The following is a 57671-nucleotide window of genomic DNA, read 5'->3' as shown; positions in this document are numbered from 1 at the left end:
ATATTTTTATGGAAAAATGGGTGCTGGTAAATCGACTATACTACAACTTATTGATTATTGTTTAGGGAATGAACTTATTGTCACGCCTGCTCTCCAACAAGAATTCATTAGTGCTGAATTAAAATTAGTGTTAGGCAATAATCAAGTTACTCTTTTTAGAGAGAAGGGTTCTAATCAAGTGCAAGTTGAGTGGGCCGACCTTCAAAAGCAAGTGGTACTAAACGTAATTGCGCCTACATATAAGCAGGAAAACGCTCAACCTTTAGTACCTAACACTAACATAATACTATTAACTGACCTTTTATTTTATTTAGGTGGATTTCATGCCCCACTTGTTAGGAAGAGCAAAAGGACTGAGAATACAGAATTAATCCGTTTAAGTTTTAGAGATTTAATGTGGTTTTGCTACCTTAATCAGGACGAGATTGATAGTTCTTTGTTTCATTTGGAAAGGGAAGCAAACAATTTTAAAAGATTAAAAAGTCGTGACGTAATGAGGTTAATCCTTGGTTATCATCAAGAAAGTGTTGCTTTACTAGAAAATGAGCTTCTTGAGGTGCGCAATGAAAAGACTACTCTTTATTCTACTGCAAAACAACTACAAGTGTTTTTAGAGGAAAACCAGATAGGAGAGACTTCAACCATCATAGGAAGAATTGAAGAAATTGATAAGAATATTAATCAGGTGAAAAATAATATTAATAATATCAATCAAGAATTAAAACAAGAAAAGACTACTCATCCCGTAGACAAATTAAGAGAAGAAGCAAGATCCTATGCGATTCTTCTAGATGAACTTAATACGTCAATTTATGATATTGAGGTACAAATAGCACAAAGGAAAAGGCTGTTAGGGGAATTTGCATCAGCTAAAATGAAAGTTAATCGATCATTAATTGCAAGGAACACCCTAAAGGATCTATCATTTTTTTCTTGCCCGCAATGTGAACGTGAATTAATAAATAAGGTCCCTAATAATAATCATTGCTCTTTATGTAAGGTTCCATTTGATGATCAAAACAATTTTGAAAGTAATAATATAGAAGTTATAAAAACTGACTTAACATCAAGATATAATGAATTACAAGATTCTATTACTCGCCTTAACCGACAGAGAGATGCCATTGTAAAAGAATTACATAGAGTAAAAGAAGAAAAACAAGTAATTGATAAAGATCTAGTTGAATTTCAATCCACTTATGATTCAATTTATTTAGCAAAAGCAAAAGATTATGAACGTACATTAGGTCAACTTAGAGCTGAAAAGGTAGCCCTAAATAAATTACTCCCCTTAACTAATCAAGTGAAGGAATTGCATGATAAGGCAGATAATTTATCAGGTGAAGAAGAACGCTTAAAACGAGAACTAAAGGAGGCACGAGAAAATGCAGAGAAGGACAATAGTAATCTTGAAGAGCTTAAATCATTATTCCTTGAGAATTTAGTCGAAGTAGGACTCCCAGGCGTTAACCATAATAATATCGTAACTATCAGCACAAAAGACTTCATTCCAAAAATTTATCGTGAAAAAGATGATGATGTATATGAAATGCAGTTTTCCAATCTCGGTAGCGGAGGTAAAAAGACGATTTTTAAATGTTGCTTTGCACTAGCAATACACCGTTTAGCAAAACAAAGAAAAGTGCCACTTCCGACTTTCCTTATGATTGATACTCCAATGAAAAATATTAGTGAACGAGAAAATGCAGACATTTTTAAAGGTTTTTATTCCTTTATTTATCAGTTAGCGGAAAATGAATTGAAAGATTTACAATTTATTATAGTTGATAAAGAATATTATACTTTTCCAGAAGATTTTTCAAAAAAGGTCAATACAATAACAAAACATATGACCCCTGACGATCCACTTCATCCGCCATTAATACCATATTATAAAGGGCACTAATCTTTGGATTGGATTTATATAAAATAAAAGGTAGAGGAAAAAAATTATTCTTCTACCTTTTACCCTTCAAGGAACGTCGTTTAAGCAAACTCTCAATCTGCTTGCAAGTAGTCCTCAATTTTACTTTTTATTTTATTTTCGTGACCTTTTTCAAGAACCAGGGATCTGATCCATCACGTGGACAACTGTCCATTTAGCGGGTCAGACACTGATATCTATTCCTTTTCAACTTCTTGGATTATCTTAGATGGGTCTTTTTCATTATCATTTAATAATCTAGTCATTAATCCTAGGTGAAAAGAATAAGCTTCATCTGTTGAAAAATAATATGCTTGGTCTTGGGGATATAAATTCATTGGCAAACCTTCTCCTTCAACCACCCATCAAGAATCATCTATATCTGTTTTGACATTCCATACAGTCACCTCGAAACCAAGATCATTGTAATTTTGTTCAGGTTTAGAATGTATTACATTGCATGTACATTGTCCTTCTACATATGCCTCTACTTCTTCTTTTGTTCTAGTGCTCATTATATTCCACCTTCTTGCCGCAATAACCAATATGCTTTACTATCATTTATATCAATCTCTAATATAAGGTTTAATATTTCAATTGCTTTTTCATTTTCATAGTTATCTTTAGCTTCATAAAACCGTTTATAGAAGTAACCTGTCCCTACATTGGCTAGTTTATAATGTTTCTTTCCTTCTTCATATCTTTGCATATCAAAATAAACTGCCCCTAAACCTAAATGGGTATGTTTATGGTTATCATTGTGCTCCAAATTCAATGCTCTAAGGTAAGAGTATTCTGCTTTTGATAGTTGCTTTATTTCTCTATATAATCCACCTAATCCTATAAATGGGTAAGACTCTTCTTTAACAGATAAAGCAGTATTATAGTACTGAATCCCTTCTTCATACTTTCCAGTAAGTCTTGATAAACTTCCTAATCTTGTATTTGTTACAGGGTTATTTTTATCAATTTCTAGCGACCTTTTCAGAACACTTTTTGCTGTTCGATACATCTCCATATCCCTATATAACTGACTTATTTGATTTAGAACAAAGACATTTTTAACATCATTTATTAGAATATTACCTTGTAGCTCTTTTACTTTTTTTAATCGATTAATTGTTCCTTCTACATCCAATTTATCCTTCAGCTTCTCTAAAAGCACAATACATCCATCTATATCGTATTTAGTTAGTTTTACATCTATTATTATATTAAACAATTCATTGGTGTTTTCTGGTACACTAATAGCATTTGCAATAATACTTGGAAGATTATCACCTATAAGTAATAATTTTTCGTCAGGGAAACGCCTAACCACATCCAAATCCTTTGCCAGTTCATCCAATTCATAATGTTCTTCTTTATCAACTAACAGGAATCTATCTCCCTCTTTTAGAGTACCTATTTGCCCAATCTCTATGTTTTTGCATACTTGTGCTAATTCTGCATTGTTAGCAATAATTCCATTCTTGATATCGCCTTTTTCCTCTTTGGAAACTTTATAATGAATCTCTTCTTCATAATTGCTATTCTCATCGATGAATCTTATTTTTATAGCTCTTATTGCCATACTAGCACCTCTCACATTCTCTTACGAGTCCAAGTTGATACCTATGATGAATCTAAATAAAATTTAAACATTTATAGTTTTCTGTTCATTGCGGTGTTTTTTTAATAAAATCCTTAAGCTCCTGAATAGATAAAATTTTGTCTTTCTTTCTATGAATCATTCTATGACAGTTCGAACATACAGGTACTAAATCATACTCTGGATTAATTTCTAACTCTTCACTTAAGACATACAAGGGCTGAATGTGATGAACTTCTATAAAGTCTTTTCCTCTCTCACCATATACTTCTTCAAAATTAAACCCACATGCTTTACAAGTTACCCCATGAATTGCAATAGCTTTTCCTCTATTAAATGGATTTCTTTCGTAACGTGTTCCGTAATATTGAATTGCCTTACCATCTTTATAGTATGATTCTTCTTGAGCCTTTTCTGAATCAATATCTTCTTCGGAAAGTTGTTGCAACATTAACGATCGCTCTTCAAGAATAAGTTCATTTAAACTATTGGAAGGCTCTTTTTCCCATAATTCTGTCCCCTTCCTATCAGGCTTGTAATGCATCATCTTTATTTCTTCAAAAACAATACCAGAATCATAGTTTAGTAAAAGCTGAATACCTTTTCTCTTTGCAGGGGTTAGCAGCTGCTTCTTCTCATTATCTTCAATTGTACTTTGAATTAATATTCTATCACCTTCTAGTACAACTACATGATACTTGTATGGACCCTTTTGTTGGTTTTCATAAAATGCTTTAACAGTAAGTATGTAATACTGTGTTTGTTCTCCCTGTAGATACCCTTTAGAAGCAAGTATCTTATTCAAATCAACATTGTTAGCGACCTTTCCAGTCCCTTTTTTGCTTGAAAAGGCTTGGTCAATAAATGAATCCCAATCACCACAGTTAAATACTCTATTTTTTTGTTCACTATAAAAATCATCCCATTTTGAGGGTGCTAAGTCAGGATGTCCCATTTTAGCAGCTACCCAGGTAAAAAAGCCTTCTCCAGGAAAACCTGTATCATGGCTAACAACGATTGACGATAGAGGCGGAAAGCCATGTTTAATACACCTAAACGATATTTCTCCTAATGGTTCATTCAATCTTATAGGTAAAATAGCGCCCCCTAATTGTTTACTAATTTGATTGTACTCGATGGTTTCATTTTTCCTCGCAGAATCTATAATTATTTGACTTATTTTTTTAAGAATATGATCATTCAATCGTATTCCCCCTTATAAAAATAAAAAGTAGGAGCTAAAAAGACTCCTACCTGTTAATATCATGATGTAATGTTATTCTCTTGTAATATACCATGAACCATTTTATCTATATAAGTTTCCTTATCATCATTCTGGAACAATATATGCTGATCTTCCATTTCCTCTTTGCTTAGTTTTAGTCCTGTATTTAGGATATCACTATAATAGGTGTTAGCAATAGTAAACGCATTAAGGATAATCTCATTATCATTTAAGCGATATTCAAGCTCTTTTATATGTCGATAAAATTGAAGCTTGGAGTCTGTAATGGAATGATTCCTGATTCCCTTCGGATCAGCAAAGGTAATGTACTGTTTGTTGCCATGTAATATCCAAAGAATAAAATCTGGGTAAAACCCACCTGCTTCAAAGAAACCTATTCCTTTTCCTTTACTTTGATTTCGCAAAAGATACAATTCTTTATCCTCGAAGAAATCTTGATTGCGTTCGTAATATGACTTTAAGTCCTGTACAAAGGTGTATTCACCATCATTAAGAGGGACTGGAGTAACTTTGATTGCTGTTCCATCCACAGTTATTAATGGCTGGTATAGATGTTGGCTAAAAGCAAATGACTCTAAGCCTCCAAACTTAACGTCAGATAGTTTGTTCTTTTTAAGCGCATCCTTCAATTGCTTTAACTTAGCTAACATACTATCGTCATTTGAATCAACAGATACCTTATATTCCTTAAAGAAATTGCTATCCGCTTCTGTTACATCATAGTACTCCATATGCGGGGCTTCCCATTCTTTTTTAGCATATAGATATTGTTTCTCACAGTACTTCTTAAGAAGCACTAATGCTATTTCTTCCCAACGTTTTACTTTGTTAAAAGAATCAAATGCCAATTCTTCTTTTGGAATCTCTATCTCATACCAATAATCATTTGATAATAGGTTTACAATCTCTTCTTTAGATAAGATTAAATTGTACCAAGAGCGCTCATTTTTAAACTTTTGCATCTCAAAATATATATGATTCATGTCCATAAAGGCTATGTGCTTTTCTGTAAATGTTGCTTTGTTAAGCTCAGATGCCTGCTTTTCACGAATACTTAATCCTTTTAACCGACTATCTTGAACCTGAAGTTTAGGATACCAGTTTACAACTATTTTGGCGTTACTCGGTAAATGCTCCGTTGGTGACTGAAACATTGGGTTAGGCCCCTGTTTTTTGTAATTTATACCTTCTTTTAAACGCAATGCCTTTAACTTAAGCTTTCTTTTATGATAGTCTTTTAAAACTGGGAGATAAATCTCTTCATAATCGAACTCAGTCTGAATCCCTTCATCTTCAAGATACTCCTTAAATTGTTGCATGTAGTCTGCACGTATTCCAAAGATATTTAGTGTCTCTACATAATTGAGATACTTTGGCACCTGAGGAATCTCGCCTTTAAGAGCTTCACTACGTTTCAGACTAAAATTATAACCTTTCAAACGGACTCCACGTCCAAACAATTGTATGATTTGTGAGCCTTCACTTCTCCCTAGGTTCATCAGACCCATCGTACTAACACGCCAACTACTCCATCCTTCAGTAAATTTTTTTGAACCAATAAGTAGGTTAATCGATGATTCCTGTTTATCTATTTCATGAAAAAAAGATTTTGAAAAATCACGTTCCAATACTAGTAATTCCTGATAATTAGCACAAATTTTTGTTAATTCCTTTGATTCTCCAACATTAATTACTCCAAATGGCTCATGCTCACCAATCCTAAGTGATACCTCACCTTCTACGCCCTTTAAATTTTCTATACGTAATGAGGCATTTGCTAAAGTGGAGTTAAATACACAAAATAAAATATCATGATAAATTTCTTCTGCAGACATACCTTTATCCAGAAGATACGGAAATGAATTACCGAAAATTTCCTTTCCACCGCTATCTAAAAGACCTGGATTTCCACCTAGGAGACGTTCAATCATTTTTATACTTTCATTACTGTCTTTAACAAAATGAGCAATAAACAGAAGGATCTTTATTACATCCGTTTGAGTCAGCTTATCACGTTTATTCTTATTCTTTCCAATTACACTTCCACCGACAAATACAAATAGAGGTTTTTCTATAAGAAATGGCCTTAGTTCTCTATCTTTATCCATATATAATTTGAGTTGTTGATAGTAGCTAACGAAGCTAGCTGTTAAATATAGTTTTTGTATATAGTCATCATCATCTTCTTGTAGATTTAATATACGATAATCTTTCCCATATCCATCACTATAAAAATAACGGTATGAGTAATCAAAAATGATACACTTTGCATATTCCTGCATCAACTTTGTATTACCTGATACAGCTTGGCCAAATGTTGCTGAGTACTCGAAAGCAAAGCCTTGTTCACTTAACCTCTCACGTTTATTTCTCCATTCATCACCAGATGAACCACGATGACCTTCATCAACAAGAACTAGATTATTTCCTTCAAATGAGTCAATTGCTACAGTTTTATCACCCATATCATCTTTAAGTTTGTGAATATCAATAATCGAGATTTCTTCCCCCCTGAAAAGCCCTTGCATGTTCTTATCGAATAGTGCAGCTTGTAACCCTGAAGCTTCAAATTCTCTTAAGTGCTGCCTTGATAAGCTTTCACTTGGAGTCAGAAGAATAACTTGTTCCAAGTCCTCACGGCGATTATTTTTATAAAAGTAGTGCATGTATTGAAGGATATTAATGTGCATGAGTAAAGTCTTTCCAGAGCCAGTAGCATTCCAAAATGCCAATTTTTTCAGACTCTCCTCATCGAAATAGTTAAGATGCTCAGTTTTGGACTTATTTTCATTAAACTTATCAACAAAAGCGTTTAAATCACTAAGTAATTTTCTCTTTTGATGAAAATATCGATCAAGATAAATCTCCGTAAATAACAATGAAAGGTACTGAAAATATTTCCACTTTATCTTTTTATCTCTTTTATCATTTATTTTCATAGTATGACTAACTATGTTTTCATCATATTGTCTTAATATATCAGCACTTAATTCTACCCTTTCAATAAGTCTTGTGGAAAGATGCTTATAAAATCGTGATACATTGTCTGTATCTAATTCCTCAAGTGTACTATCCTTCATGTCTTTAGTTAACTCTTCAAAATTCTCCACTTCCAAGAGATGAAGCATATATTTATTTAATACTAGTTGGTTGCTCAACTGTATTTTCTTTTTCTTGGCCATTTACTTCTCACCTCCTATACATCATACTCGGCAAACATTAAACGATTAAACTCTTCCTCAATAAGTACTACTTTCCATTTATCTTCAGCTAACTTCAAGTTTTCTAAGTGGTTATCTCCATTTACATATATGCGATTAAATTCGTTATCACGAGAATTATACCCTTGCTTTTTAAAGAAGTCTTCTAATCGTTCATTGGTAACCTCATCCGTTTTTCTCCAAAGAATCAATACTTCTTCCCCATTCTGTAGGGAACCAGTAATAACTTTAACTCCCTTAATTGTGTCGATTGTTTTAACGTTTAGTCCAATCAAATAATTAAATGTTTCTACAAGGTCGACTTTGGTAGGTTTAGTTTCCGTACCTTCTGTAACCATCATTTTATACTCAAATGGATTATTAAATGCTTCAATATTTAATAATGATGGACTTCCTTCAGCTTCAACATCTAACATGTAAGAAAGAAGATATTCCTCCTGTGCTTCTATAGACATAGACTCTTCAAGAGCCGCTTGTTGTTGTGGAGAGCGACTTAAACGGATATTATTTAGTGCATCTTCATAAGACTCTAATCTTATATACTTGAACATATGACTAGAACCCTCACGTGAGACAGGTTTACCATCTCTCCAATCCTTTGAATATATAACCTTTTGAACTCGTGGTTTTGTTACTGTATCGAAATACTCTCCCATTTCAACAAGGATGTATTTTAAATTACTATCATTTTCTCTGTTCAAATCTATAACCGCATGCCCTGTAGTACCTGAGCCAGCAAAATAATCAAGTACAATATCGTTATGATCTTTTGAGGTAGACAAACTTATACTTTGTTTTACAGCATTTATGGACTTTGGAAAATCGAATAACTTTTTTCCAAGAATATTAATTAACAATGTATTTCCATAATTCCCAGCATCGTATTCTCCCCCAGTCCAAACAGTCTTAGGAACCGTTAATTCATGAGACAAAAATAAATCATAAACACCATTATCCTCTATAATAGTAATTCTATCTAAATTATCTCTAATACTGTCTAAACCAAAATTCCACCGTCTTTCAATACCATTTTGGTCAATTGGCCAAATTTCAATTTCGCCATTATCTAACCTAACATTCTTTCCTGCTGGACTAAAATCATCATCAGGTACTTCGCCAATCCTAACTATTTTTCCATCCTTAATATAAATAGGATAGAACGATAACCTTCTTTCTGTCCTTAGAGAATTCTCCCCCCATCTTCTCATCTTTCTTGGGGTTTCATTCTTTTCTAATGTACGATTTATAACGTGTTTTTCTTCCTCATCCGTAATAAAAATTGCATATTCATGTACTCTGTTAAAGTCTTTAGTTATTGAACCTTTTGGATTATGAACTATTGTAACTGGTGAAATTCTATGATTAGTGAAATTCTCTCTTAAAACAGACATCAAATTAACCAACTCTGTATCATCAATAGCAATTACCAAAACACTTTCATTATTCATTAAAGGCTTGGATAACTGCAACCTATCTTTCATTAAAGAAATCCATGACGAATGCCTATAGCCATTTTTGTAAATTATGGGTGTAGAATTGGTATTATAGGGCGGATCAATATAAGTACACTTTATTTGTCCTTTATATTTATCTTGTAATAAGCTTAAAGCTTGGTAATTTTCACTATGTATTAGTACGCCGTTAATATCCTTGTCAATGTTGTTCAACTGAGATAATAACTTTTCTTTAAAATTATCATCAAAAAATTTCGTATCAAGTAGTAGGTTGCTATTTTCTTTTAGAAATTCTATTGATAATGATTTAGTAAAAGAATCTAACTCATCAATGGCAAAAAGCCTAATCCACTCTTTTATTTGTTCTTTATTTTGACTTATTTCTATATAAAGTTCTTCTGGAATCTTATCTAACGTTATACAGTAATTACTCTCAACAACAAATTTTTTCTTTAACCATAATCTTTTTTGGAAGTTTTCTATTTGTGCAAGAAATTTAATAATTTTTTGTCCAATTGTCTTAATTACCTTCACCTTAGAAAGGTATTGTTCAAATCGTTTCTCATTTTCAGTATCAAGATCATCCAAATGCATTATTTCATTTTTAATAAAGAAATCTAACTCCCTACGAAGAAACCCTTCCAAATCCTTATGAATAAAATAATCAAATGTATTACGGGCAGTGTAATCATTTAAATATCTTTCAAGAAGTGTGCGTTTCTTATTCTTTTCGGTTGGTGAAAGTATCTGCAATTCTTGTATCCATTCGTTGTGATAATTCAGAGAATGTAAAATTTCTATCGTTTTCTCATTTAATTGCTTTTGTGTTTGCTTATTCTCTGGAGGTCTATATTCAAAATTAATATAGAATTCACCATTTTCTTCTTTTACAGGCTGCTCTTCAAACAATATAAATCGGCGTTCTTTTCCTTCCAGGGCCTTATTATTATTTTGCTCAGTATTAGCCTCTATTAGTTTAAAGTGTACTGTTTTTCCAGAAGGTAAATTAAATGTATAGTTATGAAAATACTCTGATGTTTTAACATAATATTGATCAGAATTAGCCCAGTGTAGTTTTACTTCTTCGCCTTCATATGGAATGGCATATACATCTTTTTTATATCTACGTAAAGAAAGAAAGTCACCTTCATGATAATATCGGCGGAAAAAGTTCGTTAAATCAGAGAATACTTCATTTTCTAGCGCCGTAATATCGACACCTTTATTAAGCCTTTCATTTAATGTTAAGTATTTTTCCGAGCTATCCTTTGCTACTCCCATTTCATTTAGTTTTTGTTCTAGCTCTTCCATTTGCTGCTTAATAGCTTCTACATCTGCATTCCTATACTTGTCAAATGCCTTTTTCACCTGTGGTACTAATTCATTGTTTAAAAAGTTGGTAACTTCTTCTCTTTTTTGGTTCATTATTCGATATATACCGAAGTCTAAATCTGCTTGGTCAAATTGAAATATTTCTTCCAGCAAATCAATAAACTTCTTTTGTTGGGTTGTTACCATCAATCTTCCTCCTCTAAATTATTTTCCATCGTATTGTAAATAGCTCTTCCTGTACTGTTTTCTGTACCATCTTCTCCTCAAGTTCATCAATTAAGTCGTCACGTTTATCCATTATTTCATCTTCAACTTCAAAAATACGCTGTCTTTGTTTGCGCTGGTCCCGTTCCAAACTTTTGATTTGCTTTTGTATTTGGTGTTGTTCTTCAGTTGATATAGCCATTCTTGCTTGCCTTTTTGCTTCTTTAATTTTTGCCTTTGTATCTTGAAGTTCTTTTTCTGAAGCAAGTATTAAATCATCTGCCCACCGTTCTAGCCGTTCTCTTTCCTCATGAAAGTATTTATTATTATTTTCAAGCGATTGGCTGATAGTAGCTTGTACATGGCGATTTGCGTCTCTATTCAAGGATTGGTGCTTTTCATTGGACCAATTGGTTAAATACTCCTCTTTTCCAATACATTGGAATAGTTTCTCACAGATCTCCTGGTCAATTTGTTGATTATCATCAGTTATTCCATTAAAAAGAAGGTACTCCTCTTTTTCATAAGAATCTATTGTTAGTTTCGTAAGTGTTAAGTAGCCACTTTTCCCTTTAAGAGACTCTATAACAGATATTCTTACGGGATGATTGGTAATGTCAAATGCTACTTCGCTTTGTGGAGTTGATAGCTCTTTTGCAGAGTTAATAACGTATTCACCTAAAGGATGAGAAAGCCTGTATAGATTTGCGTTTGTTTCCTTCCTATCCTTTGAAATCAACTCATATTGACCTTTTTTTACATTAGAAATTGGTGGTTCTTTTATCAAAGTAAAGCTTAAATCATCATTATTGAATAGTGCCCTTTCACTCAACATTACCCTAGTCAATGACCAAAACATTTTACTAAAACGGTCTAGCTGGTACTTAGTATCTTCAAGATTTATTTTTAGTCGAGAATGCACATCAGCATCAAAGTGATCTAGAATTGCTTGTCTTGTATCTTTCATTTTATGTTGAATTTGGTCTTCTAGTTCATCTTGAAGTTCTTTAAACGCTTGTTCAATTTCATCTGTAGTACGACACCGTTGATAAATTGATAATATACGTTTTTCAAAATCAACACCTGATTCAATACTACCCAAAACCTCGTCTGATGCTCCTAGAACCCCTGTAAAAAGGTTGAACTTTTCTTTTAATAGTTCATATACCCTTTGATCGGCCTCGTTACGTTCATTTAGAAAGTTTATTACTACCACATCGTGTTTTTGGCCATAACGATGACATCTACCAATTCGTTGTTCAATCCGTTGTGGGTTCCAAGGCAAGTCATAATTAATAATAAGAGAGCAAAATTGCAAGTTTATCCCTTCTGCAGCAGACTCTGTTGCAATCATAATTTCACCTTCATCCCGAAAATGTTCAACTAATGCCGCTCGCTTATCTGATGTTTTGGAACCACTTATCTTATCGGTATTCTCATATTTATCCATCCAACGTTTGTAAATGGTTTTCGATTCCTCATCATTATTAGTCCCATTAAATAAAACAATTTTTCCTGCATAACCATTAGCTTCTAAGAAATCCTTCAAATATTGTTGGGTACGGCGAGATTCAGTAAAAATCATTGCTTTATTATTAGCACCCATTTTATTCATTTGATTAAATCCCGTTTGTAATGCCTTAATTAATGCTCTTGTTTTACTATCGATTCGAATAGACTTCGCCCAACCTAATAATCGGTTTATCTCATCTATTTCTGCTTTTAATTTCTCAACATCTATTGAATTATCGGAAGCATCAATATCATATTCTTCCTCTTCCGCATCTCTCTCATCTAATAAATCATTTTCCATTTCATCGTTATCAATAATTTCATCTATCCAATCATCTTTTAAAACTTGTTCATCAAGCATAGATTCTAAACGTTCTTTAATCGTCTGCAATGTACCCGCAAGCGCTTGGGAAGATGAGGCAAGCAACTTTCGAATAATAAGCGTTGTTAATACCTTTTGGCTGTTCGGAATTGCATAAGTATCTTCTTTTAATAAAAAGTCTGAAACGCCTTTATAGAGTGCTTGTTCATCATCTGTAGGTTTAAACGGGAAAGTTATTGGTACTCTCTCTGTATATTGTATGTATTCTAAAACCTGAGAACGAAGAGTACGGTGAACAAATGCACCTAGCCGTTCTTTTAAATCTATTAGCTCGTCTTTCCCATTCATGTATTGTGAGCGAAAAGCACCAATATCACCAAAAATATGGTCATCTATTAAGGTAGACAAACCAAAGAGTTCCAGTAGTGAATTTTGTAATGGAGTAGCAGTTAATAGTAGCTTTTTTCTATCCTCTAGTGCCCATTTAATACCATTACCCATTTTATTACTCTTGCGGTAAACATTCCGTAACTTGTGTGCTTCATCTATTACCGCCATATCCCATGGGACAAGTCTCAAATCACTTCTTTTTCGATTTGCAAATTGAAAAGAAGTGATTATAACAGCATCTTGTTTAAACGGATTACTTTTACCTTTACGGTTATAGTCATTAAATGACTTTGCTTCAAGTATTACGCTAGGTATATTAAATTTCTCTTGGAGTTCCACGCTCCATTGTTTACGTAATGATGCGGGACAGATAATTAAAAGTTTCCTCTTACGTTCTGCCCATTTTTGGCATAATACTAGCCCTGCTTCTATTGTCTTACCAAGCCCTACTTCATCGGCTAGCACTACACCTTTTGATAATGGTGAACGAAAAGCAAAAAGAGCCGCTTCAATTTGGTGGGGATTTAAATCTACGGAAGCATCAAATAACGACCTTGATAGCTTTTCTACTCCATCTTTTGACGATTGTCTAGTTAATTCATGTGCAAAGTATTTCGCATGATAGACTGTCGACATAATACCCCCCCTTTTATTTAATTATATACGGCTGTAGCTGTTAATTCTAGAAATTTAAAGCTTTGAACATAGTAAGAATAATAGTTTTATCATAGAACTACTTGCTGAGAGTCTAGTACAACTAATGAAGTCCTGTATATAGATGATTTTTTGATAATTTTCCGACCCCCTAGGTATGTGTATTGATGAAAGCAATAGAAACGTTTAATGCCCACCCCATCTTTTATAGGGGTATTTTTTTGACCACTTGAAAGGAGGTGAGAACATGATACGTCTAAACAAAAGCAATGTGAAAACCATTATTAGAAAAGATGGATGTTGGACTGGATTCCTTGTAGCAAATAGAGTACACCCAGTACACATCGAAGGGCTTTGGTATCTAGGTATGAAAGTAACTATTATAATTTTGGAAGAATTAGAACACCTCATTGCAAGATATGCTTACTACAATTGCAATAACGAACTTGGAAATCGAGTAGCTTTCTATGTACAAAAGGAAACAAAAGTATGCAAATGAAAGGGTGAAACAAGTTGAAAAAGGATAACAACATAATCACTTTAAACAGTAAACAAAGTACTTCTAGAGTCGTCTCCGATAGTACCATTTCATTAAGTGAAGTAAAACAAAAGATTAGTTATCTAGAAGACTTAATCCATCAAACAATGGTGGAAGGAATTGATTATGGGAAGGTTGCAGGATACAACAAGCCTACATTACTAAAGCCTGGAGCAGAAAAAATCTGTCAATATATGAATCTTTCTATTAATTATGAAGTAAGTCACCGATTCGAGGATTGGCAAAATGGAATGTTTTATTGTGAAGTGCGAGTTGTGTTAATACAAATAGGGACCATGCATATAGTTGCTGAAGGTATTGGCTCATGTAATACAAAGGAAGAACAGTATGCTGACCAAACCCCATTTACGATTATTAACACTGTGCTGAAAATGGCCAAGAAGCGTGCATTGGTAGATGCAGTATTAAATGTATCTGCCTCCAGTGGTTTCTTTACGCAGGATGTTGAAGACATGCCAAGTAATAAGGACATTAAAGGAGGTGATGGTACAATTACCAGACGTCAGCTAACAAAGATTCACCAGCTTGTAAAAGAGCAAGATATGAATCCAGATACAGCACGGGAAATGATGAAGATGATGTTCAACGTAGACCACAGTACTAAGCTTTCAAAGACACAAGCCTCGTCATTCATCAAGGATCTTTTGTTACTAAGTGAAGTACAAGGGGGTGAGTAAATGCAAAGCAATAGAATAATAGACTGAACTGCTCATTGGAACCATAATCTAATGGGTTATTTTTATGCACAAAAAAAGAGCTCATAAGAGCCCTGTTGGTTAATTTAATAATAACAAAAATACACATTAATTCAAGAAGGAGAGGCTGCGGTCTCTCCTTTTTCTATTTCAAGGAGGAAAATACTAATGAATAATTTATTTGACAAAATTACGTTTAAATCATTGCTTACTACTACTCTACGAGAAAAAGATGATAGTTATATAGTTTCTGAATTGTTTAATCGGTATCCTTCTATTCAAGAAATGCTAGATGTAACCGAAGATGAACTAATTGCCATCAAAGGGATTGGCAAGGTAAAGGCAAAGCAAATTGTATCAGCATTAAAACTTGCAAGGTTAAACCCAACATGTGCTGAAGATCGCTTCACTATAAGAAGTCCTGAAGATGCATATGATTATTTATCGGACATGCAGTATTTGCAACATGAAGAATTTGTTTGTCTTGGACTAAATACCAAAAACCAAGTAATTTTTAGGAAATCCATCTTTACTGGCTCTCTTAATGCAAGTATCGTACATCCAAGAGAATGCTTTAAAGCATTAATAAAAGGAAGCTGTGCTTCTACGATAGTCGCTCATAACCATCCTTCAGGGCAACCAGACCCTAGCCAAGAAGATATACACGTAACGAAACGTTTAGCAGAAACAGGTAAAATTATAGGTATTGAAGTGCTTGACCACGTTATCATAGGACAAGGGAAATTTATTAGTCTGAAAGAAAAGGGATACTTGTAATAAAAATGGGGGACACCATTGAATCGGTCGTCCCCTTTTTAAATATTTTTTCGCTACACACATAAACTCAATATTTATAAGTATAGCCTGATAAAACCCGATAATTAGTGCTTTCTTTCATATTACTCACTTTATTCATAAAAGTCACAATTGTTAAGGCCTTTCTGGGGGTATAGTACCCTTTACACGTTGGTTTGCTTAGTTATTCCAATCATAATCATAGTAATCATAGTCACCTTCATCATCCAGTCTGTACCTGGTATTAAATAGATACCTTTCCATGGCTATATAATTCCTTGATGATAGGCTTTTCTTTCCGCTTTCAAATTTGGATATTTCCGATGTACTACAACCTATAATCTCAGCCAATTGCTTTTGACTTAACCCTTCATATGCTCGCTTCATTCGACACATAGCTTGTATCGGCATATTATCAATATCGTCAACTAAGACTCTTCTTGCTCTGTCTGGATTGAGTTCATTCTCCATATCATAGTATAGGAAGTCACAATTCATTTTTTATCGTCCCTTTCTATTACTTATCTTCTGGTTCTTTTGATTCAAGATGGGTATTCTTTTTGCTTGGTAACCTAACCAGTACATCGTGGGCAAAGCCATCGTTGGCGTCCTTTTCAAGACAATCGAGTAGCAGGCATTTAGCATCATACAGTAGCTCCTCCGGCATATATCCACCTATCACTGCTACTTCTTCAACATCTATCTCATATCCACTTGCAATTACTTTTACAATATAAACTATCTTTCCTTCTTCTTTTGTCATGATATCCTTTTGTCCTACCTTAATTAGGTAGATACCTTTTTGCTCATTAATCGGCTTAAAACGATATGATGTATTCATTTCATTCCTCCTATGCTTTACTGGTATAGCATTTTCTGTAGCAGTTTGATTCTTGAAAGTTGTAATAAGGTACTAATAGGGTTTTGGTGGTGGCGGCCAATACCGTAGCTAACTTATTGATAGTGAACTAGATTAATACATTTCCTGTTTAATGGGAACACGGCTCTGAATGCATACTACTCCCTGTGAAAAAGTGCATATTAACAGCATTTCTGCACAAAGAGTAGTTTTCGAGTCAACATTCCCCGTTCCTTATTGATTGGGTATCCGTTTCGTCATGTTCGTACTAACCAGCTTTCGTTAAATCCATTCTCTACTTTTTTCGAGAAAGCTTTGATTAAGAAAGCAAACACTTTTAACAGGTACTTCAAACGCCCCACCTGCTTCATTCAACTGCATGTTGAAATCTATGTGTTTCTCATCCGTCTAATCCCTTCATTTAAATAGAAGGAACTGAACCCCCACAACTTATATTTTGCACGCATGGTACAGAGGCATCGTTGCTTTTATCCCCCTGACGTACCAGATAGAAGTACGAATTACTATCTGTTCCGCATGGACTTTTTGACATTGGCTCCATCCCACCTTGCCAGTTTTTTGAATACGCTGCTGCCAGGTCATTCCAGCTATTTATATGTTGTTATTTTTATCTCACAAACAATATATTCTATTTAATAAATAAAATCAAGAAAAATGTTTCCATTTTGGAAATTTAATGATATATTATTATTAAACAATTAAGGAGGAGTCGAAATGCCGAATTCATATCAAGTAAATGAAGAGGAGCTAGCAGAACTTCAAAATGCAACATTAGGGGGACGTATTAAATGGATAAGGAATAAAGCTTCCAATGTAAACAATGGTTTATACAAACAAGCAAAAGTTGCGGAGGACATTGGAATCACTGCTTCAAGCTTGGCCAAACTGGAAACAAACTTTGCGAAAAATCCCAGTTTAGAGGTACTTCAAAAATTAAGTAAATACTTTAGTGTCCCAATAAGTGCATTCTTTGATGTGTACTATGAACACCCTATGCAACCATTTACTATTTTTGGTTCAAATCATAAACAGTTTGATAATAACCCGTTATTTCAGCAAAATTACCAAGCCAATATAGCTTGCACAATTCACTCTTTAAATAGTGAATATAAAGTATCGATCGATGAGGAATTACATTTGTCCGCTTTAGAATTAGAGGAATTTCAGGAAGAATTACTGTTTTTAATTAATAAAACCAAAAGAAGGAAGGAAAACTGGTCCAAGAAGATAACTGCATTAAAAAAGATACAGTCTACAAAAGAAAAGGGTGAAGCAAATGAATAATTCAGGGGGCACAACTTCAGACCATGTAAACCAAAAAGAACATTTTCTCAATGCATTTACTGAAATAGCAAAGAAAGCGATGAAAGAATATGATCGTAAAAACCAAAAAGTTGAGGATGCTGAGGTTAAAAGAGTTAAAATACCAACTTATAACAAGGAGGAACAATTATGAGTTCATTAAAAGCTGTTATTTATGTACGAGTTAGCACCGACGATCAAGCAAAGGAAGGTTACAGTATTCCCGCACAGAAAGATTTGTTAAACGATTATGCTTCAAAGCACAACATCACAATAATAGATGAATATATTGATGAAGGGAAAAGCGGTAAGAGTATTTCAGGACGCCCCCAAATGACTCGTCTACTTAAGGATGCTAAACACAATAAATTTGATGCTGTTATGACATACAAGTTAGACAGAATTGCAAGAAAAGTACGAGATGCCTCAGAGATAGTTGATACATTAGCATCTCATGATGTACAACTAATAAGCTTATCGGAGAGCATTGATACAACAACTTTATCTGGAAAGTTAGTGTACAACATCTTAAGTGCCATCGCAGAAAACGAACGTGAACAAATCGTTGGTCGTGTAAAGATGGGTATGACCCAGAGAGCAAAAGAAGGGAAATGGAATGGTGGCCAGTGTCTTGGGTACGACTCTGTAAATAAACAACTCGTTGTTAATAAGGAAGAAGCAAAAATAGTACAGGAGATATTCAACCTTGCTGACTGTGGATATGGTTACAAGAAGATAGTTGGAATCATTAATCGTAAGGGATTCAAAACAAAAAGAGATAGAGATTTCTCAATTGCTACTTTAAAAGGAATACTGGACAATCCTATGTATATAGGTAAAGTCAGATTCAATCAACATGAGAACTGGTCAGAAAAGAGGCGCCAAGGCAAGAACAAAGAACCTATTATTGTTGACGGTGAACATGAGCCCATTATCAATGAGGAATTATGGGATAGTGTTCAACTCAAACGACGAGGACGTTCATATAAAGCTGTTCAATCTAGTCAGCCATATTTTCTATCTAAGCTCATTCGCTGCCCTCAATGTGGCGCTGGAATGGTGTCTGGTAAATCTAAAGGGAAAACTAAAACCTATCGTTATTATGTTTGTGGCAATTTCCATAACAAGGGTGCATCAGTTTGTTCATCTAATAGTATTAATGCTGACCTTGCCGAGGCACAAGTACTAGGAGAAATTAAACGTATAGTAACTGATTCTAACTTCATCCATCAACTTGTGCAAAAGATGAACAAGGAAAGAGAATGTGCCTTTGAGCCATTAATTGCTCAGAAAGAGTACATTGAATCAAAAATAAAGGAAAATGAGAAAAAGATTAATAATGCAGTAGAGAAGCTAATGGATGACCCAGATTTAAAGCCACTTATTGAAGGTAAGTTAAAAGAACTACAACAAGAAAAGACATCCAACCAATTACAATTGGAAGAAATTGAGGAAGAACTCGCCAATATTAATACAAAACCAATTGATCTAATGGCACTTCACCATCTCATTAAAAATATCGATGAAATACTGGAGAAAGTAAGTGGAGAAGAAAAGAAAGAACTATTACGTATGATTGTGGAACAGATTGAGATTACGCCTTCGGCTGAGGAAAGAGTCATTGGTCGACAGAAAGGCCGTGAAATAGCCAAAATTAAATTGCATTTCGATTTCACTCCAGATGCGGTAAAAAAAAAGTCCAAGAGTCTTATCCTAAAGCTGGCAAGCTATGCTCATGATAATAATGTTGATTTGGCGCCCTTAAACAAAATTAATACCTCGGAAAAAGAGATAAGGGACACATTGAGGTCCCTTTCAGTTTTACCCTCACTTATGGTACGGTTCCCCCCGATTAATCCGAAACGCCCTGTAAACCTGCTCTAGCAACACCAGCCTCATCAACTGATGTGGAAACGTCATCATCGAAAAACTAAGCGCATAATTACTCCGCTGCTGCACATCATCGCTTAATCCCAGTGACCCGCCAATAACAAACACGATCTTGCTGTTTCCGTAGGTGGTCAGCTTATCGATCTTAGATGCGAGTTGTTCGGATGTAATCATATCTCCCTTTATTTCCAAAGAGATAACGTAGTCATCGGCGCCAATCTTTGCGAGGATACGGTCACCTTCCTTTTGCTTAACCATCTCCATGTCCGCTGCACTTAAGTTTTCCGGTGCCTTTTCGTCAGGCACTTCAATTTCCTCGACTTTCGCATAAGCTCCTAGTCGTTTTACATATTCTGCGATGCCTTGCTTTAAGTATTTCTCTTTTAGTTTTCCTACAGAAATAATCGTAATTTTCATGGTTTCTTCCTTTTCTTTCGGTTAAATTGTCTGTTCTCTTTAGTATAACGAGAAAAAATGGAAAATGCATGGGTTTGCGGTAAACATTGCTTATAAGCAGCTATAATAGATGGATTTGCTCATAAAAAAATCCCGGCACGCATGAACGCTTCCGGGATTTTTCTATTATTACAGATCATCAAATCCGTTTAAATCGCTTGTCTTGGTGTATTGGCGTGATTTCTGTTCGAAGAAATCGGATTTGGTGCCGTTGAAGTTATCGGCATAGGCCCGAATCCATTTCATCGGGTTTTCTTGATAGCCTTCGTAGATCTCGCTTAGACCGAGCATGCGAAGCATCTTGTTGGCTCGATACTTGATATAGCCTTCCATTGCATCGAGCTGGATTCCGTCAATGCCATCGAGTACGTAGCGGCTCCATTTTATTTCCTGTTCGACCGAATGGCGGAATTGGTCGTAAACCCATTCAATGAATTCCTCGTTATTATACTCCGGATTTTCTGCCAGGGTGGCACGGAACAGTTCACTGATAAAGCGGCCGTGGTACAGCTCGTCCCGATTGATGTAAGAAATCATCGTGGATGTACCTACCATTTTCTGATTGCGCGCCAGGTTGTAGAAGAAAGCAAACCCGCTATAGAAGAATAATCCTTCCAATAAAGAAGAATACACCATTGCTTTTAATACCGTTTCAATAGTCGGATTTGTCGCAAATTCGTTGTAAATCTCGACAATCCGTTCATTGCGCTCAAGCAGGACGGGATCCGTACGTCCTTCATTGAATGATGCAATTTGGTTATCGTAATTTGTCACCGACGCCAAAACGTATGTATAGCTGTGGTTATGCTCGCTTTCCTGGTCGGCGATCGTTGCAAGCAATGATTTGACGCTTGGATCCGTCGAATAGGCAGAAATCTTGGATGCGATATCCGTTTGCGGTCCATCCAATGTAGCAAGCAGTCCGATGATTTTAAGGAAGGCGGTGCGCTCCTGTTTGGAGAGTTTGCTGAACTGCTTCGTATCTGTCACCATATTTACCTCATTGGCAGTCCAGAACAGCCCTCGAATCGTTTTCCGCATATCGTAGAAATGCGGATATTTCACATTGTCCCAGTGGAGAATCCCGCTCGCTTCCCCATTGAACAGTGCGGTAGCTTTATTGGGACTTGTTGGTTCCAGTACTTTTGCTCTTGTTAACTTAGCCATGTTAATACCCCTTTCATCCAGTTCGAAACTTCTTGTTCCTGTTCACCTCTTGGAGATTGTTCCACCTTCAGCGGCGGAAGCGGTGAATGATAGAATTTAGCCAGTTTATCAGCTGCCAGACAAAACGTATCATCCCCGCCAAACTGTGTATCCCCAGTGCCAAACACAAACACATTCTCCGGCTTGTAGCCTAAATCGGCTACAAAGTCCTTTACATCAAACGGCGTCTGGCCGTTCTCCCAGGTATAGCTGCCAATCAGCATGGCATCATAAGCCTGCACATCCGGAAATGGCTCATTTCCCAAAATGTTATAGAGGTTTACACTCCCGACATGCCGCTCCAGTTCCTCGGCAAGCATCTGCGCCACCTCTTGCGTATTGCCGCTGATCGATACATACACTATAATGACGGATAACGAAGCAAGTGCCCTGTCATTCGAATGCTTTGTTATCATGTTTACGCCTGTCATGGATATCAACCCAATCTTTTTGAGAGTAAACTACTAAGCTGGCGAAATATCTATATATGTAACAATAAAACTTTAAATCTACTACATATAGTAACAATTCAACTGCACAAAGACAATGGCAAATATGTGTCGGTTTTTTGTTTGGAATAGAATGGACGTTTTCTCTTGCCGTGGGCGTCCTTTATGATGAGGGATTGTTCAAAGAATAACATGTCGGTCATTATTTCCGGGGAAATAAAACAGGATTCTGTCGAAATTTTGGAGAAAGGAACGCTCTTCTTGTTTGATTGATTCCTGTATGTACCGTTTCAACTTGCGCGTAGATTTTCCCTCACTATACATCTTGCAAAGCCTGTATCTCTATTTCCTCCCGTCTATTCGCAATCGCATGTTTGTCCTAGAATTTTGACGGGAAATGTTCCCCATAAGCTATTTGTACCTCTCGACTTTGGCAAGATCTCTATTCACTTGGAAGGAGAGATTTTCCCATGGATAAAATTCTTTTCGTACAGACCGGAACAGGTATCGATGTGCATGGCCAAAACATCACCAAGGCAGCTGTCCGGGCAGTGGAAGATGCGATACTTTCGAATTCGATGCCCGGTATTGAACAGATCCTGCCGGAGCAATCGTTGGAAAACATGAAAGTCAATGTGCGTCTCGCTGTACCGTTAGACAGGCAACAGCTCGACAAGGAAGAAGTGAAAAAGGTGATCCCGTTTGGTTCCGCGAAGGTCGAATTGACAGATGGCGGAATGGCAACCTCAAGCGGCATTATCCTCGAAGAAGAGAACGATGAAAACGATCTGATGTATATCGTCAATGCCGCTGTCGAAGTCGGTTATTGATACTAGAAGCTCCCATCTAATTGGGAGCTTTTTTCTGAGTAATAAAGGATTTTTCTTAGGAACAGCAAATCGGTTTAGAAAAGGAAGAATATTCATATGGGATAAACTCTGTAAACGTGCACGGGCGTGCGAGGGAAAGTAAGATAAGAAGAATCAAGAACGGAAGGTTTTCCGTATTTATTTTTTCGTATTTTTAACGCCCCTTTTACCATAACTAAGGAAAACGATCATCAAAATAAAAACGATAGTGTAAAGAATAAAGATAAATACATGTTGGAATATGGAGTAAGTGATGAAAAAAGTTCCTGTTACTAAATCAAAGATTCCTTCTTGATTTTTTATAGTTCTCTCTTTCTTATTTCTTGAAAAACTTACAAGTCCAATCACTATGAAAATAATCCGGGACTTAAAAGAAATATTCCTTTTGTATCTTCATTTCCAGATAAAACATAGCAAAAACTAAGGTTACTGCAATTATTATCTTTATTTGTCCACATATCCGGCCGTTTATTGACAACATTTTCATTTCCACCTTTTTTAATCGTTTCGAACGAACTGGCGGATGCCAAGTATTTATTTCAATTCCGAACAACGATATCTGCTTGCTCGAGTGGCGAAACGGTTTCCAAATAATAGTCTTCCGCTTTCCAATACCGCTTTTCAAACTTTTCTCTGTCACTTCTTGCTGAATTGCTTTCACGATGGAATCTCTTTTCTCTGGGGCTATCCAGATAAATCATAAAATCGTAATGATGTCTCCACTCTTTTCTTTGTAAAAATACCCCTTCGATGATAATCAGGCAGGTATCAGGAATGATGACTGTCTGTAATGATTGCGTATCGGAACAATCATCATATGTCCGTAACGGTAGTTCAGTTGTGTCTTTAAGTCTTTCGAATAGATACTTTCTAAGGTACTTTATGTCCCATTGCAAATAATAATACTCATACCACGCCTCATATCCAGTATGATAACGACTTTTTCGCTCGACAATGTAATCATCTATGTGGAAAACACAAACCGGAATTTTTTTCTCTTGCATGTGCCGTTCAATGGATTGCACAAAGGTGGTTTTCCCGGCACGGCTTAATCCATCTATTCCGATGACAACTTTTTGATTTCGTTCCACTTCCGGGAACATTTTTACTACATTTGATATGTTCTCTTCCAAGCCCATCCCGCATCCCGCCCTAATGCTTATTGACGATCCTTCCCGTTTGTTTCCGGACCATCCTTCCTTCATTTTACCATGAAATTTCCCCATCCTTATCAGATATCAAAAGGACACATAAAAGTAAAAACAGGCCAAATCATTGCGATTTAGCCTGTTTTTCTCCTGGTGCCTGTTCCTTATGGATGGGAAACGATAAATGAAACTTTCCCCGATAAATGATAGTGCTCGACAGTGGATGGCATGATAAAGTGGTCGCCTTTTTTCAAGGTGAAAGTGGTTCCTTCCACGGTTAATTCTCCTTCACCGTCCAGTACGCTCACCTGCAGGAAGTCCTCTTCTACAGCTTGGTCGACTTCTCCGTCCAGCTCCCAATGGTACACGGTGAAATACTCCTGCTGGACGAGACGGTTGGAGGTCAGACCGTCTTTGTTTGTTTGTTTTTGCTCGATCTCGACTGTTTCATGTGGAACGGTCGAAACGGCGATCGCTGAATCCAGGTGCAGCTCCCTTGTGTTGCCTTGATCGTCGGTCCGGTCGTAATCATATACCCGGTAGGTGATATCGGAGCTTTGCTGGGTTTCCAAAATCACGATGCCTTTTCCGATGGCATGGATGGTTCCGCTCGGTACATAGATGAAATCTCCGGCCTTCACTTTCACCTTGCGCAGCAATTCATCCCACTGGCCGCTGTCGACCATTTGCTTGAATTCTTCGCGGCTGCCGGCATGGTGGCCGAAAATGATTTCCGCGTTTTCTTCTGCATCAATGACATACCAGCATTCCGTTTTGCCGTATGGTTCTCCTTCGACTTCTCTTGCATACGTGTCATCTGGGTGCACTTGGACGGATAAATCGTTGGCCGCGTCGAGGATCTTCACCAGCAAGGGATAGTCTTCCCCGCCTTTGGCTGCTTCGCCGAACAATTCGCCGTGCTGTTCCCAGGCATCCTTCAGCGTGCTGCCTTGCAAAGGGCCGTTGACGATCCGGCTCGGTCCGTTCGGATGGGCGGAAATCACCCAGGCCTCTCCGGTATGGTCATAGGGAATATCGTAGCCAAATTCCGTCTTCAATTTTTGGCCGCCCCAAATCCGCTCCTGAAAAACGGGCTCTAAAAAAATCGGTTCCTTGTACATGCTTTTCCTCCTTATGTATGTTTGTTTCCATGGTGTTCATGAAGCTAAAATCAGCCCTGCTGCTCCGACGACACCGGCATTTTGGTCCAATTGAGCCGGTACTACTTCTGTTTCCCGGCCGGCAGGGTTCAATGCATATTGGCTGACATAATCCCGCACTTTCGCAAACAATGGTTCCCCAACCTTGGAGACTCCGCCGCCGATCACGATTTTTTCCGGATCGAAGGTGTTGATCAATGTCACACAGGCGACACCGATCAAACGGAATACGTCTTCAATGTAAGGAACGATGTTGGCATCGCCTTGGTCGTATCGTTGGAACACTTCCTCGGTCGTGAGTGTTTCTCCCGCCAGCTCCGAACCGCGATTGGCGATGGCGGTTCCAGAGACGATGTACTCCAGACAGCCTTTCTGGCCGCACGGGCATTGGCCGTAAGACGGATCGACGACGGTGTGCCCGATATCGCCGGCATTGCCACGGGCTCCGCCCAATAACTTGCCGTCTGCAAACAACCCGGCTCCGACTCCGGTGCTGATGGTCATGTAAGCAAAATCCTGATTTTCCTGTGCGGCGCCTAACCATTTTTCTGCCATGGCCGCCGCGTTAGCATCGTTTTCCAGCACGACAGGAACCGGAAAATGTCCGCGAACCTGTTCCACTATCGGAACGTCCTTCCAGTTTTGCAAATTCGGTGGACAGGAGATGACCCCTGCCTTGCTGTTCAACGGACCCGGAGAGCCGATACCGATACCGGAAATCTGGTCGGATGCCAGTCCTTCCTCCTTCAACAGCTGTTCAATTGCTTCGATGATTCGCTGTATCATCACGCCAGGCTCAACGGATTTATCTGTTTTCAGTTTGCTCTGCCTGCTGATTTCGCCTTGTTCATTCACCAGTGCCAGGGCCACTTTTGTTCCCCCGATATCTACTCCTACTGCCACTCCCATATTATCACCTTTTCCCTGTTTGTCATTTCAGTAACAGCTGCGGCTTGGAAAACAAATGATCCAGAATCACCGCCGCAGCTCCGACAAGCTGTGCCTCTTCCTTGAATTGTGACCGTTTGATGATCATCGAATTGTTTCCGTTGTACAAAATCCGGTCGTTGACGAGATACGAAATGGTTTCCATTGCAGCCGGATAACCGTGGACAATCGCTCCGCCGATGATGATTTCCTCTGGATTGAGGATATTTGCTGCGTTGGCGATACCTACGCCCAAGTAGTTCGCCGATTCTTCCAACAGCTGCATGGCAAGCGGCACCTCAGCCATCGCGGCTTGAAAAATTTTTTCCAGCGTGATCTGCTGCTTTTCTGAAGAAGGCACTTCCCTCTGATTTTGCATCGTTTCCGCCTTTTTCGTCATTGCGATTCCGGAAGCCAGTGCCTCCAGACAGCCATAACTGCCGCAGCTGCACTTGGGTCCGTCCATGTCGATGGTATGATGGCCGAGTTCTCCCGCTCCGTTTAAAAAACCGCGATACACTTTCCCCTGAAAAATGATGCCGCCGCCAATTCCCTGGTCGGCCAGTACGTAGAGCATGCTGCTTTTATTCTCGGAGGAACCGAACCAGTATTCCGCCAGGGCTGCTGCATTCGCATCCCGTTCCAGTACCACCGGCAGCCTATAGCGTTCCCGTAACAATGCGGCGACTTGCCACTGTTCGATTGCTTTGATGTTGGGAGGATGTAACATCGTTCCGCTATCCACATCGACAGGACCGGGAGCGGAAACACCGATTCCCAATGGCCTTGCTTGGTCTTCCGTGTTTTCCAGTAACTGATCGATCAGGTCGCACACCAATGCAGCCCACTCGTTTTGCCGGAGTTGTCCACATATGGATTTCTTTTCGACTTGTACGATATTCCCTTGGGGATTGATTTTGGCTGTTTGGATGTTATCCACATGGATGGCGACACTTATCACCCAGTTTTGCTCGTGCAGCTGATAGAGCGTCGGTTTCCTTCCGCCCTGTGACTCTCCGCTGCCCGTGGTTTCCACTAAATCGCATGCTTGCAATTCTTTGATGATGTTCGAAACCGACATTACCGATAGTCCGGTATGACGGGCCAGCTCCGCATTGGATACAGGGCTTTCTTTCCGCAATACATGCAGAACCGCCGACCTGTTCTGCCGTTTCATCACCTCGGCCCCGCCTGCGGTGGATATGGAATCCATATTCCGCCTCCCTTCCTGTTCAGTTATTAAAATGATTTTAATAAGTATAGGTTATAATAAATTTTCGTAAAAATCAATTTAATTTTCAAAAGCATGGTACACGGTTATTCACCGTAACATCAAGTTATGCACAAGGTTGTCCACAATTATCACTGTCTCTTTTTATACACATGTTTTCCTAGCGTATAAACAGGTTATCCACGATAGTTGTCCACAAGTTTTTCAACCGTTCACTTTATTTGGTGCTAGAATGAATGTTCGCCACCAGATATGGAGAGTTATCCTCAATTCCATCCACAGCCTGTGCATAACTGTGGGAGTAACTGCAATTCCGTTGTCCTCATCCCCCAGAGTGAGTTTTAGTACAAGAAAAAAACCGAACGAACTCGAATGCTTTGCATTCGAATATCGCTCGGTTTTTGCTTTGGTTCCATGGTTTTGTCTCCACCTGTTGCCTTTATCAGTACTCCTGGGAGGCGAGGGTCACTGTCGTTTCTTGCTGTTCTCCGTCACGGTAGTAAGTCACCGTCATTTCCTCGCCGACCTGTTTTTCCTGATAGAGGTGCTTGCGCAATCCAATCACATCCTGGATCGGCTCGCCATCCAGCTTGGTGATGACATCAAGTTCTTTCAAGCCAGCTTGGTCTGCAGGAGACATCGGTTCGATGCTGCGCAAGTAGATGCCGCCTTCGACTTCTTCAGGCAGGTTCAGTCTCCGCTCCCATTCCACCTGGGCTACCTCCTCAAGGGAATATGCTTCAACACCTAAGTATGGTCTTGTGACCGTTCCTTCTGTCTCCAGCTGTTCGATGATCGGAGTCGCACTGTCGATCGGAATTGCGAAGCCGATTCCTTCTACCGAAGACTGGGCGATTTTCATCGAGTTGATTCCGATCAATTGCCCGCTCATATTGATCAACGCACCGCCGCTGTTCCCCGGATTGATGGCGGCATCTGTCTGGATGACTTCTGCCTGCCAGTCAGCCCGTCCGTCACCGTCAAAGTCCTGCGGAATGGCACGCTGCTTGCCGCTGATGATCCCCTGGGTAACCGATCCGGAGAACATCAACCCGAGCGGATTCCCGATGGCGATTGCCGGTTCGCCTACTTTGACACTATCCGAGCTGCCGATTTCGATCGTTTTATCGACTTGGTCGGCACTCATTTTCAAAACGGCCAAATCGGTGAACACATCGCTGCCGAGCAGTTCCGCGGATACGTGCGTTTCATCCGAAAGCACCACTTCGACTTCGTCGGCGCCCTCTATGACGTGATGATTGGTCACCACATAGGCGCTTCCGTCTTCCGTTTTATAAATGACGCCGGAACCGGTGCCGGCTTGTCCTGATTCCTCCTGCTGCCAGAAGTTCGTAGAGGATTGAATGTTGACCACACCGACTACAGCGGGGGTCACCTCGCCGACGATTTCGGTTATTTGCGTCGATACGTCGACATTGACATTGGAAGTAGGACCGGCTTGTGAGTTGTCGCCATTACCCTGGGTAATTTCGTTGGAATCTTGTTCAGCTGATTGGAAAGGCAGCAAATCTGCTTCCTGCAAGGCAGGAAGTGCCACAATCACAATCAGCGCTCCGATGATTGCTCCGATAAGGGAAGGCAGAAACCAGTTCCTTTTTTTCTTAGTCGTCCTGTTTGTTTGATAATGATCATCATAATAGCCCATCGCACCCATCCTTTCTGACCTGGAAAAACATACATCTTGCCGTTTATAGTGTTTCCTTTCGCCAGTCCGGTTAAACTACTTCATAGAGGGGGGTCGGCGTCTTCGGGTCTGTATCATGCAGGTGCAGTTTGTCGCCGATGGTGAAACCATGGTCGTTCAAATAGTTTTGCACGGACATTCTGGCCAATTCTTTCATGTTGTTATCTTTGCTTAAATGGGCCAAATAAATACGCTTTGTTTGGTCTCCGATGATATCGCTCAATGCCAGGGCGCAATCGTCATTGGAAACGTGGCCGCTATCGCCGAGAATGCGTCGTTTGACATTCCACGGGTATCTGCCCATCTGCAGCATGGATACATCATGGTTGGCTTCGAAAATATAGGCATCGGCATTTTCTACGGTTTTTTTTATGCGTTCGGATACATAACCGAGATCGGTAACGAGAGCCACTTTTTTTCCTTCATGATGGAAGGTGAAAAACATCGGCTCCGCCGCATCGTGCGAGACGCCGAACGATTCCACGTCCAGGTCGCCGAAAGCCTTTGTTTCCTCCATATTGAACACAAATTTTTGGTCCAAATCGATTTTGCCGATTGATCCTTCCATCGCTTTCCATGTTTTTTCGTTGGCATAAATCGGCAGTCGATAACGTCGGGCCATGATGCCCAACCCTTTGATATGGTCACTGTGTTCATGGGTGACAAGCAGCTTGGTAAGACTGTGGGGATCGATATCCACTTCGCTCATCAGCCGTTCCATTTCCTTTCCGCTCAATCCCGCATCGACTAAGATTTTCTCTTTTTCTGTCGCTATATAAAAAGCATTTCCTGTACTTCCTGATGCAAGCACACTAAAGCTTAACGTCATTCCTCATCACTCACCCTTGTTGATTCCAATAACCTTTGGTACACATTTCGCAATTCTTCTGTTTTCTCGTCGGATAGCTTTGCGTCCCTCATACCATCCTGCGCTTTCCGGATCGTATTCCGGACAAACGTCGGATTGTCATGCTGGGAAAATTGTCCTTCATAACCCATTACCACATAATGCAGACTCTCATTGATGGCAAAGTGCCAGGAAGGTGCAAAAACCTGCTGCCCTTCATCGAGATCGACGAACGAATAATAACCTATTGTCGGAGTTTCCGCTATTTCTGGATCCATTGGCAACACACTTGCCTTGAATAGGCTATTCACCGCAGTTTTCGCTGTAATAATGCTTTTTGGCTCCGATCTTTCCACTTCATCAAGCGCGGACTGGAGGTAACTGGTAATTTCATTGTCCTCGTTGGTAAAGGCTACGATAAAGCTGCTCTGACTGTAATAAATCGGCTTGCTGTTGTTTGTCTGGAAAAAAATCAAGGCGCCGGAAACTTCATCCTGACCCCAATAGACGTATTCTCCTCCAGAAAGTACATGCTCGGATAGTGCCAATTCTTTGTCGGCGTTCGAGCTATCCGGGTCTATCGGCACCGGATCCTTGAATTCTGAATACAACAGGTTGCCGCCGCTGAGCCGGAAGACTTCCTGTTCGCTCATCGACTTGAGGGTTTCCACGTCTTCAGCGGTGAAGTTACGCGCTTTTACCGTTATATACGAATCCTTCACCTGCTCCTCTGGCAGCTTATCAAGTCCTTCCACGTTCCCCTCAAGTAGTTCATCTTCTTTCACTTCCGTTATATCGCCGGACGGCGATCTGGAATCCATTGTCTTCAAAAACTGCTGGAGCAGGAAAATGTCCAAAATAAGGAAGCATATGATGAATAGTGTTTTGATTTGTCCCCATTGCATGGCTTATCCCTCCCCCAAACCGGACATTTCGCTTAAATCCAGCTCGCTCCAGCCGGTACTGTCCTGCTTGAACCAGGCCGGCATCAGCCGGACCGATATGCCTTCGTCGATCAATTTGTAACCGAGGGCGATATCCTTAATACTGCTGCTGCCTTTGGTATCTTCCAGATAATCCGCGATTTCCATACCGCTCGGTAAATCAGGCGGTTCGCCATAATCAAACGCCTCGCCCAATTTGAACAACGGACGGTCATACTTGTAAGGCTGGTTGCGCCAGGTTATCTGTATGGTCGCCTGCTTATCGTTCTGACCGAAGACGGGATACTCGTTATAGACAAGCCGGTACGTCACTTCATTCCGCTGCACGTTCATATTGTAAAGCTGATATTCATCGTTGGCAGAGTTGGTCCAGCCTCTATGGGCATTGAGAAAATTGATTGTTTGGTTGACCAGTTCCGTGCCCTCGATCGTACGGTTTTCCGGCAGAGGATTGATATACTCCATATATTTCTCGTTTTCATAGGCCCGGAGCTCCCGGATGCCGTCCGAGTATGACTTGCCGCCGCCCTCCATCGGGTTCGATGTCAACACTTCCCGGTCTGTAAACAAGTTGTTGAGCAGCGGATCCAGATCGGCGAAGGTCGTAAACGTATCGACCGAAAAAGTCAGATCGTTTATTTCCGGTTCCTCTTGCGGGATGTAAATCGGTGCCCCGGCATTTTCTGCATACTCGATATAAGTAATTTTATCGTCCATATCGACATATTGAGCCAGCATATCGGCTGCACCGGCACTCTGTACCTCTGCCTCCATGCTCATCTTTGCTTCCGTGTTGTAAAATACCAATTCGACGGTACCACGGTTGTTTTCCTTCAGAAAGATCCGGTCGAACGAACCCCGTTGTACTTGATTGACGGAGTTCTCTTCCAGTGAAAACAAGTCCCTTATCGATCCAGCCGGCACTTCTAAAGGAAATATCAGCTGGGCGGTATACTCATCACTGTCAGGCAATTCCTGGTCGGTTTGGATGCCTTGATTAAAGCCGGCAAGTGACCATTCTTGCATTCCCTGATAAAAAGCTTCCTGGTCGTCCTGGTTTTCAAAGGAAGAGAACGTGCCATTTGTCTGGAAAATGACTTTCGACGGTTCTATGACACTCTTTTTGGTTTCCTCCTGGCCGGCTTCCAGTGGTTCATCGGTATAATTGCTTTCCACGTTTTCCGTCTCATCGTAATTCGGCTTGTAATTCCAAATCCCCAGGGTCAGCAGCAAGCTGGCCACAATCAATGCCGACAAGCCCAATGTCTTGATCATTTCGAGCCTCATCGTTTGTCACCTCCGCTTCTTTTGATAAGCGGCAATGTGAAATGGACGGTCGTCCCCTTGCCTTCCTTGCTTTCCGCCCATATGTGACCATGGTGGGCTTCGATGATTTCTTTGGCAATCGCCAGGCCGAGCCCTGTCCCGCCAAGGTTCCGGGAACGGGCCTTGTCAGCCCGGTAGAACCGGTCGAAGATTTTGTCAACCTTTTCCTGGGCGATTCCCATGCCCTGATCGGCGATCGACACTGTCAGTCTGTTGCGGTTGTTGTCCACCCGGAAGGTGATCCGGCCGCCGTCCGGTGAGTACTTAATCGCATTGGAAATGATGTTGTCGACCACCTGGGTCAATTTGTCTTTATCCATCCACACAAAAAATTCCTTATTCGGCAATCTGCGATCGAGAGTGATTTCTTCGGCTTTGTTCATCTCGAACCGGTCGATGATATGATGGAAAAATGTAATGAAGTCAACCCGCTCCATGTAAAGATCGGTTGCCTTGTTATCCATTTTGGAAAGCTGCAGCAAGTCGTTGACCAGGCGGATCATCCGGTCTGTTTCGTTTTGCGTGACATCCAAAAACTTCGGAGCGATTTCTTTGTCCTCCCAGGCACCGTCCGTCAATGCTTCCAGGTAACTCCGCATCGTCGTCAACGGCGTCCGTAACTCGTGCGAAACGTTGGAAACGAACTCTCTTCTTTCCTGCTCGACTTTCTCCTGTTCCGTTACATCGCTGATGACGGTAATAAAGCCGCCGAAGTTCCCATCTTCATCTTGGATCACCGAGAAATTCGCTTTGATCAAGAAAAATTCCTCGTCATCGCTGAAGTCGATGGTGACCGATCCAGTGTCCGCCTGCATATCATCGTCGATTTCGTCTTCTAAGTGCAGCACCTCGATCAACGGCTGGCCTTTCACCTCTTCGAACTCTTTGCGAATCAGCTGGAGGGCCGGTTCGTTCATCAAGGAGACCTTTCCTTCTTTGTCTGTCGCGATGACTCCGTCCGACATGTTGGACAAGACGGAACTCAATTTGCGGCGTTCTCCCTCGGTCGTGTTATGGGCCTGCTTCAATTTGTCATTCATATCATTGAAGGTCATTGCCAGCTGACCGATTTCATCGGTGCCATATACGTTGACCGTTTGGGAAAAGTCTCCGGTGGACATGATTTTTGCCTGTTTCCGCATTTCGGTTATCGGTTTGGTGATCGTACGCGCGACCAAGATTCCCAAGACGATGGAAATGGCGATGGCGATCACGGTTCCTTTGGCAAAAATATCGTTGATGTTTCCCATTTGGTCGTAAACGTCTTCCATCGACGCTTCCAAATAAAGAATCCCGTCTGGATCCTCTTCGCCTCCTATCGGTAAAACACGCACCTTCATCCGCTTATTGGTCTCCGGGTCACGCATCGTGCTGTTTTCTTCCACACCGAAAATCAATGCCCGGGTGATTCGCGGATCTCCGGTCTTCCGGCTGCCGACAATATTGCTGGATATTTCATTTTTGGCGCCGAGCACCCGATACTGCCTGTCCAATACCTGTAGGGTGGAAAAAACACTGCTGTCGACCCGGTTGAGAATGTTTTGGACATCCTCCTGCAAGGTCGGGCCTTCTTCATCGTCGCTTCGTTCCTTCTGAAAAGCCTGTTCCAAATAATAACTTAACCCTTCGATCCGTTCTTCGATCGTATCGTTGAGATTCTTTTTTAAATTTTCTTCCAGCCGGATGGCAAAATAAGATCCAATCACTTGAATTGCCAATAACAACAGCAAAATATAGATAAGGACAATTTTAAATCGGATCGACTGGAAAAAACCGACCTTCTTCATATAGCATTACTCCTGTTCAGGGTTGCGCAGGTAATAGCCGACACCTCTTCTGGTCACGATCCAAACCGGCGTGCTCGGGTTGTCTTCGATTTTTTCCCGCAGACGGCGTACCGTCACGTCGACTGTGCGGACATCTCCGTAATAATCATAGCCCCATACCGTTTCCAACAGATGTTCACGGGTCATGACCTGGCCGATATGTCTTGCCAAGTAGTGAAGCAGTTCAAATTCACGGTGGGTCAATTCCACCTGGTCGCCGTCCCGCGTCACTGTATAAGCGTCCGGATGGATCACCAGGCTGCCAATCGCGATATCTTTATTGGCCCGGCTGTTGTCCTCCGGAACCACTTGCTGCCTGCGCAAATTCGCTTTGACTCTGGCAATCACTTCCCGGTTGCTGAAAGGCTTGGTCACATAATCGTCCGCACCCAGCTCGAGGCCGAGCACTTTGTCGATTTCGGCATCCTTGGCAGTAATCATGATAATCGGCATCGTATGGTTTTTGCGGACTTCCCGGCAGACTTCATTGCCATCCTTGTTCGGAAGCATGATATCGAGCAACAATAAATCCGGGTTTTCTTTGTTGGTCAGTTCGATGGCTTCGTCCCCATCATAGGCACATACGACCTGATAACCTTCTTTTTCCAGGTTGAACTTCAAAATATCTGCAATCGGTTTTTCGTCGTCTACCACTAGAATCTTTTGACTCATGACGCCACATCCTTTTCTCGTTTCTTTGTTAGGTTTATTTTAACGTACTTTGCATTGTCTGTCCTTTTTCCCGATGAAAGCGGGGAGTGCCCGGCCTGCCACATTCTATCCTGTACAAAAGCCCTTGTCATCATTTTGACAAGGGCCGCATTGTTTTGGTAAGTGGAAAATTTGTATTCTATTAAAAAAGATTGGCCGGGTTCTGCAATGCCCCGTTCTTATATACTTCAAAATGTAGATGGACTCCGGTGGAATCACCAGTCGAACCCATTACTCCTATTTTACTACCTTTCGCTACCGTTTGTCCAGTTTTCACGCTGACAGAAGCCAGGTGCGCATATACCGTCCGGTAGCCGTTACGATGGTCGATGACGACTTTGTTTCCATAGCCGCCATTGGTAAAGCCTGCCGAAACGACCACCCCGTTGTCAGCCGCCAGAATGGAACGATTGCTGACACCGGCGATGTCGATTCCTTTATGCTGCTTTCCCCAGCGCTGCCCCATTTGACTGGTGATCGCGCCGCCGACCGCCGGCCATTGCAGCGACCCGCTTCCATGGGAAGTTTCGACCTTGGTACCTTTCACGACGATTTCGTCCGTCGGTTCCTCTGTCGTTGTTTCTTCCAGGATTTTCTCCTCGGAAACTTGTCCGTTCACTTTCTTCACTGCATAACGGACTTGTTTGCTGCCTTCTTCGCCTTCTTGTTCGACTTCTGTTTCACCTTTGTAAAGCGAATCGGATTCTTTCACTTCTTTTTCATAAGGAATCGCTTCTTCTTTCTCTGTTTCCTCTGAAACAATTACCTGCAAATAAGGCTCACGCTTGGCAACACGGATTTCCTGATCGATTTGCAGCAGCGATTCTTCTGTTAAATCCGGATTCAAATCGAGCAGTTCATCGGTGTCCATATCGTATTTTCCGGCGATTTCACCGAGTACTTCCCCTTCTTTTACAGAATGGACAGAATCCTTGAGCGTCCCTTTTTCCAACTGTTCCAATCCTTGTTTTTGTGACAGCATGTCATCGAGTTCCGCTTTTGCTTCCGATACCTTTACATCTTTGGACAGTTCTACTCCTGTCACGGTCGTTTTGCCATCATCAACGGAAACGCCGGATTCGCCTTTTTCCAGCTTTTCCAGCACTTCTGCATCGATAAACTTCTCTTTATAAGAGGAAAGGACCTGCTTTGCTTCTTGTTCGCTTTTGAAAAATCCAAGCTTTTCATCGCCGATCACCAATTGATAGGCATCGATATTGATGGTGATTTCGTCTTCCAAGGTTTTGGTGACCTGCTTTTCTTCCGTCACAGGCTCAAACACCTTCTCTGGAACGAAGGAAATATCTTCGCCGGGGGTCAACGAATAACCCTTGTAATCATCCTCATGCTCCGCCAGCACCTTGTCGACGGTTTCATCAACCGTTTGCTTATCCGCTACCGTTCCGACACTTTCCCCGTCCAGATAAACGTGATAAACGGTCTCTAATTCGTCATCCGCTGCCTGAACCACTTGAAAAGACAGGGCAAAACCTGCCAGAGCGGCAGCCGCTGTGGTGAACCATTTGTTCCGGCGTCGTTCCGTTTCTTTCTGAAAAGCTTGTATCTTCCTCATTTGCAGGGTCCTCCTAAATGCGTTTCCTGTACCGAATCTATTTTTCACTCTCTTAATCTACCATAGGAGTACGGGGGATGATACCGTTTTACCGGGATGTAAAGAAACTGTATAAAAGCTGGTAATTTCCGCCTATGACAGAGTGATTATAGGCGTTTTTGTGTAAAATTTCCCTTTTTCACGCCATTTTATTGGTTATTTATGGATATTTTTTTGCTATTTTGTTACAAAAGCGAGTAATATGTCGGCAAATATTGGCACCGTTGGTTTAATTTTTAGGTGATTCGGGAATAAACTCGTTTATTTTGCATAAATCTGTCCTGCCTGTCGATACTTGGCAGTATTGAAAACGGGCCATTTAGGTTAGCGGGACATCGAAGCGATATCACCAGAGTCACCACAACAAAAAATCACCAGCGTTTTTTCACACTGGTGATTTTATAGAGAGAAATTCTCAGAGAGATTCCCTCCTGTTTTATTTCATGAACAGTCAGCTGTACACACTGCGGACCACGTTGGTCTGTGTCCGATCCGGACCTACCGAGAATACGGACAATGGAATTCCGGTCAACTGGGAAATCCGCTCCAAGTAATGCCGGGCATTTTCCGGAAGCTCATGTAAACTTCTTACCCCGGTAATATCCTCTGTCCAGCCTGGGAGTTCTTCGTAAACAGGTTCACACTCCGCCAAATCCTTCAGGCTTGCCGGGAACTCATGGATGGTTTCGCCTTTATATTTGTAAGCCGTGCAAATTTTAAGCGTTTCAATACCCGTCAACACATCCAGTGAATTCAGGGACAAGTCGGTAATACCGCTGACACGGCGGGCATGGCGGACAACGACGCTGTCAAACCACCCGACACGGCGAGGACGGCCAGTGGTCGTGCCATACTCTCTTCCCGTTTCGCGAATTTGATCGCCGATTTCATCGTGCAATTCGGTCGGAAAAGGACCGTCACCGACACGGGTTGTATAAGCTTTGGAAACACCGACCACGTGATTGATTTTAGTCGGACCGACACCAGAGCCGATCGTAACGCCTCCCGCAATCGGGTTGGAAGAGGTGACGAATGGATAGGTTCCCTGGTCGATATCGAGCATGACCCCTTGCGCCCCTTCAAAAAGCACGCGACGTCCTTCGTCCAACGCTTCATTCAAGACAACCGATGTGTCACAAACATATTTTTTAACCTGTTGGCCATATTCATAGTATTCATCCAGGATGTCTTCCACAGCGATGGATTCTGTTTCATACACCTTTTCGAACAATCGGTTCTTCTCCCTCAGGTTTTGTTCGAGCTTTTCTTTAAACGCTTCTTTATCAAGTAAATCGGCAACCCGGATACCGACACGGGCTGCTTTGTCCATGTAAGCAGGACCGATGCCTTTTTTGGTCGTTCCGATTTTGTTGGCGCCTTTTTCTTCCTCCTGCAGGGCATCCAGCTTCAAGTGATACGGCAGGATGACATGCGCCCGATTGCTGATGCGCAGATTATCGGTAGATACGCCCTTATCATGCAAGTATTGCAGCTCTTCGACTAACGCCTTCGGATCGATGACCATGCCGTTGCCAAGCACGCAAATTTTATCGTCGAAGAAAATCCCCGAAGGAATCAAATGCAACTTATACGTGATTTCGTCAAACTTGATTGTATGTCCAGCATTGTTGCCGCCTTGATATCTGGCCACAACCTCTGCATTTTGTGATAGAAAATCTGTAATTTTACCTTTACCCTCATCGCCCCATTGGGTTCCGACTACAACTACTGAGGACATATAGGCACCTCCGCCAATTGAATTATAATTACTATGTGCATAACACAGTAAGTTTATCAATCCCCATTTACAATGTCAATGAAATATACGAACATTATTTACAAAAACAACGATTTCGTTCGTAAAATTTGGGGTCAGTCCCCACCTCCATGCTAAAACGATGGGGACTGACCCCTCTTCCTCCGTGCTTTGCTTTTCGGAAGGCTAGTGTCTTGCCGCACGGTGGGGTAAAAGCATGGCAACCAAAGCAAAAAACCGAGCGAATTTGAAATGCAAATCAAATTCGCTCGGTTTTTATTTGTGTGTTCGAGCTTGCTTTTAACCTGTTGATTGATGTGCGCTTCTTAGCGCTATGCTTTTTGCTCTGATTTCCACAGAAAACAAGATTAGTAGAATCGTTCGGCTTATATTTTGGTAACGATGCTTTTCTCCCAGGCTTCTTCTGTCTTAGCCGCCAGCTGCGCCGACTGGCGGTATGTCGCTTTCCTGGTAACGATGATCCAAGTCGACGAATTTGTTATACTCTTTCACAAACGCGAGCTCTACGGTTCCCACGGGACCGTTACGCTGTTTGGCCAGAATGATTTCAATGATGTTTTGTTTTTCTGATTCCTGGTCATAATAGTCATCACGATAAAGGAAACCGACAATATCGGCATCCTGCTCGATACTTCCGGATTCCCGCAAGTCAGACATCATCGGTCGCTTGTCCTGACGGGATTCTACGCCACGGGAAAGCTGGGACAAGGCAATCAGCGGTACGTTCAATTCCCGTGCCAATCCTTTCAAGGAACGGGAAATTTCCGATACTTCCTGCTGTCTATTCTCCTTGGAATTGGCGTTTCCCTGAATCAGCTGCAGATAGTCAATCAAGATCATGCCTAGCCCGTGTTCCTGCTTCAACCTTCTGCATTTACTGCGGATTTCACTGACGCGGATACCCGGTGTATCGTCGATGTAGATGCCGGCATTGGAAAGACTGCCCATTGCCATGGTCAGTTTGCTCCAATCTTCGGCCTCCATTTTCCCTGTACGGAGCCGCTGGGCATCGATGTTTCCTTCGGCGCAAAGCATACGGGAAACCAGTTGATCCGCCCCCATCTCCAAACTGAAGATAGCGACATTTTCGCTCGCATGAATGGCGACGTTCTGGGCAATGTTCAAAGCGAATGCCGTTTTACCCACCGATGGACGCGCTGCAATGATGATCAAATCATTCCGCTGAAATCCTGAGGTTATCTGATCCAGGTCCCGGTACCCGGTAGGTATTCCGGTTACAGATCCATCATTTTGCTGGAGCTGTTCAATATTGTCATAGACATCGATCAGAACATCCTTGATATTTTTGAAGGCACCTGAATTGTTTCGCTGGGAAACCTCCAAAATGCTTTTTTCCGCGTCATTCAAGACATCGGCGACTTCGTCTTCCTTGGAAAAACTATCGGTGACGATATCTGTCGCAGTCCGGATCAGTCTCCGCAAAAGCGCCTTTTCTTCTACGATTCTACTATAATACTCGATATTGGCGGCAGTAGGTACAGAGTTTGCCAAATCACTTAAATACGAGACCCCGCCTACTTCATCCAAAATTTTCGCATTGGACAAAGCCGTAGTGACCGTAACCAGATCAATTGGTTCCCCTTTATCAGACAGGCTGGTCATCACTCCGAATATCCGCTGGTGGCCCGCACGGTAAAAATCATCCGGGAGCAAAATTTCCGCAGCCCTTGATAACGCCTCTGGCTCTAAAAAAACCGCCCCAAGAACGGCTTGTTCAGCTTCGATGTTGTGCGGCGGCGTCCGATCGGTCCATTGTTCATTCATACAGCATCTTTTCCTCCTTTAAATGGAAAAGGAAGCGAGCTGCCGCCTTACCCGGCGGACAGCCCCTTCTTTGGTGACTATTCATGGTGCGGTTGATTCGATGCGGCAAAAGGTTTTCAGGCTTCTTTCACGTGTACTTTAACGGTTCCGGATACTTCCGGATGCACTTTCACCGGTACGTTGGTATAGCCTAGCGCCCGAATCGGTTCATCCAATTCGATTTTCCGCTTATCGATCTTGATTTGATGACTTTTTTTCAATTCTTCGGCAATTTGCTTACTGGTGATCGAGCCGAATAGACGTCCGCCTTCTCCTGATTTCGCCGTCAATTCCACGGTCAGATTTTCCAGCTTTTGCTTCAATTGTTTAGCTTCTTCTATTTCGTTCTGTTCTTTTTCTTTCTCTTTGTTCTTTTTCGCTTCCAATGCTTTCATATTTCCGGTGGTCGCTTCGACCGCGAGATTGTTTTTCAACAGGTAGTTGCGGGCATATCCGTCCGAAACATTCTTCACTTCGCCTTCTTTTCCTTTTCCTTTAACATCTTTCAAGAAAATTACTTTCATTCTTCAGCTCCCCCTTCAAAATATTCATCTATAATTGCTTTCAGCTGTTCTGTTGCATCCTCTACAGAGGAATCATCCAGCTGGGTAGCAGCGTTGGTGAGATGGCCGCCGCCATTCATCCGTTCCATGATCACCTGAACGTTGACGTCACCAAGCGATCTGGCACTGATGCCGATCCGTTTATCCTCCCGTTCAGAAATGACGAACGAGGCGACAATTCCACTCATCGTCAGTAACGTATCGGCAGCCTGGGCAATCACGACAGGCCCGAAGGTTTCCCCCGGATCTCCTGTAGAGATGGCGATGCCGTTGCGATAGATTTGCGTATGCTCTATCAAACGACTGCGTTTGACGTAAATATCCAAGTCTTCTTTCATGAACTTCTGCACCAATACGGTGTCCGCTCCCTTTGAGCGCAAGTAGGAAGCAGCATCAAACGTACGGGATCCCGTCCTCAAGGTAAAGCTTTTCGTATCGACAATGATTCCTGCCAGCAATGCTGTCGATTCCAGCATACTCAGCTTGAGGTTTTTCGGCTGGTATTCCAGCAATTCCGTCACTAACTCTGCTGTAGAAGAGGCATATGGTTCCATATAGACGAGTGTCGGGTGGTTGATAAATTCCTCCGCCCGGCGGTGGTGATCGATAACGACGACATGCTCCGTTTTGCTGAGCAGTTTTTCTTCAGCCACCATGGATGGTTTGTGCGTATCGACGATGACGAGCAGCGTGTTTTTCGTCACCGTGTCCAACGCCGTATCGGGATCCATGAAGTAGGACCGGAGTTCTTCGTTTCCGTTGATTTCCTCGACCATCCGCTGTACTCCCGTATTGACATCATCCGGATCCATGACGATCCGGCCTTCCACATCACTTGCCTGGGCGATCTTCAAGATACCGATCGCTGCCCCGATTGAGTCCATATCCGGCGCTTTATGCCCCATGATCAGTACTTTGTCGCTTTCCCGGACGAGTTCTGTCATCGCATGGGAAATCACCCTGGCGCGGACTCTGGTCCGTTTCTCCATCGGATTGGTTTTTCCGCCATAGAAGCGGACCTTCCCATTTTCATCTTTGATCGTGACCTGGTCGCCGCCGCGTCCAAGAGCAAGATCAAGGCTCGATTGTGCGAGTTCGCCGAGTGCCGGCAAGGACACACCGCCGAGCCCCACTCCGATACTCAGTGTCAGCGGAACGTTTTTATCGGAAATCAACTCGCGTACCTCATCCAGTATTTCAAACTTGGTTTTTTCCAGCTGGTTGAGAATCTGCTGGTTCATCACAGCCAAGAAACGTTCTTGGGAAATTCTTTTCAGATAGATGCCATAATCGTTCGACCATTCGTTCAAAATCGACGTTACTTTTGAATTGATTTGGCTTTTGGCCGTATCATCCATTGCCTGTGTGATTTCTTCGTAATTGTCCAGAAAGATAATACCCAGGACGGATTGTTCATTATGGTAAAGGTTTTGGATTTCGGTCTGTCTCGTCTGGTCAAAAAAGTACAGCAGCCGCTCTTCTTTTTTGATCATTATTTGAAACTTGTAATCACCCATCGACAACCAGATTTCGTTATTGTCTTCCTTCACCTTTAATATGAGGTCATCGGATAGCTCATTCAACGACTTCCCGACAAGGGAGTCTTCCTCCTTCAGCCTGTTCATGTATGGATTGGTCCATTCAATGGTGAAATCTTCACTATATAGCACAATACCGATCGGCATCTCGAGAAGGGCTTCTTCGCCTACCTTCTTGACACGGTAGGAAAGCGTCGAGATATATTCTTCTGTTTCGTTGATCATCAGCTGTTCCTGTCTGTAACTGTAGTACAGCGAAGCAGCCAGGAATACTGTCATAATCAAGCCGAGCATCCATTGGTAATACCAAAGCATCCCCAAAAACACCAGGGACAAAATGTATATGAACCATAAATGACTCCCTATTGTCGGCTTTTTAAATAATTCTGGCATGAAAGTCAGCTCCTAAACCCTTTTCCGAGCTTATTTTTTATCAAAATTGATCCGGTTCCTCAACGAGAAGCCTAAATCAATTATACCTAAGATTCGCAGAAGATACAGTCCTATGAAAGGAAAAAGAACGGTTAAGACGATAACAATAATTGGTACTGCCACCGACATTCCTTTCTGGTGAACGTAAAAGAAAACCAAAGACAGCCCCTGCAAAGCAACCAGCAGTCCGGCAAGATTGGTGACATTGACAGCGCCTATATGCCAGATGCTGTCCGGATCACCGCTCACCCACGTGACGACCAGGGCTGCGAAGTAGATCCATACCAGGCCGACCGGGAGCTGGAACTGCCTGAATGGCGGAAAACGCAGTTTCGTTTTATCCAGCCGCCCGATGATCCTGTATCCGATCCATTGACTGGCTAATCCTAATACCAGCGCCATCACCACTAAAATCACCGGCAGCAAATTGACGATTTGACGCATTTGCTCCAGCAATGCATCGACATCTTCCTGATTGAAGGCCATACCCAAGTCTTTCAGCATTGCCTGGCTTTGGACAATCGAGTCATTGATCGCCTGGTTCATTTCCTGGACGATATTGATTTGAAACATGCCTTGGACCGCCAAAAAAGTCAGCAAGAGACCTATCACGAATCCGACGGTTCCCCTTGCCCATGTTTCATAGGCAGTGAGCCGTTGATGGATCGCAATCCCGGTCATCAATCCGCCGATTCCTGTCAGAAGCACAAGCGGAAGTGAATAGTAGGTCAAAAACAGAAACGAAGCTAGTGCCAGAAGTACGAATAAACCGGCAGCCCGTTTTCCCCCGAATCTCGCAGCAAATACTAGTACTGGAACGGGGAGTAGAAACAAGGTCACAATTTCGATGATTGGCACGAAAAGTGTAAGAAACATTAACAGTAAATAAAGGACAGCTGCGATAGCTCCCTCTTTTATGACGTTTTGCGATGTCATGGCGGCACCTCTAATCCTAATTCGGTTATTCTTCCATGATAACACGGCTGTACAGAGGGCGCTGAAACCAGCTTCTGTTCACCTTTGTAAGAAAAAGCACAGCTCAAGCGCTGTGCTTTTCTGTCTTATCAGGAACGGGTTCGCTTTCCGCTTTTAGACCGGAAAACACCGTTTCATTCATAATTCCACTAACTGATTATAAACGAAAAATGGGTGTTTTTACAAATTAAACTACCTCTTCGCCATGGTTGATGACAAGTGGCGCCTACTTTCTTTTTTTCTACTACTAGTTTACTTCCGGCAATATTCGCTGTAAGCTGTTTTTAATACACGCTGTTTTCTTTAAGGCTTGTTTTTTTACGTGAAGCATATGAACTGTGGCATGAAATCAAAAAACTTCCTATCATTCTTCTCATTCTTCACTCGTTGAGCTGGAATGCGGCGCTGCGGAAATACCCTGCGCTTTCCGCGGGCGGCTGTTGAGCTTCCTCGAGCTAGCGCTCTGCGGGATCTCACTCTAAGGCCTTTTCTCCCGCAGGAGTCTCCGGGTATTTCCTTCGCTATTGTACAGTTTCCTATTCAGAAACAGACGGTACTAAGTCTCATTCCAATCTGAGGAAAAATACAACATCGAGTGGGAAAGGAACTGTCTGAAGCCCGCCCAGTGGGTCTTTCTGTTAAGCTTTGTAGCTGGCTTTCTCGCTACAAGGGAGCAAAGGAGTTGGTTCAGGTAGTACCTTGGCTGAAGCGTTCCCCACGGAATGCAAATGTTTTTCCTTACCTCCGGGTTAGCACTCATTCTATATAGCATGAGATCAAGCTGCACAAACATTGTGCATTTTCCATAAAGAATATAAAGAACTAAACGCAACGCAGTCTGTGAAAAGAGGCTTAATAAAACATTACAGGGGGAGAAACGAATGTTGAAAGCAATCATGTTTGATTTGGACGATACGCTGCTTTGGGACAAAAGAAGTGTGGAAGAAGCATTCAGAGCAACCTGTCTCACGGCCGCAAAGAAGTATGGCGTCGATCCAGACCTTCTGGAAGAAAAAGTTCGCGAGCAGGCGAGCGAGCTCTATGCAGGATATGAAACCTATTCTTTCACGAAAATAATCGGCATCAACCCGTTTGAAGGACTTTGGGGTGAATTTACCGAGGATGATAAAAACTTCCGGAAGATGAATAAACTGATGCCGACTTACCGGAAGCAGGCATGGACGAAAGGATTGGAAGCGGTCGGAATCCATGATCCCCAGCTGGGTGCTGAATTGGCTGAGCAATTCCCGCGGGAAAGGAAAAACAGCCCCTTTACATACGAAGAAACATTTCGCGTCCTCGACCGATTAAAAGGAAGGTATCGGTTACTGCTGCTCACCAATGGTTCACCGGATTTGCAACAATCCAAACTCGATTTGACGCCGGAAATCGCCCCGTATTTTGACCATATCGTCATTTCTGGCCAATTTGGGAGCGGAAAACCTGATCCGGCGATTTTCGAACATGCGCTGGGACTGCTTTCCCTGACGAAAGATGAAGCCATCATGGTTGGCGATAATTTACGGACCGACATTCTCGGCGCTTCCCGTGCCGGGATTAAATCCGTCTGGATCAACCGACTCGGGAAAAAGACCGACGAGGTCGTACCAGACTATGAAATTTCCCACCTCGACGAGCTTGGCGATGTTTTGGCCAAACTCTAACAGACCTTGTAAAAAAACAGGCGCAAAAGCAGTTTACCTGCCTTGCGCCGTTTTTTTATAAATCGATGGCTGTCACATCATGGATATCTGCCAGTCCGGTTAATTGATTCAGGCCTTCTTTTTCCAAATGTTTGTCGATGGTAAGCATCATGATGGCATCCCCGCCGACATTGGACCTCCCCACCTGCATGGTCGCGATATTGATGTCCTGCTCTGCCAACAGGCTGCCGACTCTTCCGATTGCACCTGGCTGGTCTTTATGGTGGATGACGACCATGTGTCCCTGCGGGATGACATCGACGCTGTAATTGTCGACCTTGACTATCCTGGCACCAAGACCGTTCAGCAATGTTCCGGATACTTGGCGGGTTCCCGACTTGGTCTTCACTTCAACCGTCAACAGATTGGTAAAACCTTTTGTCGAGGATGTTTTGTGTTCATTTACGGCAATCCCCTTGCGCTCCGCAAAGTATGTTGCGTTCACATCGTTGACATGATCACCCAAGTGGCGCTTCAGTAAACCTTTGACCGTATTTCTCGTCAGCGGAGCCACTTCGACTTCGGTCAAATCACCAGAATAATAGATATGCACCTCTTCCGTCACTTCCTCTGTCAAATCGGTCAAAAACACTCCCAGTTTTTCCGACAATTCGAAGTATGGAGCGATTTTATTCATGATTTCTTTTGGCACGGATGGCAAATTGACTGGATTTTTAGCCAAACCGCCATTCAGGAACTGGACGACGTCGTGGCTGACGTCGATTGCCACGTTCTCCTGCGCCTCTACGGTGCTGGCACCAAGATGGGGAGTGGCTATGACTTGTGGCAGCTCCAGCAGCTTATGGTCGGTGGCAGGCTCCTCTTCAAAAACATCCAACGCAGCCCCTGCCACTTTTCCTTCGCATATCGCTTCATACAAAGCTTCCTCGTCGATGATGCCGCCCCGTGCACAATTGATAATTTGTACGCCGGTTTTCATTTTCTGGAATGCTTCCCGATTGATCAAGTGCCTGGTTTCCTTGAGCAGCGGCGTATGGACCGTAATAAAATCGGCCGCTTGCAGCACTTCTGGAAGTGTTCCGTATCCGATTCCCATTTTGTCTGCTTTTTCCTCGGTCAGAAACGGATCGTAAGCCATGATATTCATTCGCTGTCCCTTCGCTCGTGCCGCTACTTCCGCTCCAATTCTTCCGAGACCGACGATACCGAGTGTCTTGTTTTTCAATTCGACACCTACATATTTTTTGCGTTCCCACTGTTTATGCTTTAACGCATAATATGCCTGAGGAATATTGCGGGCCAGGGACATCAGCATCGCGATCGTATGCTCCGCCGCTGAGTTCGTGTTGCCATCGGGAGCATTGACCACGACGACCCCATGCTCGGTGGCCGCCTCTAAATCAATATTGTCGACACCCACACCGGCCCGCCCGATTATTTTCAGATTGTCAGCCTTCTTGATGATTTCCCTTGTCACCTGTGTCTGGCTTCTTACCAAAAGGGCATCGTAGCCGCCGATTTTATCAGCCAACGTCTCGGCGGAAAGGTCGGTGTCGACGGTCACCTCGATGTTTTCTGCCTCTCTCAATGGCTGGATACCTTCTTCACTTAATGGATCACTGATTAAAACGTGAAATGCCATCCTTATTGGACCCCCTGTTCTTTTTTCTTCATCCTTAAGCAATACTACTTGTGTTCCTCCAAATACACCTGCTGCGCTGCCCTTGTCCCGGTACCCAATTCGATATCTTTGCCGATCTGCTGTAGGCCGATTTCCATCGCACCGACGATTTGCAGCACATCAGCCGGGGAGCAGTATCCCATATGACCAACCCTGAAAATCTTCCCTTGCAGATGCTGCTGTCCACCTGCCACCGATAGATTGAAGCTCTGTTTTACGGTTTTCCGCAAATCCTCGGGCGCAAAATCCCCCGGTTTTACAGCGGTGACGGTCGGCGAAGCAGCTTCATCCTTTGTCAGCAACGGAATTTCCAATGCCCGAAACGCTTCCCTAGTCATTTTCATCATCAGTCGGTGCCTGGCATAGACATTTTCCAATCCTTCTTCTTCGAAAAGATTCAGTACCTGATTCAACCCAAACAAAAGGGACAGTCCGGGGGTAAACGGAGTCGCATTTTTCTCCAGGTTATCCCGATATTTGCGCAAATCCAGGTAAAAGCGCGGCTGTTTGTTGGATTCGATGACCTGCCAGGCCCGTTCACTGGCCGCAATGAAAGTCAATCCTGCCGGCAGCATCATAGCTTTCTGGGAACCGGTGACCAATACATCGATCCCCCAATCATCCATCCTGGTTTGCACTCCCCCGACACAGGAAACGCCATCGACAATCACGAGTGCATCAGACGAAGCATGAACCGCTCTGGCTATTTCCCTTATCGGGTTGAGTACACCGGTGGATGTCTCACAATAAGTAGCAAACACCGCTTTTATGCCAGGATGGGTTTCGAGGAACTGTTTTACTTCCTCCGGATCGACTGCACTTCCCCATTCCACTTCAAACCGATGGGTTCTCATTTGATAGGTTTCACAAATCTTGGCAAATCGGTCGCCAAAAGCACCGGTGATCACCACCAACACTTCATCTCCTGGTTCGACGGTGTTCACTACAGCCGTTTCCAAGCCCGACGTGCCACTTCCGGTAATGATCATGACGTCCTGTTCCGTTCCAAACACCGGCTTCAGCCTTGGGCGGATTGTCGCGAGCAATTCCTTGGTTTCCTGTCCCCGATGTCCAATCATCGGTTGGGCCATCGCCCTCTCTACACTCGGCGGTATGGGACTTGGTCCAGGGATTCTTAATAAATGCTGATCTGGTAACATGCTACGTCTCCTCTCTTTTCTTCTCGTTAGCAGGAAATTTTCCCATTAAAAAAACTTCCCGCCCCCTACGATTTTGGTAAGGGGCGAAAAGTTATCACTCACGCGGTACCACCCTTTTTCACTGTCTTCCAACAGTCTTCATTGGCGCCATGCGTAACGGGCATGAAGCGGGCAGACCTACTAATGTTTCAGCTTGCCTATTCCGAAGTGCTATTCCATAACAGCAGCACTGGTTTCCACCGACCACCAGCTCTCTGAAGTCTGCCATTTATCGAACTTGTCTCCATCACCATATTTATGTAACAACTTGAATTTTTATTTATCATAGCAAATTTGTTGTTATTGTCAATATATTTCGTCAATTTTGTTTTGTTGCACCTGTATTCCAGAACTGTCTTGTAAACGCTTTATGCGCTGCTGTTGTTGTACTTATTCCTGTAAAATTTTCTTACAAAAAAGTTGCATAAATAATCATGTTGATTATTCAAAAAAGCACTTCAATCCGGGTACTCCAAATTGAAGTGCTTGCATCTTGCTTAGTCAATGTCGATTTGGTTGCTCGTCTTGGCCTCTTTTGGTCCCCTGATGGTGAGCACGCCATTTCTGTAAGCAGCCTTGGTTCTATTTTTCTTGATTGTGTACGGCAGCTGAACAATCCGTTCGACACCTTCAATCATCCGCTCCCTGCGGTAATAATTGTTGACGTCGTTCGTCTCTTCTGCCTCGCGATCGTCGATCACCGCGATTTTCAAACGGTCTCCCATCGGTTCGATTTTGATATTTTCCTTGCTGACTCCCGGAATTTCCGCCTCTATCACCCACTCATTCGGGGTTTCATACAGATCGACCGCGATGGACGTTTTTTTGAACATCGGCTGTTGAAAAAGCGAATCGATGGAGCTTAACAATCCGTTGTAGGGAGCATTTTTGAAATACTCTTCCATTTGGCTGAGCGGACTGTTTTTCTTTGGCTGCCGTCGATTTTCTTCTCCCACATCAACTCCCCCTTCCCACTGCTGATTTCTTTATGGTTAGGATATGGAAAATGGCTCAAGTTGGTATGGACGAATGTCACGGGTATAACAGCCTTTGTACGTTTACTATTCTGCTTAGATAATCACTCTTCTAAGGACTTTTGAAATCGGTCCACATCCGTTTTTGGCGGTAAACCGAATAATCTTGCATATTCACGGTTAAATTGTGTAGGACTCTCGTAACCAACTTGAAAACCTGCATCAGCAGCCGCAGTAGTTTCCGTCAATAATAAATTGCGCGCTTCCTGCAGTCTTAATACTTTTTGATATTGCAGCGGAGTCATGGCCGTCACATTCTTAAAGTGCTGATGAAAGGAGGACGTGCTCATGTGTACCTGTTCAGCAAGCTCCTCTACCCTCAATGGTTCTTTAAAATTACGGTAAATCATTTGAATTGCCTCAGCGATGCGGTTTACGTTGGACCCGTTCTTGGCAAACTTAACGATGTGGCCGCCTTGCTTACTCTTAACTACTCGATAAAGAATTTCTCTGAGTACAAGGGGAGATAAGGGCTCGATATCTTCCGGGGTATCCAACAGCCCTACCAGGCGGGTTATCGCTTCCAACAAACGGGGTGTCGTTTCATTCAATACCAGGCCACTAGGAGCTGCTGTTTTAGTCGGGTGCTGAAGCGGTGTAGTATTTAACAAATTGATTATCTCTTCAAGTTGAAAGCTGATTTGGATACATAGAAAGGGCCTTTCGGTTTCTGCTTGAATAACCTGTCCGATGATTGGCAGATGGACCGAGGCAATTAAATATGACGTTGCATCGAACGGAAAACGATTGCCGGCCAATGTGGCCATCTTCGCTCCCTGGACAATGACACAGATGGATGGTTCGTAAACTGTATGGATTGGTTCTCCCGCAGCCGACTGACGGATAATGTTCAGCGAAGGAATCCTGGTAGGATGATCACCATCCACAACTATCTGTTCATTAATCAATGAAATCAATTGCTCTTGATATTGGACAATACTATTCAGCGCTTTCGCTTCCCTTCCTACTTAGATATGAGTAGCTTACCAAATAGTTGGAGAATTAGGCAATGATTTGCGAGTAACAGGCTACAGGTTTTAGTCGGCTTTTTATTAAAATGAATATCAGACATACAATAAGGAGTGAACATTTATGGCATTATCATTGACTGGAAAAGTAGCTTTAATTACGGGAGGTTCACGTGGAATAGGAGAAAAAACGGCTGTAAAGTTAGCTGCAGAAGGGGCAACAGTTGCGGTCAACTATGTTTCCAATAAAAATAAGGCGGAAGCAGTAGTTGAGCGAATCACTACTCAAGGAGGAAAGGCAATAGCAGTACAAGGAGATATTGCCAACGTCGAAGATATCAAGCGAATTTTCTCGACAACATTAGAGGCATTTGGAAGGATTGATATCTTGATCAATAATGCCGGGGCAATGGTTACCAAACCTATTGATCAAATTACCGAAGAGGATTTTGACAGACTATTCGCCATTAATGTAAAAGGTACCTACTTTGCGATCAAAGAGGCATACCGATATCTAGAAGAAGATGGCCGCATCATCAACCTTTCCACCTCTGTTAACGGGAACATGTTTCCAACTTATAGTTTATATGCGGGAACAAAAGGGGCAGTCGAACAATTCACACGCCAACTGGCAAAGGAATTCGGTCCAAAGAATATCACCATCAATACTATTGCGCCCGGACCAATTGCCACAGAGTTATTTTTTGCAGATAAAACGGAGGAACAAATAGAAACATTCAAAAATAACAATGCCTTCCATCGCCTTGGAACTCCGGAAGATATTGGAGATGCCATCAGTTTGCTGTTAAGCCGGGAAGCATCATGGATTACCGGTCAAACACTGCGGGTAAATGGGGGATTCATTTAAAAACAATTAAGCGGTCAGGCATCATGGGTTATCCATGATGCCTATGTTTAAGTGTTAATCATCCACCAAGTGGTCATCATCAAGGTTGCCACTGAATAAAAAGGGGAGGACATCACCGTCTTCCAAAGTAATTGCCAGCTGTGTTTTAAAGGAATCCAGGTATATTTCGTTGAAATGGATTCCCGCCTTAAGTTCATTAGTGCCTGCCGGTATCTTGATATAGCCAGGACCATTTGAATTTTTCTCTGCTTCCCCGTCTTCTGTACCATCCACCGTTTTTGGGCCATCATAGCCGCTGAGTGGATATACGTTTCCTTCTCCGTCCTCCAAATAAGTCGAATTTGAATCATTCTCTTGTTTATCTGTTTCTATTATCACATCTTCGTCTGTGTGGTTACTGATTTCATAATAGATAGTGGTCATTTCATATTTCTGTCCTTGAAATTCTTCGACACGATCAAGTGTTACTTCTATCCCTTGCTTTTCTTTTGTGTCCGGATAAGCAAACGTTCCTGGAGAATCAGAGTTGCAAGCGCTCGATATGCCAATGATTAAGAGCATCATCCATAACATTGATTTCCGAATAACAATTCCCCCTTGTAATGTGCTTATATATTGTGAGGATTTTATTAGCAACAAGGGCTGATTCAGAACTTATTTTCTTTTATATTTCATTTATTTTAATATTTAAAGTTTGAGGATAAGACGGGAATGATTGCCTTCCTGACTTTATAACTTTATAACTTCATTTGAGCTTATCGTGGAGAGTTAATAGTGGTGGATATAGTTTGCTATTTATCGCCCTTATTTCCAGATTTATTATAGAATAATATATATATACTTTTCAAAACCTCATGCAACAAAAAAAGTCCTATGGATTCCTCCATAGGACTCTTTCGCATTACTCGGTCACGTATGGCAATAGAGCCATTTGACGAGCACGCTTGATAGCTTTAGTCAATTTACGTTGATATTTTGCAGAAGTTCCAGTCACACGACGAGGAAGAATTTTTCCACGCTCAGAAACGAAACGTCTCAGCAAATCAACATCTTTATAGTCAATGTGTGTAATGCCGTTAGCTGTGAAGTAACACACCTTACGACGCTTTGCACGACCACGACGAGCTGCCATAGGTATTACCTCCTTTTATCTTGAGTTTAAAAGTATCGCACTTTCAAGCTCTTTAGAATGGTAAATCATCATCTGATATATCGATCGGTTCCCCATTATTGCTGAATGGGTCCTCTTCATTTTGTCTGGAAAAATCGTTGTTGTTCGATTGGTTCTGATTCTGTTGATATCCTGGTGAGCCTTGTCCTCCACCTTGGGAAGATCCTTTTGTTTCCAGGAATTGTACAGTATCGGCCACTATTTCGGTGACGAATACCCTTTTTCCGTCCTGACCTTCAAAGTTGCGTGTCTGTACACGTCCGTCCACGCCGACCAGGCTTCCTTTACTCATAAAGTTGGCCAGGTTTTCGGCGGCACGTCTCCATACCACACAGTTGATAAAATCAGCTTCCCTGTTTCCTTGCTGGTTAGAAAAAGGTCGATTGACAGCTAATGTGAAATTAGCCACTGCTACTCCATTTGGTGTATAGCGTAAGTCCGGATCCTTCGTCAACCTGCCGACAAGTACGACACGATTTAACATCAGAACCACTCCTTATTGGTCGTCTTCGCGAACTGCAATATGACGAATAATGTCATCAGAGTACTTCGCTTGACGGTCGAATTCATTAATGGCGGTTTCATCGCCTTTAAAGTTGATTAGCACGTAGAAGCCATCGCGATAGTTATTGATTTCATAAGCAAGACGTTTCTTGCCTTTTTCATCAACTTTATCGATTTCCGCACCATTATCTGTAAGGATTTTGTTGAAACGCTCGATCAAAGCCGTTTGCGCTTCCTCTTCGATATCCGGGCGGACGATGTACATGATTTCATAATTTCTCATCCGTTTGCACCTCCTTTTGGACTTAACGGCCCCTTTTTTTGCAAAGGAGCAAGGAGTAATCATTAATTACTCACAATGTTGAATTATACCAAAGTCCTTAGTATTGTGCAAGTACCTACCCTAACCTGCACTGCAACACAAAGAATGACGAATTCCCCTGCTTACACATTGAAACGGAAATGAATGATATCTCCGTCTTTCACCAAATAGTCTTTTCCTTCCAATCGAACCTTCCCTTTTTCCTTTGCTCCATTCATGGAACCAGCTTCCATTAAATCATCATACGAAACAGTCTCAGCCCTGATAAAACCTCTTTCAAAGTCAGTATGGATGATTCCTGCTGCCTGTGGTGCCTTAATACCTTCTGTAAAAGTCCAGGCACGTACTTCCTGTTCACCTGCTGTGAAATAAGTCGCCAGTCCGAGCAGATTGTAAGTGGCTTTGATCAGTTGATCCAACCCGGATTCTTCAATGCCCAGTTCTTCAAGGAACATTTCCTTTTCCTCGCCTTCCAGCTCGGCAATTTCCGATTCGACTTTGGCGCTGATGACAATGACTTCCGCATTTTCCGTTGCGGCAAACTCGCGGACAAGCTTCACGTTTTCATTATCGTCAGCATCCAACAATTCATCTTCTCCGACGTTTGCCACGTAAAGAATGGGCTTGCTGGTCAACAGATGCAGCCCTTTCACCAGTTTTTGCTGTTCATCGGTGAATTCGACTGCGCGAGCAGGCTTTTCTTCCTCCAGTGCGTCTTTCAGCTTGCTTAACACTTCAAACTCGGCAACTGCTTCCTTGTCTTTTTGTCTTGCCATTTTTTCCACACGTTGCAAACGCTTTGTCACTGACTCCAAATCTGCCAGAATCAGTTCCAAATTGATTGTCTCGATATCGGAAATCGGATCTACTGTTCCGGAAACATGGGTGATGTTTTCATCTTGGAAGCAGCGGACCACATGACAAATGGCGTCCACTTGACGAATATGTGACAAGAATTGGTTTCCAAGTCCTTCCCCTTTACTTGCCCCTTTGACGATCCCGGCAATATCGGTGAACTCAAAAGCCGTTGGAATCGTCTTCTTCGGTTTTACCAATTCTGTTAGCTTCGTCAACCGATAATCAGGGACTTCCACTATTCCTACGTTTGGATCTATTGTACAAAATGGGTAATTTGCCGATTCTGCCCCTGCCTGTGTGATTGCATTAAACAACGTAGACTTTCCTACGTTGGGCAAACCGACAATTCCTGCTGTCAATGCCATAAAAACTTCCACTCCTTAAGGATACCGCTCATATGAACGTTTCAGTCATACCAATTATAGATAGACTTGGCCGAAATGACAAGTTATCAAAATGACAAAACAAGGGAAACATCTCCCCTTGTTTTCCAAACTTAGGTACGTGATATTCAGTTTTGTTATCGTGCAGATAAATATTTTCAGAAATCATGTTTTTTGGAAGCTCTTTTTACACGTTATCACTCTATAACTGGACAGTTAATAGAAACAGCGCATTAACTGTAATGGGAAGTGTCCTTGCCTATTCAAAAAGCGTGCTAACCACCGCTTCGGTAGCATACTTCGCTTTCCGCGGGCACGGCTTCAGCTAACTTGATAAAGAAAACCGCTTTACCAAGTGGATCTTCAGATCGTGCCGTTCCCGCAGGAGTCTGCGCATGCTACCTGCGCTAAAAAGCATGCTAATTTCGCAAGCGTAGAGAATTTTTCATTGAGACCCAACAAGCCATCTTAAAACCGGTTGTCAGGAAATGTGTACTTCTTTTCATAAAAAACTGTTGGAGTTCCGTCTTTTCTCTTGTACTTGAACTTTCTACTTGTTTTCCTAGCTATTTCTTTTGATAAAACGGTACATGGAGTACCGAAAAATAAAAAATGTCTAGTACACGCATTTTTAAACAGGAATCTGTTCCTAGCGAAGAAAATACCCGGAGACTCCTCGAAAATACAAAACAATTTTCTTCGTGCGATGCATCGCTGCCGCAGCCTTCCTTGTCCTGCGGGAGGAAAGGCCTCGGTGAGATCCCGCAGAGCGTCAGCTCGAGGAAGCTCACCAGCCGCCCGTGGAAGACGCATCCAAACTATGTCGTAGTTTATAAGCCGATTTTTGATTTGTTTCACGTGAAACAAATCATTCTGTTTCTTCCTGTCTTTCCAACACTTTTTTCATTTTGCTATTGAACTTCTTTCGGGGAATCATCACGCTGTGGCCGCAGCCTTCGCACTTAATCCGGATATCCATGCCCATTCTGATGATTTTCCAGCGATTTTCCCCACAAGGATGGGGCTTTTTCATCTGTACAACATCATGTAATTTATAGTCTTTTTCCTGCATCGTTTACTCCCCTCTTTCTCCTTGATTTTGATTGGAAGATTCCTGTTCCCGACTGTACATGACCATCCGTGGCAAAGGAATGTCAATTCCATGGCGTTCCAGCCTTCCTTTGATTTCCCTTCTCATCACTCTTGCGATCATCCAGTGCTCCATCGGCACCACTTCTGCAATCACCCGAATCACAACATGCGAAGTTTCCATTGTCTGTACGCCTAGCAACTCGGGCACTGTAATCATTTCCGGATATTGTGCCGGAAGTTCCGGAAGCAGCTGCTCAATGATTCTTTCCGCAGTCGGAATGTCCGCTTCATACGGGATATTGACATCCACTACTGCAATGCTGTTATGGATGGAATAGTTGGTCACCTGGTCGACGCTTCCATTGGGGACGATATGCAGCTCACCTGTCCAGCTCAAAATTTTTGTCGTCCTTAAGCCAATTTCTTCAACTGTCCCTTCTATCCCCGCAGTTTGTATATAATCGCCGACTGAAAATTGATCCTCGAAAATGATGAAAAAACCGGTAATCACGTCACGAACCAAGTTTTGCGTTCCAAACCCGATTGCCAATCCGGCGACACCGGCACCGGCCAACAGTGCGCCGATCGGAATGGTCATCGCGTCCAGAATCATGATGAAGGCCGTGAAATAGACAACATAGGTCAACGTGTTTTGAACTAGCTTTTTCAAAGTGTTTTCTCTTCGCTCGCTGATCCGGAACGGCCCTCGCTCCCGTTTACGGAAAATCCGGTTGATCAAAGTGGTACCGATCCGGATGATGAGTGCAGAGATAATCAGGATCATGATGATCTGCAGGATGACATATCCCACTTGCATCCAAAACTCCGGTCCCATCAGGCGTTTCACCCATTCAGCCCACTCTTGTTGTATTTGTTCCACTTTTTGTCCTCCAAAATTGATGGTAGTAATCATTTTACCATTTTTCATTCTATTTTGTACCTATTAACTATTGGATAGACGATAATACACGATAATACATAGAGATTGAGAACCCCATATAGTGGGTATAGGTATTCTATCAAGGTTGAGAAGCCTATGCTGGTCAGCGGAACCATAAGAAGCACGAGAATGGTAGCCAGCACCCAAAGCGGATAATTCAATTTGTCTCTCACTCTTGTAACCAGACCGAGTGTTCCGGAAACGGCAGTCGTGAAAATTGCCAGCCAGAGAAGCACCGAAATAAACAAAAACATGACGTAAGGGTAATTCTTCAGTATTGCAAAAAGTGGAATTTCATAGAGCAAAACTTCGTCGGATATTTGGATGAGACTGTTGTTATAGATATAAGAAATAACACCGAGCACTATTCCGCTGCCGACGCTGGCGATCCATATCTCTCCCCTGCCCTTCATCTCGTTTCCGATGGCCCCGAGAACCGCAATGAGCGGCAGAATGTTAAGGGCGGTGAATGGAAAAGCTGCTGTCCAATTTCTTTGTTTCGATATGTCTGGCAAGAAGGAAAGCTGCTGATGAAAAGAAAAGATAAGCAATGTTGCTAATAGACCGGTAATCAACAATGGCAGGATGAAACTGTTCAAGGATAATACACCTTTTATGTCCCAAATAAAAACGCCAATCAACGGCAAAACGATCGCTGTGATGCCCCACCACGCCGGAAAACTGAAAGCATGCCAGGTAGCACCGCTGCCAGCCAGCATGATCACCGTGGTTGAAAATAAATAGACAATGATCATGCCATCGTACAAAAAAGACAGCTTTTTTCCGACGATGGTTTGCAGGACCGGCAAATAATGAGTCGATTGGCTTGTATAACTGATTTGCAGTACAACATAACAACTTATCGAGAAAAGAATCGTGAACAGCAGGATGGCTAGTCCACTTTCATGGCCAAAAAATTGCCAAAGCTCTCGTCCCGATGCATATCCTGCACCAATCATGGTGCCTACTATTAAAAACATCCATTTAAAACCTGATTTCCACATATTGATCTGCCACCTTTTCACCCGGTCAATGTTTGACAGGTTTTTTTACTGGACCTTTATGTAACACATTTGCACAGGTATAAAAGTATTAAAAATTCGTATACTAATACCAATATGTTTCTGGAGGAACAGCTATGAATCTAAAAAAGAGAATTTCCGGTAAAAAAGAAGGGCGTTTCCATTATGAAGATGTATTATTCTCCCAGAATATGCGGCAAGGTCTAACAGAATTACTGCCGTTTTATGCAAAGGAAATCGTTGTTGTCTGTATTGGCACGGATCGTTCAACGGGAGACTCGTTAGGACCTTTGACAGGCACCCTGTTAAACGAAAAAGCCAATCAAAGATTATCGGTATACGGAACTCTGTCAGATCCGATTCATGCCGTGAATTTGGAAGAAAAAATGGAAATGATCGAACAACGACACCCAGAAGCCTTTATTATCGCAATAGATGCCTGTCTGGGACGGATAGACTCTATCGGCA

Annotated in this window: 51 protein-coding genes and 1 other annotated feature (2 of these 52 cut by a window edge); of the genes, 11 read left to right on the top strand and 40 right to left on the bottom strand. The window is 42.1% G+C overall.

Translation table 11 applies throughout. The features are described 5' to 3' along the window. Positions 1–1906, top strand: partial view of an AAA family ATPase gene (locus ABVF09_RS06875; protein ID WP_371068840.1) — the 3' portion only. 77 nt of this gene lie to the left of the window's left edge; only the last 1906 of its 1983 coding nucleotides appear in the window; its start codon lies beyond the left edge, outside the window; the stop codon is at positions 1904–1906. A gap of 215 nt (positions 1907–2121) precedes the next feature. Here the strand turns inward: ABVF09_RS06875 and ABVF09_RS06870 are convergent, their stop codons facing one another. From ABVF09_RS06870 to ABVF09_RS06840, 7 genes are all read right to left on the bottom strand, one after another. Next, the gene (locus ABVF09_RS06870) at positions 2122–2286 is read right to left on the bottom strand and encodes a hypothetical protein (protein ID WP_371068839.1); all 165 of its coding nucleotides are present in this window, start codon (positions 2284–2286) and stop codon (positions 2122–2124) included. Positions 2287–2289: 3 nt separating this feature from the next. Beyond that, positions 2290–2439, bottom strand: coding sequence for a hypothetical protein (locus ABVF09_RS06865; protein WP_371068838.1), 150 nt, complete (start codon positions 2437–2439; stop codon positions 2290–2292). Continuing rightward, the gene (locus tag ABVF09_RS06860) at positions 2439–3497 is read right to left on the bottom strand and encodes a tetratricopeptide repeat protein (RefSeq protein WP_371068837.1); all 1059 of its coding nucleotides are present in this window, start codon (positions 3495–3497) and stop codon (positions 2439–2441) included. The genes ABVF09_RS06865 and ABVF09_RS06860 overlap by 1 nt, the downstream gene beginning before the upstream one ends. An 85-nt stretch (positions 3498–3582) precedes the next feature. Next, positions 3583–4719, bottom strand: coding sequence for an HNH endonuclease (locus tag ABVF09_RS06855; RefSeq protein ID WP_371068836.1), 1137 nt, complete (start codon positions 4717–4719; stop codon positions 3583–3585). A 59-nt stretch (positions 4720–4778) separates the two neighbouring features. Then, positions 4779–7943, bottom strand: coding sequence for a DEAD/DEAH box helicase family protein (locus ABVF09_RS06850; protein WP_371068835.1), 3165 nt, complete (start codon positions 7941–7943; stop codon positions 4779–4781). A gap of 14 nt (positions 7944–7957) precedes the next feature. Then, complete coding sequence (locus ABVF09_RS06845; protein WP_371068834.1) at positions 7958–10954, bottom strand: site-specific DNA-methyltransferase; 2997 nt, start codon at positions 10952–10954, stop codon at positions 7958–7960. A gap of 13 nt (positions 10955–10967) precedes the next feature. Continuing rightward, positions 10968–13832, bottom strand: coding sequence for an SNF2-related protein (locus ABVF09_RS06840; protein ID WP_371068833.1), 2865 nt, complete (start codon positions 13830–13832; stop codon positions 10968–10970). Positions 13833–14097: 265 nt separating this feature from the next. Between ABVF09_RS06840 and ABVF09_RS06835 the strand changes: the two genes are divergently transcribed. From ABVF09_RS06835 to radC, 3 genes are all read left to right on the top strand, one after another. After that, positions 14098–14349 (top strand): hypothetical protein, encoded by a 252-nt coding sequence (locus tag ABVF09_RS06835; RefSeq protein WP_371068832.1) that lies wholly within the window; start codon positions 14098–14100, stop codon positions 14347–14349. Positions 14350–14363: 14 nt separating this feature from the next. Then, on the top strand, positions 14364–15086 hold the full coding sequence (locus ABVF09_RS06830) for a hypothetical protein (protein WP_371068831.1): 723 nt from the start codon (positions 14364–14366) through the stop codon (positions 15084–15086). Between the two features lie 186 nt (positions 15087–15272). Next, positions 15273–15881: a RadC family protein gene (gene radC / locus ABVF09_RS06825; RefSeq protein ID WP_371068830.1), complete on the top strand. Its 609-nt coding sequence runs from the start codon at positions 15273–15275 to the stop codon at positions 15879–15881. Positions 15882–16079: 198 nt separating this feature from the next. Here the strand turns inward: radC and ABVF09_RS06820 are convergent, their stop codons facing one another. Further along, positions 16080–16286, bottom strand: a complete 207-nt coding sequence (locus tag ABVF09_RS06820) for a helix-turn-helix domain-containing protein (protein WP_371068951.1) — start codon at positions 16284–16286, stop codon at positions 16080–16082. 130 nt (positions 16287–16416) lie between these two features. Then, a complete protein-coding gene (locus ABVF09_RS06815) occupies positions 16417–16740 on the bottom strand; it encodes a hypothetical protein (RefSeq protein ID WP_371068829.1) in 324 nt (107 codons plus the stop codon). 753 nt (positions 16741–17493) lie between these two features. Between ABVF09_RS06815 and ABVF09_RS06810 the strand changes: the two genes are divergently transcribed. From ABVF09_RS06810 to ABVF09_RS06800, 3 genes are read left to right on the top strand one after another with little or no spacing between them, the layout of a single operon-like run. Further along, on the top strand, positions 17494–18063 hold the full coding sequence (locus ABVF09_RS06810) for a helix-turn-helix domain-containing protein (protein ID WP_371068828.1): 570 nt from the start codon (positions 17494–17496) through the stop codon (positions 18061–18063). Then, entirely contained in the window at positions 18056–18235 is a 180-nt protein-coding gene (locus ABVF09_RS06805; RefSeq protein WP_371068827.1) for a hypothetical protein, read from the top strand. Before ABVF09_RS06810 ends, ABVF09_RS06805 begins: the two co-directional genes overlap by 8 nt. Then, a complete protein-coding gene (locus ABVF09_RS06800; RefSeq protein ID WP_371068826.1) occupies positions 18232–19965 on the top strand; it encodes a recombinase family protein in 1734 nt (577 codons plus the stop codon). Before ABVF09_RS06805 ends, ABVF09_RS06800 begins: the two co-directional genes overlap by 4 nt. Here ABVF09_RS06800 and rlmH read toward each other — a convergent pair. From rlmH to ABVF09_RS06785, 3 genes are all read right to left on the bottom strand, one after another. After that, positions 19909–20388 carry a 23S rRNA (pseudouridine(1915)-N(3))-methyltransferase RlmH gene (gene rlmH, locus ABVF09_RS06795; RefSeq protein WP_371068825.1) on the bottom strand — a complete coding sequence of 160 codons (480 nt, stop codon included), beginning with the start codon at positions 20386–20388 and terminating at the stop codon, positions 19909–19911. The two genes, ABVF09_RS06800 and rlmH, sit on opposite strands and share 57 nt — an antisense overlap. 168 nt (positions 20389–20556) lie before the next feature. Beyond that, the gene (locus ABVF09_RS06790) at positions 20557–21594 is read right to left on the bottom strand and encodes a ribonucleotide-diphosphate reductase subunit beta (protein ID WP_371068824.1); all 1038 of its coding nucleotides are present in this window, start codon (positions 21592–21594) and stop codon (positions 20557–20559) included. Continuing rightward, the gene (locus tag ABVF09_RS06785) at positions 21582–22049 is read right to left on the bottom strand and encodes a flavodoxin (RefSeq protein WP_371068823.1); all 468 of its coding nucleotides are present in this window, start codon (positions 22047–22049) and stop codon (positions 21582–21584) included. The genes ABVF09_RS06790 and ABVF09_RS06785 overlap by 13 nt, the downstream gene beginning before the upstream one ends. A gap of 503 nt (positions 22050–22552) precedes the next feature. Here ABVF09_RS06785 and ABVF09_RS06780 point away from each other — a divergent pair. Then, on the top strand, positions 22553–22912 hold the full coding sequence (locus tag ABVF09_RS06780; RefSeq protein WP_371068822.1) for a Lin0512 family protein: 360 nt from the start codon (positions 22553–22555) through the stop codon (positions 22910–22912). Positions 22913–23490: 578 nt separating this feature from the next. On the opposite strand, the gene ABVF09_RS06775 is transcribed toward ABVF09_RS06780, so the two are convergent. The 16 genes from ABVF09_RS06775 to ABVF09_RS06700 all read right to left on the bottom strand — a co-directional run bounded on the left by ABVF09_RS06775 (position 23491) and on the right by ABVF09_RS06700 (position 43458). Further along, on the bottom strand, positions 23491–24090 hold the full coding sequence (locus tag ABVF09_RS06775; protein ID WP_371068821.1) for a kinase: 600 nt from the start codon (positions 24088–24090) through the stop codon (positions 23491–23493). A 173-nt stretch (positions 24091–24263) separates the two neighbouring features. Continuing rightward, the gene (gene manA / locus ABVF09_RS06770; protein ID WP_371068820.1) at positions 24264–25220 is read right to left on the bottom strand and encodes a mannose-6-phosphate isomerase, class I; all 957 of its coding nucleotides are present in this window, start codon (positions 25218–25220) and stop codon (positions 24264–24266) included. 36 nt (positions 25221–25256) lie between these two features. Then, positions 25257–26168: an ROK family protein gene (locus ABVF09_RS06765; protein ID WP_153461437.1), complete on the bottom strand. Its 912-nt coding sequence runs from the start codon at positions 26166–26168 to the stop codon at positions 25257–25259. A gap of 22 nt (positions 26169–26190) precedes the next feature. Continuing rightward, positions 26191–27399: an ROK family transcriptional regulator gene (locus tag ABVF09_RS06760; protein ID WP_371068819.1), complete on the bottom strand. Its 1209-nt coding sequence runs from the start codon at positions 27397–27399 to the stop codon at positions 26191–26193. 460 nt (positions 27400–27859) lie between these two features. Next, on the bottom strand, positions 27860–29083 hold the full coding sequence (locus ABVF09_RS06755; protein WP_371068818.1) for a S1C family serine protease: 1224 nt from the start codon (positions 29081–29083) through the stop codon (positions 27860–27862). 70 nt (positions 29084–29153) lie between these two features. Next, entirely contained in the window at positions 29154–29951 is a 798-nt protein-coding gene (locus ABVF09_RS06750) for an MBL fold metallo-hydrolase (protein ID WP_026568884.1), read from the bottom strand. Next, on the bottom strand, positions 29948–30874 hold the full coding sequence (locus ABVF09_RS06745) for a two-component system regulatory protein YycI (protein WP_026568885.1): 927 nt from the start codon (positions 30872–30874) through the stop codon (positions 29948–29950). Before ABVF09_RS06745 ends, ABVF09_RS06750 begins: the two co-directional genes overlap by 4 nt. 3 nt (positions 30875–30877) lie before the next feature. Beyond that, positions 30878–32200: a YycH family regulatory protein gene (locus tag ABVF09_RS06740; RefSeq protein WP_371068817.1), complete on the bottom strand. Its 1323-nt coding sequence runs from the start codon at positions 32198–32200 to the stop codon at positions 30878–30880. Continuing rightward, positions 32197–34026 (bottom strand): cell wall metabolism sensor histidine kinase WalK, encoded by a 1830-nt coding sequence (gene walK, locus ABVF09_RS06735; RefSeq protein WP_371068816.1) that lies wholly within the window; start codon positions 34024–34026, stop codon positions 32197–32199. Before walK ends, ABVF09_RS06740 begins: the two co-directional genes overlap by 4 nt. A 6-nt stretch (positions 34027–34032) precedes the next feature. After that, positions 34033–34737, bottom strand: a complete 705-nt coding sequence (gene yycF, locus ABVF09_RS06730; RefSeq protein ID WP_026568888.1) for a response regulator YycF — start codon at positions 34735–34737, stop codon at positions 34033–34035. Between the two features lie 181 nt (positions 34738–34918). Next, positions 34919–36349: a peptidoglycan DD-metalloendopeptidase family protein gene (locus ABVF09_RS06725; RefSeq protein WP_371068815.1), complete on the bottom strand. Its 1431-nt coding sequence runs from the start codon at positions 36347–36349 to the stop codon at positions 34919–34921. Positions 36350–36839: 490 nt separating this feature from the next. Beyond that, positions 36840–38126, bottom strand: a complete 1287-nt coding sequence (locus tag ABVF09_RS06720; protein WP_026568889.1) for an adenylosuccinate synthase — start codon at positions 38124–38126, stop codon at positions 36840–36842. Between the two features lie 447 nt (positions 38127–38573). Further along, positions 38574–39950: a replicative DNA helicase gene (gene dnaB, locus ABVF09_RS06715; RefSeq protein WP_026568890.1), complete on the bottom strand. Its 1377-nt coding sequence runs from the start codon at positions 39948–39950 to the stop codon at positions 38574–38576. Between the two features lie 116 nt (positions 39951–40066). After that, positions 40067–40513, bottom strand: coding sequence for a 50S ribosomal protein L9 (rplI, locus tag ABVF09_RS06710; protein ID WP_026772071.1), 447 nt, complete (start codon positions 40511–40513; stop codon positions 40067–40069). Next, entirely contained in the window at positions 40510–42483 is a 1974-nt protein-coding gene (locus ABVF09_RS06705) for a DHH family phosphoesterase (protein ID WP_026568892.1), read from the bottom strand. Before ABVF09_RS06705 ends, rplI begins: the two co-directional genes overlap by 4 nt. 30 nt (positions 42484–42513) lie before the next feature. Beyond that, the gene (locus ABVF09_RS06700; RefSeq protein ID WP_371068814.1) at positions 42514–43458 is read right to left on the bottom strand and encodes a YybS family protein; all 945 of its coding nucleotides are present in this window, start codon (positions 43456–43458) and stop codon (positions 42514–42516) included. A gap of 920 nt (positions 43459–44378) precedes the next feature. On the opposite strand from ABVF09_RS06700, the gene ABVF09_RS06695 reads away from it, so the two are divergent. Beyond that, on the top strand, positions 44379–45161 hold the full coding sequence (locus ABVF09_RS06695) for an HAD family hydrolase (protein WP_371068813.1): 783 nt from the start codon (positions 44379–44381) through the stop codon (positions 45159–45161). Between the two features lie 55 nt (positions 45162–45216). Here ABVF09_RS06695 and serA read toward each other — a convergent pair whose 3' ends face one another. From serA to ABVF09_RS06675, 4 genes are all read right to left on the bottom strand, one after another. After that, positions 45217–46803 (bottom strand): phosphoglycerate dehydrogenase, encoded by a 1587-nt coding sequence (serA, locus tag ABVF09_RS06690; RefSeq protein WP_026568896.1) that lies wholly within the window; start codon positions 46801–46803, stop codon positions 45217–45219. A gap of 44 nt (positions 46804–46847) precedes the next feature. Further along, positions 46848–48002, bottom strand: coding sequence for a pyridoxal-phosphate-dependent aminotransferase family protein (locus ABVF09_RS06685; protein WP_026568897.1), 1155 nt, complete (start codon positions 48000–48002; stop codon positions 46848–46850). Between the two features lie 76 nt (positions 48003–48078). Further along, positions 48079–48301 (bottom strand) — a binding site (T-box leader). Between the two features lie 237 nt (positions 48302–48538). Next, on the bottom strand, positions 48539–48997 hold the full coding sequence (locus ABVF09_RS06680; RefSeq protein WP_026568898.1) for an Hsp20/alpha crystallin family protein: 459 nt from the start codon (positions 48995–48997) through the stop codon (positions 48539–48541). A 122-nt stretch (positions 48998–49119) separates the two neighbouring features. Further along, positions 49120–49983: an AraC family transcriptional regulator gene (locus ABVF09_RS06675; RefSeq protein WP_371068812.1), complete on the bottom strand. Its 864-nt coding sequence runs from the start codon at positions 49981–49983 to the stop codon at positions 49120–49122. A gap of 184 nt (positions 49984–50167) precedes the next feature. On the opposite strand from ABVF09_RS06675, the gene ABVF09_RS06670 reads away from it, so the two are divergent. Continuing rightward, positions 50168–50911 (top strand): SDR family oxidoreductase, encoded by a 744-nt coding sequence (locus ABVF09_RS06670; protein WP_026568900.1) that lies wholly within the window; start codon positions 50168–50170, stop codon positions 50909–50911. A 54-nt stretch (positions 50912–50965) separates the two neighbouring features. Here the strand turns inward: ABVF09_RS06670 and ABVF09_RS06665 are convergent, their stop codons facing one another. The 8 genes from ABVF09_RS06665 to ABVF09_RS06630 form a co-directional block, all read right to left on the bottom strand. After that, complete coding sequence (locus ABVF09_RS06665; RefSeq protein WP_371068811.1) at positions 50966–51475, bottom strand: hypothetical protein; 510 nt, start codon at positions 51473–51475, stop codon at positions 50966–50968. 337 nt (positions 51476–51812) lie between these two features. Further along, on the bottom strand, positions 51813–52043 hold the full coding sequence (gene rpsR / locus ABVF09_RS06660; RefSeq protein WP_026568902.1) for a 30S ribosomal protein S18: 231 nt from the start codon (positions 52041–52043) through the stop codon (positions 51813–51815). Between the two features lie 52 nt (positions 52044–52095). Continuing rightward, positions 52096–52566 (bottom strand): single-stranded DNA-binding protein, encoded by a 471-nt coding sequence (gene ssb, locus ABVF09_RS06655; protein WP_026568903.1) that lies wholly within the window; start codon positions 52564–52566, stop codon positions 52096–52098. A gap of 12 nt (positions 52567–52578) precedes the next feature. After that, positions 52579–52869, bottom strand: a complete 291-nt coding sequence (gene rpsF / locus ABVF09_RS06650) for a 30S ribosomal protein S6 (protein ID WP_026568904.1) — start codon at positions 52867–52869, stop codon at positions 52579–52581. Between the two features lie 161 nt (positions 52870–53030). Further along, positions 53031–54131, bottom strand: a complete 1101-nt coding sequence (gene ychF, locus ABVF09_RS06645; protein ID WP_026568905.1) for a redox-regulated ATPase YchF — start codon at positions 54129–54131, stop codon at positions 53031–53033. A gap of 886 nt (positions 54132–55017) precedes the next feature. After that, the gene (locus tag ABVF09_RS06640) at positions 55018–55221 is read right to left on the bottom strand and encodes a DUF951 domain-containing protein (RefSeq protein ID WP_371068810.1); all 204 of its coding nucleotides are present in this window, start codon (positions 55219–55221) and stop codon (positions 55018–55020) included. Positions 55222–55224: 3 nt separating this feature from the next. Beyond that, entirely contained in the window at positions 55225–56121 is an 897-nt protein-coding gene (locus ABVF09_RS06635; RefSeq protein WP_337189808.1) for a mechanosensitive ion channel family protein, read from the bottom strand. 44 nt (positions 56122–56165) lie between these two features. Then, entirely contained in the window at positions 56166–57185 is a 1020-nt protein-coding gene (locus ABVF09_RS06630; protein ID WP_026568908.1) for a YkvI family membrane protein, read from the bottom strand. A gap of 134 nt (positions 57186–57319) precedes the next feature. Between ABVF09_RS06630 and yyaC the strand changes: the two genes are divergently transcribed. Further along, positions 57320–57671, top strand: partial view of a spore protease YyaC gene (gene yyaC, locus ABVF09_RS06625; RefSeq protein ID WP_153461459.1) — the 5' portion only. It continues 239 nt past the right edge of the window; only the first 352 of its 591 coding nucleotides appear in the window; it begins with the start codon at positions 57320–57322; the stop codon falls past the right edge of the window.

The organism is Sediminibacillus sp. JSM 1682029, from assembly GCF_041366435.1.
Lineage (GTDB): Bacteria > Bacillota > Bacilli > Bacillales > Amphibacillaceae > Sediminibacillus > Sediminibacillus terrae.
The sequence above is the reverse complement of the archived record's forward strand: the minus strand, read 5'-3'. Positions and strand labels throughout refer to the sequence as shown.

Coding starts and splice junctions, on each gene's coding strand:
- ABVF09_RS06725 (WP_371068815.1), bottom strand. CDS start 36,349: ATGAGGAAGATACAAGCTTTTCAGAAAGAAACGGAACGACGCCGGAAC.
- ABVF09_RS06750 (WP_026568884.1), bottom strand. CDS start 29,951: ATGACGTTAAGCTTTAGTGTGCTTGCATCAGGAAGTACAGGAAATGCT.
- ABVF09_RS06840 (WP_371068833.1), bottom strand. CDS start 13,832: ATGTCGACAGTCTATCATGCGAAATACTTTGCACATGAATTAACTAGA.
- ABVF09_RS06755 (WP_371068818.1), bottom strand. CDS start 29,083: ATGGGCTATTATGATGATCATTATCAAACAAACAGGACGACTAAGAAA.
- serA (WP_026568896.1), bottom strand. CDS start 46,803: ATGGCATTTCACGTTTTAATCAGTGATCCATTAAGTGAAGAAGGTATC.
- ABVF09_RS06720 (WP_026568889.1), bottom strand. CDS start 38,126: ATGTCCTCAGTAGTTGTAGTCGGAACCCAATGGGGCGATGAGGGTAAA.
- ABVF09_RS06705 (WP_026568892.1), bottom strand. CDS start 42,483: ATGCCAGAATTATTTAAAAAGCCGACAATAGGGAGTCATTTATGGTTC.
- ABVF09_RS06780 (WP_371068822.1), top strand. CDS start 22,553: ATGGATAAAATTCTTTTCGTACAGACCGGAACAGGTATCGATGTGCAT.
- ABVF09_RS06860 (WP_371068837.1), bottom strand. CDS start 3,497: ATGGCAATAAGAGCTATAAAAATAAGATTCATCGATGAGAATAGCAAT.
- ABVF09_RS06835 (WP_371068832.1), top strand. CDS start 14,098: ATGATACGTCTAAACAAAAGCAATGTGAAAACCATTATTAGAAAAGAT.
- rplI (WP_026772071.1), bottom strand. CDS start 40,513: ATGAAAGTAATTTTCTTGAAAGATGTTAAAGGAAAAGGAAAAGAAGGC.
- ABVF09_RS06815 (WP_371068829.1), bottom strand. CDS start 16,740: ATGAATACATCATATCGTTTTAAGCCGATTAATGAGCAAAAAGGTATC.
- ABVF09_RS06685 (WP_026568897.1), bottom strand. CDS start 48,002: ATGTTACCAGATCAGCATTTATTAAGAATCCCTGGACCAAGTCCCATA.
- dnaB (WP_026568890.1), bottom strand. CDS start 39,950: ATGAATGAACAATGGACCGATCGGACGCCGCCGCACAACATCGAAGCT.
- ABVF09_RS06800 (WP_371068826.1), top strand. CDS start 18,232: ATGAGTTCATTAAAAGCTGTTATTTATGTACGAGTTAGCACCGACGAT.
- ssb (WP_026568903.1), bottom strand. CDS start 52,566: ATGTTAAATCGTGTCGTACTTGTCGGCAGGTTGACGAAGGATCCGGAC.
- ABVF09_RS06845 (WP_371068834.1), bottom strand. CDS start 10,954: ATGGTAACAACCCAACAAAAGAAGTTTATTGATTTGCTGGAAGAAATA.
- yycF (WP_026568888.1), bottom strand. CDS start 34,737: ATGAGTCAAAAGATTCTAGTGGTAGACGACGAAAAACCGATTGCAGAT.
- ABVF09_RS06630 (WP_026568908.1), bottom strand. CDS start 57,185: ATGTGGAAATCAGGTTTTAAATGGATGTTTTTAATAGTAGGCACCATG.
- ABVF09_RS06765 (WP_153461437.1), bottom strand. CDS start 26,168: ATGGGAGTGGCAGTAGGAGTAGATATCGGGGGAACAAAAGTGGCCCTG.
- ABVF09_RS06700 (WP_371068814.1), bottom strand. CDS start 43,458: ATGACATCGCAAAACGTCATAAAAGAGGGAGCTATCGCAGCTGTCCTT.
- ABVF09_RS06790 (WP_371068824.1), bottom strand. CDS start 21,594: ATGGCTAAGTTAACAAGAGCAAAAGTACTGGAACCAACAAGTCCCAAT.
- rlmH (WP_371068825.1), bottom strand. CDS start 20,388: ATGAAAATTACGATTATTTCTGTAGGAAAACTAAAAGAGAAATACTTA.
- ychF (WP_026568905.1), bottom strand. CDS start 54,131: ATGGCATTGACAGCAGGAATTGTCGGTTTGCCCAACGTAGGAAAGTCT.
- manA (WP_371068820.1), bottom strand. CDS start 25,220: ATGTACAAGGAACCGATTTTTTTAGAGCCCGTTTTTCAGGAGCGGATT.
- ABVF09_RS06670 (WP_026568900.1), top strand. CDS start 50,168: ATGGCATTATCATTGACTGGAAAAGTAGCTTTAATTACGGGAGGTTCA.
- walK (WP_371068816.1), bottom strand. CDS start 34,026: ATGAAGAAGGTCGGTTTTTTCCAGTCGATCCGATTTAAAATTGTCCTT.
- ABVF09_RS06640 (WP_371068810.1), bottom strand. CDS start 55,221: ATGCAGGAAAAAGACTATAAATTACATGATGTTGTACAGATGAAAAAG.
- ABVF09_RS06820 (WP_371068951.1), bottom strand. CDS start 16,286: ATGAAGCGAGCATATGAAGGGTTAAGTCAAAAGCAATTGGCTGAGATT.
- ABVF09_RS06810 (WP_371068828.1), top strand. CDS start 17,494: ATGCCGAATTCATATCAAGTAAATGAAGAGGAGCTAGCAGAACTTCAA.
- rpsR (WP_026568902.1), bottom strand. CDS start 52,043: ATGGCAGCTCGTCGTGGTCGTGCAAAGCGTCGTAAGGTGTGTTACTTC.
- ABVF09_RS06695 (WP_371068813.1), top strand. CDS start 44,379: ATGTTGAAAGCAATCATGTTTGATTTGGACGATACGCTGCTTTGGGAC.
- ABVF09_RS06760 (WP_371068819.1), bottom strand. CDS start 27,399: ATGGATTCCATATCCACCGCAGGCGGGGCCGAGGTGATGAAACGGCAG.
- radC (WP_371068830.1), top strand. CDS start 15,273: ATGAATAATTTATTTGACAAAATTACGTTTAAATCATTGCTTACTACT.
- ABVF09_RS06775 (WP_371068821.1), bottom strand. CDS start 24,090: ATGGGCTTGGAAGAGAACATATCAAATGTAGTAAAAATGTTCCCGGAA.
- ABVF09_RS06865 (WP_371068838.1), bottom strand. CDS start 2,439: ATGAGCACTAGAACAAAAGAAGAAGTAGAGGCATATGTAGAAGGACAA.
- ABVF09_RS06805 (WP_371068827.1), top strand. CDS start 18,056: ATGAATAATTCAGGGGGCACAACTTCAGACCATGTAAACCAAAAAGAA.
- ABVF09_RS06665 (WP_371068811.1), bottom strand. CDS start 51,475: ATGATGCTCTTAATCATTGGCATATCGAGCGCTTGCAACTCTGATTCT.
- ABVF09_RS06745 (WP_026568885.1), bottom strand. CDS start 30,874: ATGCAATGGGGACAAATCAAAACACTATTCATCATATGCTTCCTTATT.
- ABVF09_RS06785 (WP_371068823.1), bottom strand. CDS start 22,049: ATGATAACAAAGCATTCGAATGACAGGGCACTTGCTTCGTTATCCGTC.
- ABVF09_RS06740 (WP_371068817.1), bottom strand. CDS start 32,200: ATGAGGCTCGAAATGATCAAGACATTGGGCTTGTCGGCATTGATTGTG.
- rpsF (WP_026568904.1), bottom strand. CDS start 52,869: ATGAGAAATTATGAAATCATGTACATCGTCCGCCCGGATATCGAAGAG.
- ABVF09_RS06850 (WP_371068835.1), bottom strand. CDS start 7,943: ATGGCCAAGAAAAAGAAAATACAGTTGAGCAACCAACTAGTATTAAAT.